Genomic DNA, 57,465 nt, shown 5'->3' on the forward strand with positions numbered 1-57,465 from the left:
GGTCGAGGAGGTCGCGGGGGGTGCCGGAATGGCCGGCGAGTCCGTAGAAGCCGAGCTCCGGAAGATCCATGGGACCAGGATTCTCAACGCCGGCGCCCGCCCGCAAGGGCTGCGGGCGGGCGATTTGGACAAGTGTCCGATCGGCTGTCTGCTCGGTTGTCTACTTCGTTGTCTACTTCGTGACGCCCCCGTGGCCGTGGTCGTGGCCGGCGGTGGCGGCCCGCTTGGCGCCGGCGGTCCGGGTGGCGGGGCCGGGCAGGTCGCGGCTGTAGGCGTAGGTCAGCGTGGAGTGCGCGATCGCGCCCATGTTCGCCGTCAGCGCCCGCCTGTCGATGTTCGACAGGTCGTCGCACGCCTGGTGGTAGCAGGGGTCGTACGCCTGGCCCGCGGTCCCGCCGAACAGCTCGGCCTCGCGCTCGGTCTTGATGCCCTCGGCACCGGTGAACAGGCCGCCGGCCGGGATGCCGACCGCGATGAACGGGCCGTAGTCGGAGCGGCCGGTGAAGTCGGTGCCGACGTGGCCGAGGCGGAGCGTGTCGAAGTACTTCTCGAAGGTCTTCTCGATCTCGTCCGATCCGGGCGGCCCGGCCGGGGCGCCGGTGGCGTCGGAGTCGTCACCGTCGTAGATGCCGAACATGTAGTTCGGCGAGGCGACCATGTCGTAGTTCAGATAGAGCGCGATCTTGTCCCGCTCGGCCTGCGGCAGGTTCGCCACGTAGTGCTCGGCGCCCAGCAGGCCCAGCTCCTCGGCGCCCCACCAGGCGAAGCGCAGCCTGTTCTTGGGCGGCAGCTTGCCCATCTGGACGGCGACCTCCAGCAGCGCGGCGCTGCCCGAGCCGTTGTCGTTGATGCCGGGCCCGGCGAGCACGCTGTCGAGGTGGGCGCCGCTCATGACCGTCTTGCCCGGGTCGCCCTTCCTGGACTCGGCGAGGACGTTCCAGGTGGGCCGGATCTCGCTGGCGGTGTCGGTGCGCAGCCGCACGGTCGTCCCCGCCGGGGAGGCCAGGTCCTCGCCGGTCGCGAAGCTCGCGCCGACGACCGGGATCGTCACGCCGGGCTGGTTGAGCGTGCCGACGAAGGCGTCGGTACGGCCCGGCTGGCCCTCGTTGAAGATGATCGCGCCGGCCGCGCCGGCCGCCATGGCGTTGCGGGCCTTGACCTCGAAGTCGCAGCTTCCGCGCTGCATCAGCGCGATGCTGCCGGCGGTGAAGCCGGCGAAGTCGGCGGTCTCGCATCCGCTGCTGGAGCTGGGCTCGGGGGACGGCGGGAGGGTGAGGTCCACGCCCTGCACGGCCGCGGTGACGTCGCCCGAACCGGAGTACGTCATGGTGGCGAAGTCGCCGAGCGCGCTGCCGTCCGGCGGGGTGGGGGCGTACACCTTCGGGTCCGGCGCCGTCTGGTTCAGCACGGCGTTCGACCTCTCCTGGAAGAACGGGAAGTCGAACTGCTGGATGGAGACGTTGTAGCCCGCCGCCTTGAGCTTGTTCGCGACGTAGTCGCGGGACGCGGCGTAGCCCGGGGTCCCCGAGGCGCGCGTCCCGCCGTTGGCGTCGGCGATCTTCTGGAACGCCTCCAGATGGCGCACGGCGTTCGGCGCCTTGATCGAGTCGAGCACCCGCTGCTGCCGTCCGGCGTCCGGGTCCGCGCCGGCGGGCGAGGCGAGTGCGAGGGGTAGGGCGAGCACCGTGGCCGTGGTGACGGCACGGAACGCGCCCCGGCGAGTCGATGGCATGGTCGGCTCCTCCGAAGGAGATCGCGAATGAACCCCCGAAAACCGCAGATATCGGAAGTTAGCCATCGGATCCGGCGAAAGATAGCCCGGCAACGAGGCCGATACCGGCCCGTGTCCGGCCGTGCCCGGACTGGTCCTCGAAGCCTGTCCCGTTCCGGCTCGGGCACTAGTCCAGGTAGGCCGTGATGGCGTCGATCAGGCCCTCGCGCGCGTCGTCCAGGTCGGTGAACGTGGTCAGCCTGGACTGGTCGTACAGCCCGCGGACCGCGCCCGGCACGAACCGCCGCGCCCGCCGCAGCCGCTCGGGCGCGACGTCGATGCCCTCGAAGAGCGACTCCCACAGCCGCGTCCACGTCGCGTCCCCCAGCCGCAGCGCCGCGGCCGTCTCGGGGAAGAGCCGTTCCAGCGTCTCGCGGTCGCGCGGCAGGGCGAGGCGGAGGTTCTGGACGGCCTGCGCCACCGGCGAGTCATACGTCCGCAGCAGCGTGTCGACGATCGCGGCGACCCGCTCCCGGGGCGCCGCCCGCCCCGGCAGGGCGCGCTCGAAGAGCGGCTCGGCCTGCCCGAGGCAGTACCGGAGCACGGCGGCCCACACGCCGTCGACGTCCCCGAACTGGTGCTGGATGGTGCCCCAGGTGAGGCCCGCGTCGTGGGCGATCCGGTTGGCGCTGGCCGCGTCGGGCCCGCCCGTGGCCAGCCGGTCGACGGCCGCCGCGAGGAAGCGCCGCCGGGTCTCCAGGCCCCGCCGGTTCAGCCGGGTCCCTTGCGCGCTGTACTCCACGGGGGCTCACCCCTTCAGTTCCTCTTCCAGCCAGGTCATGCCGCGGGTACGGGGGTTGAGCCGGACGCCGCCGAGCAGCTCCGCGCGCCGCTCCGCCGCGGCCTCGACGGCGGCCGCGGCCTCGGACCCGGCGTCCTCCAGGAACCGGCACACGATCGCGCCGTCCCGGTCCTGCGCCCAGCCGCCCACGATCCGGCCGTTCCACCACACCGTCGGGCCGACGTTGCCCATCCGGTCGAACAGCTTCGGCCCGTGCTCGCCGAGGAACCACTCCCGGGCCTGCCAGCCCATCGGCGTCGAGTCCAGCGCCGGCAGCAGCGCCGCCCACGGCTCGGGCTCCGGCACCGGCTCCAGATCGTCCGCCAGCACCAGGCCGTCCGCGCCGCCGTCCAGGACGACCTCGGCCGTGTCCAGCGCGGCCAGCGCCTTCGCGGTCCGCGTCTTCGTCCAGCCGGTCCACCAGCGCAGGTCGTCGGCGGTGGCCGGGCCGTACGCGCGCAGCCAGCGCCGGGCCAGCTCCACCTCGGCGGCCCCGGTCTCCCAGTCCGCCAGGCCGTCCGGGCACCACAGCTCCAGCGGTGACCAGCGGTACTGGTGCGAGGTCCACGAGCCGCGCGGCCTGCCCCGGACGGCGCGGCCCTGGGCGGCGAGCAGCAGCAGGACCCGGCTGGCGACGTTCTGCCGCCCCTCGTACTTCTTGCCCTTGCTCAGCACGATCTGCGTGCCGAGCAGCGGATCGTCGGACGCCAGCTCGGCCGCCGTCGCCTCGCCCCGCGCGGCGAGCGCCTTCTCGCCCGCCGCCTCCGCGTCCTCCAGCCAGCCCTCCGGGTCGGCGCCGCCGACGCCCGCCTCGGCCAGCATCCCGATCAGCTTGCGCCGCTCCCGCTCGGCCACCGCCCGCGAGCAGGCGGCCTGCACGACCGGCGCGACGTCCAGCGCGGTCACGAACACGGTACGGCGCATGGCCAGCAGCCGGATCAGCGTCCGGTCGTCGTAGAGGGCGCGCTCCACCGTGCCGAGGTCGCCGCCCGCCATCCGGGCCAGCGTGCCGAGGTACACCGACGACGGGTCGGTGCTGTGCACGGCCACCAGCGACCGCGCCACCTCGGGTGGATCGGCGGCCGCCGCCCCCGGCGCCAGCCGGTGCCGTACCCCTAGCCGTGCCCGTCGTTCCGTGCTGGAGATAGCCCGCCGCATCATGCCTCCCGGCGGACAGGTTAACGCCGTCAGCCGGTGCTCCGGGGCGGTCTCCCGGGGCGGCCCTTCCAGCCGTGGTCGCCGGTGTCGTCGGTCCGCTCGGCCTCGCGGACGCCCTCCTCGTCCGGCGGCAGCGAGTCCGGGTGGCCGGAGCGCACGCCCGGCACGCCCGTACCGCTGACGGGCACGCCGCCGGACGACTCGGTGCTACCTGCGCCCTCGGTGCCCCCTGCGCCCTCGGCGTCTTCCTCCGTATGGCGATGGTTCATGGCCTGCCCGTACCCGGTGGCCCGATCCCCATTCGCGCCCCCGCGATATGCGTGTTAGCCCTGGTCATCGGCGGGTAGCCGTACCGGCATGAGTACTCCAGAGGAGAACGCCGCCAAGACCGACAAGACCGATCCGGTCGTGATGCGGCCGGGCGGCGACCCGGACCGGGACGCCGACCAGGAGCCGCGCCGCGACCCGGACACCCGCCCGGCGGTCGGGGCCGAGCTGCAGGACGCGATGGAGCGCGCCGACGTCGACCGCGACGACCTCACCGGCGAGCGCTGACCGTCACCGCCCGGGGGCCGGGAGCCGGCGGTGCCGCCGCAGCCGGTCGAGCCGGCCCAGCACCGGCGTGGACGTCAGGCCGTGCAGGCAGACCGAGCCGAGCACGGTGAACGCGACGACCGCCCACAGCGCCTCGGGCGGCACGCCGAAGTCGGCCTGGCCGAGCGCGAAGGCGACGTAGAACAGCGAGCCGACGCCGCGCACGCCGAAGAACGCGATCACCCGCCGCTCCCGGGGCCCGGCCGGGCCCCCGTACAGCGCCGCCCACCCGGCCAGCGGCCGGATCACCAGCAGCAGGAGCAGCCCGACGGCCGCCCCCTGCCAGGTCAGCGCGGACAGCCCCCCGGACGCGACGAACCCGCCGAGCAGGAGCAGCAGCCACACGGTGAGCAGCCGCTCCACCTGCTCGATGAAGCCGTGCAGGACGCCGTGGTAGCCGTGGGAGCGTTCCGCCGCGCGGATCGCGCAGCCCGTGGTGAACACCGCGACGAAGCCGTACCCGTGCAGCACCTCGGCGATCCCGTACGCCAGCAGCGTCGCGGCCAGCGCCACGAAACCCTCGTTGCGCTCGGCCAGCCGCACCGGCCGCTCGGAGCCGAAGAACAGCCGGCCCAGCAGCCACCCGACCACCAGGCCCACCGCGACCCCGGCCGCGATCGAGTACCCGAAGTCCACCGCGACGAGCTTGCCGACCCCGCCCGCGCCCGCGGCGACGATCGCCGTCCAGACCAGCGGGAACGCCAGCCCGTCGTTCAGCCCCGCCTCCGAGGTGAGCGCGAACCGGACCTCGTCGTCGTCGTGCTCGGGATCGTCGGTCGGCTCGCCGACCCGCACGTCCGACGCCAGCACCGGATCGGTGGGCGCCAGCGCCGCGCCCAGCAGCAGCGCCGCCGCGAGCGGCCAGGCCAGCAGCGCGTACGCGGCACCGGCCACCAGCAGCGTCGTCACCGGCAGCACGATCACCAGCAGCCGCGCGGTGGTCGCCCAGGCGCGCGGCCCGAACGGGCGGTTCAGCGCCAGCCCGGCGCCCATCAGCGAGACGATCAGCGTCAGCTCGGTGAGGTGCTCCAGCGCCGCCCGCCGGCCGACCGGGTCCGGCACCGGCAGGTCCAGCGGCAGCGCGTACAGCAGCAGCCCGGCGGCCACGAAGAGGACCGGCAGCGACACCGGCAGCCGGTCGATCAGGCCGGGGAGCGCCGCCGCGAGCAGCGCCGCGGCGCCCGCGACGACGAAGACGAGATCGATGTCCCCCACGCCTGACCGACTGCCCCGAGCGTGCCGCCCGAATCATCCGTCCCAGGGGATTCGCCGGATGTCGGAGGCATGATCGACAATGCGGCGGCATGGGATGGATCGGTATCGCGACCGGGCACGAGGTGACGGTCGAGGGGACGCTGCGGCCGGAGGTGGCCTGCCGGACGGCGGCGGGCCGGGTGCTCGCGAAGGTGCCCGCCAAGGTGCGGAAGGACCCGGACGCGATCCGGCTGGCCGCGCTGTGCGACCGGCTCGGCGAGCGCGCCCGGGACGTGCACGACCGGGTCGAGGCGTGGATGGTGCGGTCGCTGCCCGTCCCGGCCGGCCTGCCGGCGGCGGTCTGGGACGACCCGGTGTGGCGCGAGACGCTCCGTGACCTGATCGTCGCGCCCGTCGTGGACGGCGCGCCGGACCTCACCCGGTGCGCGCCGCTGACCGGGCCCGGCTGGGCGGAGGCCGAGGCGTTCGCGATCCCGCACCCGGTGCTGCTCGGGGACGCGCTCGACGGCTGGCGGCGGCGCGGCCTGGACCAGGCCGTCGAGCAGGTGCACCGGGAGATCTGGACGCGTCCCGCCGGCATGGACCGGACGGTCGCGCTCGTGGACGCCTTCGGGTACCTGGACGCCCGGTTCGAGAGCGGCGCCGCGTTCGAACGCCACGTCCACGAGCTGGGCGGGCGGATCAGGGGCCGCGCGGCGCGGTTCACCGTCCGCGCGCCCGAACCGCTCTCGATCGAGATCGACCTCGACTACCACGGCCCGATGAGCCCGGTCTACATGTCCTACCTGGCGTTCGCCGCCGGCGGCCGGGAGATCGGCGACATCGCGTGGTCGGAGGGCGTGCGGATCCTGATGGGCCTGTACGGGGCCCGTACCGTGGACGAGGACGGGCCGGTGCTCGACGCGGCCGAGGTGTACTCGTACTACTGCGACGGCCATCGCGGTGAGCCCGGCACGGCCGCGCCGCCCGCAGACCTCCGGCTCCCGCCGCGCGGGGCGCTGCTGCGCGCCGGAGCCGTGCTGCCCGGCCCGCCCGCGCCGGGCGGCGGCGAGGACGCCTGCGTCGCCGTCCGCTACGAGCACGCCGTCCTGGACGCCCCGGTCGTCAACCTCGTCCGGCGCGCGGCCGTCGAGGGCGACAAGGCCGAGATGTCCCTGTACGACCTGGACCCGGTGGCGGAGACCGATGCCGGGACGGTGGAGGCGGACCTGCTCGGCTTCCTCCCCGCGGCACTGCACCGGCACCCGGCCCACCGCGCCCGCGCCCTCGCCGCCCAGACCGAGCTGCGCGCCGCCCGCGACCTGGCCGCCCGCAAGCCCGGCCTCGCGCGCACGGCCCTGACCGGCGCCGGCGACGCCCTGGAGGCCGGCGCCCCCGAACTCCTCCCGCCGTTCTACGACGAGTGCGCGCGCATCCTGGCCGCCGCCGGCAGCAGCCGCTTCGCCTGCGCCTTCTTCGAGAAGGCCCGCGCCGCCGAGCGGGCGCACGCGCTGCCGGTGGACGAGGCCGAGCTGGTGGCGGTGCATCTCGCCGCCGGGTCCGACGCGGTCGGGCCGCCCACCCTCAAGGCGCACGCCGGCCGGCTGGCCGCCCGCCATGCCCCCGCCGGCGCGTACCGCTGGTTCCTGCGGCTGCTCACGGAATGGTGCGAGGCGGGCGAGGACCACGCGCTGGTCCTGGCGGCCGGGTGGCCGGCGGCGGCGAAGGCCGCGGGGCACACGCCCGGCGGGCCGGACGACGAGCGGGCCGTACGGGCGCTGCTGTCGCACGGCTGCATGGAGTCGGCGCCGCAGGCCCTCTGGACGTTCGTCCTGCCGCTGCTCCGGGGGATGGCGGCGGCGGATCCGGAGATCGGCCGGGCCGTGCTCGGCGTGCTGCCGCTGCCCGCGAAGGACACCCCCAAGGCCAAGGGCGCGGCGGTGTCGCTGCTCCTGACCAATCTCGCCGGGACCGGCCTGCACGCTCCGTTCACCGGGGTCACGGGTGCGCGGGCGCAGGAGTGGCTGGGCCGTTTCCTGAGGCTGTACGCCGGGCTCACCCTCCCCGTCGCCGGTCTCGACGACCTCCTGCGCGGCGCCGGGGCGGCCCTGCGTGCCGACGGGCTCACCTGCGACGACCATGCTGCGCTACTGGACGACGACGACCACAAGGTCTACGACTTCCAGGAGACGGACACCGACTTCGCCCTGCTCGACCTCCTCGTCGGCTGCGGCGTCCCGGTCGAGCGGCCGCGGCTGCTGCACACGTTCAAGCTCCACGACTGGCTCGCCGGTGGCGGCGGCTCCGACCTGTCCGCCCTGGCGGCGGACCCGGACTGGGGCCCGGTCCTGCGCGACGCGGTGATCGGCGACATCACCGCCCCGCTGCACGTCAGCCTGCCCGCCCACCCGAAGGTGACCGCACCCGAGACCGTACGGGCCCTGACCGGCACGCCCGGCACGGCGGGCATCGTCGCGGACATCCTCGCCGCGCACGCGGGGCGCGTCCCCGAGCAGGGGCTCCCGGACGTGCACGCGGCGCTGTGCGACGTGGAGCGGTTCACGGCCGGCGGCGTGCCCGCGTCCATGCTGGAGAGCGTCCGTGCGATCGTGACCGGAGCCGACCCGGTCCGGGCGCTCGCGGCCGCGCTCAGCGGCGGCCTCCTGGACGAGCTGGAGCTGCCGGCCCTCTCCGCCGGGCACGTGCGCAGCATGAGCGACTACATGGAGGAGAGCGGGCGGGACCTGCTGCTGATCGAGGCCGGGCGGCTCTGGGACCACCGCTACCGCGCCGCCGTGGTCACGCCCGAGGGCGTGGGGCCGGCCCAGTGCTTCGGCACGTACGACTTCTACGACGACTCCGCCAACGTCCGGACGGAGGCGCGCGACCTCTACGACCGCTGCCTGATCGTCACCGGCGGCCGGGTGACCGTCGTGGACCACGGCGGCCCGCACTGCCCGCACGATCCCGCCGGCGGCGTGCACCCGGCCGCCCGCCGTACCGAGCCCGCCGACGGCGAGCGGGTGACGTTCCCCGGCGGAGCCGCGGCCACGGTGTGGCGCGGCGCGGGCCGCACCATCGAGCTGCGGGACGCGGCCGGCCGGACGATCGGCCGCTACGTCCGCGGGTGGGGCCGCGCGCCCGAGCACTCCGGCGCGAACGTCATCGGCTGGGTGAAGCGCCACCGCTACGCGGTCGGCACCGCCCTCGTCCCGCCGCCGGGCTGGTGGGCCGCGATGGAGCCGCGCGACCCCGGCGGCTCGCGCGCCCTGCGCGCCGTCGGGGACGGGACCGCGCGCCGCCTGATCGACGTCGCGGACACGGCGCTGATCGCCGAGCTCCTGCGCGTCATGGATCCGGACACCGGCTTCCGGGAGCAGGACGCTTGTTTCGATGAGCTGTCCGGACGGCTCCGCCCGCTGCTGCCCGAGATCACCGACGAGGCGCTCTGGCAGGGCGTCACCTCCCTCGTGTGGACGGCGATCGAATGCCGCGAGCGCGCGTCCGCCCTCCTGGAACGGCTGGACCTCGGCTCCTCGCCGTACTTGCGGCCGGCCCCCGCCGCCGCGGCCCCGGCCGTACCGCGCGACGAGCCCGGGGAGGAGCCGGACCCCGGGCCCGATTCACCGTACGAGCGGATCGTCCACTTCGCGCGCGCGGGCGCCCGGCGAACCTTCGACAGGTCCGTCGCGCGCTTCGACGCGGCCGCCGTCCGCGGGATCGAGAACAGGCTGGGCCGGCTGGGCGCGGCGGTCCTGCACGCGGCCTGGTCGGGCGGCGGCCGGGCCGAGCTCGCGGCGCTGGCGGAGGTCCCCGACCTCGTCCGGACCGACGGCACCTGGCATGTCGCCCGCCTGCGTCCCGCGCAGGAGACCGGCGACCTGCGCTCCGGCCACGGCCCCATCGCCATCGCGGTGGTCGGCGAGCAGGAGCCGGTGGACTACTACTACGCCAACACGGCGCTCCTCTACACCCCCGGCGGCCCCGATCCCCTCCTGTTCCTGCGCAACCGGGTCGTGGAGGTGCGGACGTGCCGCGGCTGGGGCGATCCCGACCGGCTCCGGCGGGCGGTCGGGCTGCTCGCCCGGAACGGCTCGCCCGCCCTCGACCGCGAGGCCACGGCGGCCGCGTTCGCGAAGGCGACCGGCCTGACCGCCGCCCAGTGCCTGCTCCTGCTGTCCACGTCCGCACGGGACCTCTCCTGGCCGGACGGCTGGGCGCGGGGCCGCGCCGCCGCCCTCACCCGCGGCGACGCCGAGCGGGCCCGCGCCCTCAACCTGACGGAGGCCGACCTGCGAGCGGCCGCGCTCACCCTGGAGGCGATGGCCACCGCGGAAGAGGCCGTCGAGGTGGTCGAGCGGCTGATGCCCGCCGACCCGGCCGACCTGTGGCGCACCGGCCCCGACCTGGACGGCGCGGTCGCCTACTGGACCGGACGGCGCCCGCCGCTCGCCCCGCTGACCGGCGAGCAGTGGGTCACCCTCGCCGCCGGCGCCGAGGACGCCCTGCCGGCCGTGATCGCCCTCCTCGGCGAGCGCCCGTCCGTACCGCCGCCCGGCCACGTCGCGGAGGCCGCCAAGCTGCTCGGCGACCGCCTCCCCGCGGACCACCCGGCCCGCACGACCGTCGCGGCCCGCCTCCGCGACCTCCGGGAAGCCTTCGCCGACCCGGCCACCGAGGTGCCGATCGCCACCGGGATCACCTCGGTCGACGCCCTCGAACGGCTGGCCGGCGCGACCGCGTCCCACCTCCCGGACGGCAGGCTCGCCATCGGTGACGCCCTCACCGCCGAACCGGCGGGCGACGGCTACCGCGTCCACCTCCGCCCGGCCCGTTTCACGGATCTCGACGCCCTGGCCCCCGCCCTCCGCCGCGGCGGCGCGGCGAACGCCGCACTGGTGGCGTCCGACCTGCGCTTCCTCACTCGGTGACGGGGTGGTGGCAGGCGATCCAGTGACCGGCCGCCAGCGGGCGCATCAGGGGCTCCTCCGTCGCGCAGCGGGCGTCGGCGCGGGGGCAGCGGGTCCGGAAGCGGCACCCGGACGGCGGGTTCAACGGGGACGGCGGCTCGCCGCCGATCGGGTCCTCCTCGGCCTCCGGGAGGGCCCGGCCCCGGGGCACCGACGACAGCAGCGCGCGCGTGTACGGGTGGGCCGGGCGCTCGACGAGGCCGGCGCTCGGCGCCAGCTCGCACGTCTTGCCCAGGTACATGACGAGGACGCGGTCGCTGATGTTCTTGATGACGGCGAGGTCGTGGGCGATGAACACCAGCGTCAGCCCGTACCGCGCCTTGAGGTCCTCCAGCAGATTGAGGATCTGCGCCTGGACGGACACGTCGAGCGCGGAGACCGGCTCGTCGCAGATGACGACCTCGGGTTCGAGGGCCAGCGCGCGGGCGATGCTGATGCGCTGGCACTGGCCGCCGGAGAACTCGTGCGGGCGGCGGCCGGCGGCGGTGGCGGGGTCGAGCCCGACCGCCTCCAGGGCCTCGTCGACGCGGCCCGTGTCGCCGTTCAGCGTGCCCCACACGCGCGGGCCCTCGGCGACGATGTCGCGGACGCGGCGGCGCGGATTCAGCGCCGAGATCGGATCCTGGAAGATCATCTGGAGTCGCCGCCGGGTGCGCCGCAGGGCCTCGCCGCGCAGCGCCGTCAGCTCCTGCCCGTTCAGCCGGACCGAGCCGGCGGCGGGCGGCGGCAGCTGCATGATCGCGCGGGCGGCCGACGACTTGCCGCAGCCGGACTCGCCGACGATGCCGAGCGTCTCGCCCTTCGCCACGTCGAAGCTCACGCCCGAGACGGCCTGCACCGTACGGCGCCGTCCGGCCGGGAACGTGACCGTGAGGTCCTCCACGCGCAGCACGGTGTCCGCCGCGCCGTCGGTGCCGTCCGTGCGCAGATGCGCGGTTCCGCTACCCGCCATGCGGGACGCTCCCTTCCAGGTCGGCCGGCTCGGTCGGGGTACCGGCCGGGTACCAGCAGGCGTACGAGCGCCCGTCCGCCTCGGTGAGCGGCGGCTCCTCGGTCGTGCAGCGCTCCCTGGCGAACGGGCAGCGCGGGTGGAACCGGCAGCCGGCCGGCGGGTCCGCGAGGTCCGGCGGGCGGCCGTCGATGACCTCCAGCCGGGTGTGGCTCGGCGCCGCGAGATCGGGCGCGGCGCGCAGCAGCGCCTCGGTGTAGCGCATCCGGGGCGCGGTGAACAGCACGTCCGCCGGGCCGCGCTCCACGACCCGGCCCGCGTACATGACGATCACCTCGTCGGCGTGCTCGGCGACCACGGCCAGGTCATGGCTGACCAGGACCATCGCCATGTCCCGCCCGTCGCGCTCGCGGTGCAGCAGCCGCAGGATCTGCTTCTGGACGGTGACGTCCAGCGCCGTCGTGGGCTCGTCGGCGAACAGCACCTCGGGGTCGCACGACAGCGCCATCGCGATCGTGACCCGCTGCCGCATCCCGCCCGACAGCTGGTGCGGGTAGCCGCGCAGGACGCGGCGCGGCTCGGGGATGCCGACCGACGCGAGCAGCTCCTCGGCCTTGGCGTACGCCTCGGAGCGGCTCATGCCGCGGTGCACCCGCAGCGGCTCGGTGACCTGCGTGCCCACCGTGCGGACGGGGTTGAGCGCGGTCATCGGGTCCTGGAAGACGGCGGCCAGCCGGGTCCCGAGGACCTCCCGCATGCCCTCGGGACCCAGGTCGGTGAGGTCGCGCCCGTCCAGGCGGACGCGGCCGGAGCGCTCGACGCCGCCGGGCGGCAGCAGCCCGAGGACGGAGCGGATGAGCATCGACTTGCCGCTGCCGGACTCGCCGACGATCGCGAGCGTGCGGCCGCGTTCGAGGGTGAACGAGACGCCGTCCACGGCCCGGACGAGCCCGCGCTCGGTGACGAACGCGGTGCGGAGCCCGGCCGCTTCGAGCAGCGGCGCCGGCCCCTCGCGGGGCGCGACCGGGACGGCGTCCTCCAGCACGGGCCGGGCCGCCGGGCGCTTCCGCCGCGCCGGCTCCAGCCCGCTCTGCCGGTAGCCGGCCATCTCCTGCAGCCGGTCCCCGACGAGGTTGAACGCCAGCACGGTCAGGAACATCACCGCCGATGGCGCCAGCACGGTGTGCACGGCCGTGTCCATCGTGCTGCGGCCCTCGTTGATCATGCCGCCCCAGGTGGGCGTGGGCGCCTGCACGGACAGGCCGAGGAACGCCAGGCTGCCCTCGGCCACCACGATCACCGCCATGACCGTGAACGCGTACGACACGGCGGGCATCACCACGTTCGGGCTGATCTCCCGCCACATCACGGTGCCGCCGCGCGCGCCCAGCGCCCGGGCGGCGGTGACGAACTCGCGCTGCGCGTACGACAGCGTCACACCGCGGATCAGCCGCACCCACGCGGGCGCGCCGAGCAGGCCCAGCACCAGCAGGATGTTGCGGACGCCCGAACCGGCGAACGCCACCACCGCCAGCGCCAGCACCAGCGCGGGGAACGCCAGCACGATGTCGTTGGCCGTCATGATCGCCCGGTCGGTGCGGCCGCGCCGGTAGCCGGCCAGCAGCCCGAGCGGCCCGCCGACCAGCAGGCCGAGCAGCGCGGCGCCGATGCCGACGCCCAGCGACACCCGCGCGCCGTGCACGATCCGGCTGAGCATGTCGCGGCCGAGCCCGTCGGTGCCCAGCGGGTGCGCGAGGCTCGGGCCCGTCCGCGGCTCGCCCGCGAGCGTCGCGTCGTAGTGGGGGAGCGGCAGCACGTCGGCGGCCAGCGCGGCGCCGACCACCAGCACGATCCACAGCGCCGCCAGCCGGAACCCCCACCCGAACCGCCGGCGCCTCTTCTGCACGGGATGGTCAGGACGCATGGCGGATCCTCGGGTCGAGGGCACCGTAGAGCAGGTCGATGCCGAAGTTGACCAGGACGTAGCCGACCGCGACCAGCAGCACCCCGCCCTGCACCACCAGGTAGTCGCGGGACAGGATCGCCTCGACCAGGAGCCGGCCCACGCCCGGCAGCCCGAACAGCGTCTCGATGATGACCGCGCCGCCGATCAGCGCGCCGAGGTTGAGCCCGACCACGGTGACCAGCGAGATCGCGGACGGGCGCAGCGCGTGCCGCCACAGGATGCGGCGCGGCGACAGGCCGCGCGCGCGGGCCAGCGTGATGTAGTCCTCCTGGAGCGTCGCGATCAGGTCGGCGCGCAGCAGCCGCGCGTACACCGCCAGCTGCCCGGCGGCCAGCGTCACCGACGGGAGCAGCATCGACCGCAGGTTCTCCAGCGGGTCGGTGCCGAACGGGGTGTAGCCGGTGGCCGGCAGCAGCGGCCACCGCACCGCGAAGATCATGATCAGCACCACTCCGGACACGAACACCGGCGTGGACAGCAGCCCGAAGCTCGCCGTGGTGAGCGTGCGGTCCAGCAGCCCGCCCGCCCGCCGCGCGGCGGCCAGCCCGGCGGGGATCGCCAGCCCCAGCGAGATCACCTGGGAGAGCAGCAGCAGCTCCAGCGTGACCGGCAGCCGGCCGGTGAGCGACTCGGCGACCGGGATGCTGGAGATGTAGGAGGTGCCGAGGTCGCCGGTGACCGCGCCGCCCAGCCAGTCCAGGTAGCGGCTCCAGAACGGGTCGTCCAGGCCGAGGTCGTTCCGCACCTTCGCCAGCGCGGCCTCGTCGCCGCCGTACCCGAGGATCTGCACCGCCGGGTCGCCGGGCAGCAGCGTGATCATCCAGAACGCCAGCACGGTCACCGCCAGCAGCACGAACAGCAGCTGCGCGCCCCTGCGCAGTGCCACCAGGGCCATTACCGCTGGATCCAGATGTGGTCGAAGCGGTGCGTCGGCGTTCCCTGGAGCGGCTTGCCTGTCCCGCCGCCGGGCAGCTCGTACTGCCGCAGCCCCTTCACGGTGCCCTTGGCGATCACCGCGCTGATGGTGAGGTGGTCGACCCAGATGAACGGCAGCAGCTCGCGCAGCCGCTTCTGCACCGTCGCGTACGCGGCCTTGCGCGCGGCCTCGTCGGCGTTGCGGCGGCCCGCGTCGAGCGCCGCGCTGAGCTGGTCGTCCTTGAGCCGGCTCATGTTGATCGCGATCGAGCCGACCGGCTGGACGAACCGCGAGTGCAGCCAGGAGTACTCGCCGTCCGGGTCGGGCTGGGCGAACTGCGTCCAGACGATCGCGCCGTAGTTGCCGGTCAGCGCCCGCTGGATCAGGTCGGCCTGGTCGGCCTGCCGGATGGTGATCTCCATCCCGGCCTTGTTCCACATGTCCTGCACCAGCTCGGCGTTCTGCATCGACGACTGGTCGGGCACGGTCAGCAGCTCGACCTTGATCGGGCCCTTCTCCTTCTCGTACTCGATGACGAGCGCCTTCGCCTGGTTCGGGTCGTGGGCGGGGTAGCCGCCGGGCGCGTACCACTTGGAGTCGGGCGACCAGGGCCCGTCGGCCGGCTTGGTCAGGCCGGACCGCAGCGTCCTGATGAACGCGTCCCGGTCGGTCGCGTGCGCCATCGCCTTGCGGACGCGCAGGTCGTTCAGCGGCGCGGCGGCGGTGTTGAGCATGAACGCCAGCTCCGGCACCGACATCCCGGCCGCCTGGTGGACGCTGTAGGTGCCCTGCTCGGCGAGCTTGGAGAACTTCACGATGTCGTTGTCGCGCTGCGTCGCCATCGCCATCAGGCCGCCCGATTCGAGCGTCTGGGCCCGCGTCTGGAAGTCGGGGAGGATGCGGAACTCGATCTGGTCCAGGTAGGGCAGGCCCTTGCGCCAGTACTTCGGGTTCTTCTTCACGATGAAGCGGTTGTCGGGCGTGTAGCTCTGGAACACGAACGGACCGGTCCCGACCGGCGTCCGGCTCGCCTTCGCCGGGTCGGCCAGCGACGACTTCGGAATGATCATCCCGATCTGGCCGGCGAGCGTGTTGGGGAAGCTGGCCCACGGGCCGTTCAGGTGGATCTGGAGCGTCATGTCGTCCAGAACCTCGATGCCCTGCAAGGGGGCCAGTACGGCGGCGGTGAGCGCCGACGCCTTCTGCGCGTCCAGGTTGGCCTTCACGACCTCCGCGTTCAGCGGCTCCCCGTTCGAGAACGTGATGCCGGGACGGAGCTTGATCGTCCACTGCGCGGCCTTCTCGGCCGGCTTGACCGACTCGGCGAGCAGCGGCCGCCACTGGCCGGTGGAGTCGATGGCGGTGAGCGCCTCGATGACGGTCCCGGCCATCGTGTACGTCTGCGTGGCGAACGAGTCCTTGTTCGGGTTGAAGCCGTTGGCGTCCGCGCCGACCCCGTACACCAGGCGGCCGCCCGGTACGGGGGTGCCTTCCGGGCCCGTCCCGGCGGCCGGCGTGCCGCCGCCCGATCCGGAGCAGGCCGCCGTGGCGAGCAGCGCCGCGCACATCCCGATGGCGGCGGCCCGCCGCCTCGCTGTCGTGTGTCTCACGCGCGCCCCTCTCGGCGGAGTGATCAGCGTCACGATTTTGGGCGATAGTACTATCGGCGAACCGTGATGGGAATGCCTTGACCGAACGGGATTCTTGCTTTATATGTGCATGATTTCTTGGCGGTATGCTTATCGGTGAAATCGCCTACGGACCGCCTATCAGGGGGCCTCTTCAGGGGGATCCATGCCAGACGTGACGATGAGCCGGCGCGAGGCCAAGGACCTGACCAGACGCCGGCTGCTCGCCTCCGCCCTGCGGATCCTCGACACCGAGGGGGAGGCCGGGCTGTCCACGGGCAACGTCTGCCGCAACGCGGGCATCGCCCAGTCCACGTTCTACGTGCACTTCCGCAACATGCAGGACCTGCTCCAGGCCCTCGGCGAGGAGGCCGGCCGGCGCACCGGCCCCGTCGTCCGGGAGGCGCGCCGCCGCTCCAGCGCCGCGCCGCACAGCGCCGAGCGCCTCCGCGAGGCCTTCCGCGTCCCGCTGGAGATGATGTGCGACCACCCGGAGTTCTTCCGGCTGAGCGTCCGCGCCCGCTACGACCGCTCCTCCCCGCTCGGCGACGCCGCCCGCCGCCGCGCCGCCGCCACCCGCGCCCAGCTGGTCGAGGACCTCGTCGCGGCCGGCCTCCCCGGCGGCACCGACGCCCAGAGGGCGCGCCTGGAGATGGTCGCCGACGGCGTCTACGGGCTCACCGAGACCATGGCCACCGGCCACCTCGAAGGCCGCTACCCCGACCTGGAGGAGTGCATCGACGTCCTGGTCGCCTTCTTCGCCGGCGTCCGCGCCCAGCTGCTGTCCGCCGGCTAGCGCTCCCGGAAGCGCTCCAGCAGGCGGAGGCGCATGATCAGCAGGAGTTCGGCGGCGTCGCCGGTGCAGGTCTCCGAGGCGATGAGCGCGCTGACCGCCTCCAGGTCCGCCGGCGTGGCGGCGGCCGGCGGCCGGTCGAGCAGGAGGCCGGCCGGACTCCGGTACGGCCCGTGCACCCGGATCCACGACGCGAACGCGATCGCGACGTGGCGTCCCGACGGGGTGGCGCGGAAGTGCCGGGCATGCGCGGTGTCGTACGGCGGCGCGATGCTCTCCAGGGTGCGCGCGTCCAGGAACTCCTGCCCCCGCGGGAGGGCCACGCTGCCTTTCGGTGGCAGCGCGGTGAGCGGATGGGTGACGTGGGTCCTCCGCACGGCGCGTTCGGGCACCAGGCCGCCGCCCGTCCGGCGCCACGAGGTCACCGTGTGCTCCGCGCCCGCGGTGACCAGCCGGTCCGGGGAGGCGAAGGCGAAGCCGTTCACCCTGGTGTCATGGTCCCGGCCGCGGGCGACGACCCGGCCGGCCTCCGCGTCCAGCAGGACGATGTCGAGGTCGCGCGCGGCGACCAGCCCGGTCGCGGGCTCCACCCCGATCGCGAACGGCCATAGCCTTTCCAGCCCCAGCTCCGCCGCGCCGATCTCGTGCCGGGTGCCGTCGTACGGCGGCGGGAACAGGTGGATCGCGCGGAAACCGGCGGCCACCAGGCCGCCGGGACCGAGCCTGACGCAGCCGATCTGGTCGGAGAAGCCGGGATCATGGAGGAACTCGCGCTCGCGCGCCGTGTAGCGCACCAGGCTCCCGGACGGGTTCCCCACCACCGCGACGACGGAGTCGCCGGTGTGCACCAGATCGCTCCAGGAGCGGTTGCGTTCGATGCCGGTCGTCTCGTGCCGGGCGAGCACGCGTCCCGAGGGCAGCTCGAACTCGGTGAGGTGGTGGACCGGCCGGTGGTCCCGGGTGGCGACGGCCGCCACCGCCATGCGCGTGCCGTCGTGCGAGAGGGCGTACTCCTTGATCTCGCCGTCCACGTCGACGCGGAGCGGTCCGTGCGCGTCGAGCCCGGCCAGGGCCGCGGCGGCCCGTTCCGGGGTGAACCGCCGCATGCGGTCGAGCAGGTCGCCGTCCCGAGGGCGCCAGCCGTCGATCGGCCGTACCGCCGCGATCGCCTCGGCGGGCGGGAGCTCCAGCGCCAGCCGCCACAGCTCGGGCCAGGCGCGCTCGGCGGCGAGCCGGCCGGCCAGGTACGCGCGCTCGCCCGCGCTCATCGCCGCGACGCCGGTTCCCCGCATCAGGGCCGCCGCCAGGCCGGGGCCGTGCGCGGCCGCCTCGCGGAGCCGGGCGCGCAGCCGGGGCGAGGCGGCGGAGTACGCGTCCGCCAGCGGTGCGCCGTCCGGGACGTCCTGGCCGGTCAGCAGGAGGAGCGCGGCGCGATCGGCCGGGCCGGCCGGCAGCAGCGCGCGCTCGGCGCAGGTCGCGAGGACGAGCGCCCGCACGTGCTCGGGCGTACGGTCCGCGAGCGCGGCGGCGCAGAGGTCCGCCGGCGCGGCGGTCCCCAGAGCGAGACGGCTCATCCGGTGAAGGCGCCCGTCGCCGTCCGGGGGCGCGGGGCGGCCGAGCGCGCGGAGGAACTCCCAGAGGTCCTCGGACGGCTCGTCCAGCCAGGCCCGCCAGGCGGATCCCACGGTCGCGCCGGCGAGCGCGGCCGGGTTGCGCAGCAGTTCGCCGACCAGGGCCCGCCTTCCCTCGCGCATGCCGGGTACCGCGCCCCACAGGAACCCGAGGACCGGCTCCTCCACCTCGGCGCAGGCGCGGGCGGCCCCCGCCCGGACGTCCTCGTCGTCGTCGGCGAGCAGCCGCCCGATCTCCCTCTCGGCGCCGTCGCTCCAGTGCCCGGCCAGGACGCCGTGCAGGGCGGCGGTCGTCCACCGCGCGCGGCCGTGCTCGGCGATGAGGCCGTGCTCGCGGACGACGGCGCGGACCGCCGGATCGCGGTCCTCCGACCACACCGTCGCGACGAGGTGCCGGGCGTCCCCGCGCAGGGGGTGCGCGGCGTACCGGTCCTCGGTCGCCAGGCGGACCATTCCGGCCCAGGCGTGGCCGCCGCGCCGGGACGCCCGCAGCAGGGCGAGCCAGGCGCGCGGCCCGATCCTGGATCTCCGGCCGCCCCGCTCCTGGCGCGCGGACAGGCGGAGCAACGCCTCCGTACGCCACCGCCAGATCTTCATCCGGCCTCCCTGCGTGGATCCTATGGGCGGTCCACGCGGGTTTCGCGGAGCAGGTGCAGGGCGATCCAGGTCATCCAGCCCAGCCCCACCGTGACGGCGGCGCGTTGCAGCAGGCCGCCGTGGTCGACCAGGTCCGCGTTCTGCGAGAACGCGGAGCCGGAGAGCTGGAGCAGGACGACGAACAGGACACCGGCGGCCGCGGAGAGCGCGGCACGGGTACGCGAGCCCGCGCGCAGGAAGCGTCGCGTGAAGACGAAGCACGCCACGATCAGCGCGGCGAACCCGGCGAGCGAGAACGCGTCGTGCAGGATCCCCAGGGTCGTGTACTGGAGGCGGTCGGGCGTCCCCGGCGGATAGCCGCTCACCGGGTCGGAACGGAAGAGCCCGGCACCGATCAGGCCGGCGCCCCAGACGCCGATGAGCAGCGGGCCGAAGAGAGGCCCGCCGGCCGGCCGCGGAGCGCGCCACATCCCGGCGGCGAACGCGAGGGTCAGGCTCCCGGCCACGAGGAAGTTCGCGGTCTGGGTCCAGCCGTGCTCGCCCAGGGCGAGCGAGCTGACCGGGTGGCGGGTGGGGTCGTAGCCGGTACGGGTGGCGCCCTCGGCGAGGTAGGCGAGCGTGAACAGCGGGCCGGCCACGGCACCGCACAGCAGTGACACCTGGAGGCTTCTCATGACGTCAACTTAGGTTGACGCGCCTCCAGGTGTCAACCCTGGTTGACGGATGCTCAGGGTTTGCGGCCGGCGCCGCAGAAGAAGCCGATCTCCCGGTCGGCGTAGAGGGTGTTGCGGTCGGGACGCCACTGGGGGAGCGGGACGACGCCCGGCTCCAGCAGTTCGAGGCCGTCGAAGAAGCGGGCCAGTTCGGCGCCGGTGCGCAGCACGGCCGGGGTGGCGCCGCTGTCGTTCCACTGCTGGATGACCCGCCGCATCGCCTCGGTGTTGACGTCGGCGGTGGGGCAGGCGATGACCAGGTGGCTGCCGGACGGGACCGCGTCCATCAGCCGGCCGACGATCCGGTACGCCTCGTCGGTGGTGATGAACTCCAGGATGCCCAGCAGCGTGATGCCGACCGGCTGGGAGAGGTCCAGCGTGCGGCCTGCGGCGTGCAGGATCGCGTCCGGGTCGCGCAGGTCGGCGTCGATGTAGTCGGTGGCGCCGCCGGGCGCGCTGTTAAGCAGGGCCCGCGCGTGCGCCAGCACGATCGGGTCGTTGTCGACGTACACGACGCGGCTGTCGGGGGCCAGCCGCTGCGCCACCTCGTGGGTGTTGTCGGCGGTGGGGATCCCGGTGCCGATGTCGAGGAACTGCCGCAGGCCCGCCTCGGTGACCATGTACCGGACGGCCCGGCCCAGGAACTCCCGGTCGGCGCGGGCCCAGATCACCACCTCGGGCATGGTCTCGTTGAGGTGGTCGCCCACCTGCTGGTCGGGGGGATAGTTGTCCTTGCCGCCCAGCCAGTAGTCCCAGACCCGTGCCGGGTGCGCCACGGAGGTGTCGATCTCGATCTCCGGCTCCGGGCCGCGGGCGTACGAGCTGTCGGTCATGGGGGGCTCACCTTCCGACGTGTCCTCGGCGATCCGCCTAAGTCTGACCCGGTTCGTCGATTACCTGCAAGGCATCCGGCACGGCCGTCGGATTCCCACCTCGCTTACCCTTCCCGCTCCCACTGCCGGCCGAGCAGTTCCGCGCAGATGCCGGCCGTGGCCGTCGGCGGCCTGGCGTTCACCGACAGCCGGTCCAGGCACCGCTTGTAGACGACCAGATCCGCCGGCTTGTCGAGGTAGAGCGCGCTGGTCAGCTGCTCCAGGTAGACGATGTCGGGCAGCGCCGTCTCGGCGAACCGCAGCATCGAGAACGGCCCGGTCAGCGCCGCGACCGCGCCGTGCCCGGCCGGGACGATCTGCACGGTGACCGCGGGCGACCGCACCGCATCGATCAGCGCGCGCAGCTGGTCGCGCATGACCGCCTCGCCGCCGACCCGGCGGTGCAGCGCCGCCTCGTCCAGCACCGCCCACAGCTGCGGGGGATCGGACCTGCGCAGGATCTCCTGGCGGCGCATCAGCAGGGTGACCCGGCGCTCGACCTCGGCGGCGGACGCGTCCGGATGGACGAGCCCGATCGACGCCCGCGCGTACTCCTCGGTCTGCAGCAGCTCGGGAACGAACCGCGTCTCGTGGATCCGCAGCGTGCAGGCGGCCTCCTCCAGGCCGATGTAGACCTCGAACCACGAGGGGAGGATGTCGCCGAAGTTGTGCCACCAGCCGGGCGCGTTGGCGCGGAAGACCAGGCCGAGCATCGCCTCGCGCTCGTCCCGGTCGTGGACGCCGTACAGCGTGAGCAGGTCGGCGACGTCGCGCTCCTTGAAGCCGACCCGGCCCAGCTCCATCCGGCTGATCTTGGAGCCGGACGCGCGGATCGCGTCCCCGGCGGCCTCCCGGGAGATCCCCTTCGCCTCGCGGAGCCGCCGCAGCTGGCCGCCGAGCAGGATGCGCAGGACCGTGGGCCCGCCGTGGCCCGGCCCCGCCGTCCAGGGGCGGCCGCTCGGCTGCAGAGCGTTCACTTGTGCTCCTCGTCGCGTCCTCGTCGCGGTGGAAATGGCCCTGCGCACACTCTCTCACCGGAACGTGACCGGCGGACCTCTCCCCGTGAAATTCTCTGCGGTATCCGAACGCGGTCAGCGCGACCGGTGGCGCAGCAGCAGCATCGCGGCGTCGTCCTTGATCGGGCCGCCGACATGCTCGACCAGGTCGTTCCGCAGCCGGTCCAGCGCCTCCTGCGGCTCGATGTCGGCCGCGAGCAGGTGGGACCGTTCGGCGAGCGGGTAGAAGCGCCCGGCGGAGTCGCGGGCCTCGATCACGCCGTCGGTGTAGAGGAGCATCTGGTCGCCGGGCCCGAAGTCGACCTCGAACGGCGGCGCCTTCGCCGTGGCCATGTCCATCAGCCCCAGCGGCGGCGCGACGTCGGGCGGATCGGCGGGCTCCGTCCGGCCGTCCGAACGGATCATCAGCGGCGGCGGATGCCCGCAGTTCAGCAGCCCGGCCTTGTCGCCGGGGCCGATCTCGGCGAGCACCGCGGTCACGAACTGCTCCCCGGTCAGGTGCCGGCTGAGCGCCCGCTCCAGCCGCACCGCGACGCCCGGCAGGTCGGGCTCGTCGTAGGCGGCCTCGCGGAACGCGCCGAGCACGACCGCGGCCGTCTCGACCGCGTCCAGGCCCTTGCCCTGGACGTCGCCGACCAGCACCCGCACCCCGTCCGGGGTGGTGACCACCTCGTACAGGTCGCCGCCGATGCGGGCGCGGGCCGAGGCCGAGGTGTACGAGACGGCGGCGTGGATCGGACCGACGCGCCGCGGCACCGGCCGCAGCAGCACCCGCTGCGCCACCTCGGCGACGGTGCGGATGTCGCTCAGCTCGCGCTCCTTGCGCTCGCGCAGCTCGGAGGCCAGCATCGCGGCGGCGGTGACGCCGAGGATCGACAGCAGCGCCAGGTAGGAGCCGCGGGCGCCCAGCAGCTGGTTGTACGCGGCCAGTGCCACGCACAGGGCGACGGAGAGCACGCCGATCGCGGCGGTGCGGCGCACGCCGCCGGCGAGGCTGGCGAACGCCGGCCCCAGCGAGAGCAGCGGCAGGTAGCCGGCGCCGGGGCCGCCGAGGAAGTCGGCCGCCGCGATGACGGCCATCACGCCGTACGGCAGCCGGAGCAGGAGCCTGCCGTCCAGGCCTCCCGTTCGCAGCCTCACCTGACCCCCCCAAGCGTTCCCCCGAGTGACGATCCGCGTCGATAAGAGATTAACGGCGCGGCCATTCCGTGTTCGCCACGCTATTGCGTGGGCGGCCTGAAACCGGCGTGAAACCGCGGTAATACCGGTCTCTCTCACCATCGGTGCCATGACGACCAACCCGCACCCGCTCGCCATCGAGGCCACCGGGCTGCGCCGCTCGTACGGCGACACGGTGGTGCTCGACGGCATCGACCTCGCCGTGCCGCGCGGCTCGATCTTCGCGCTGCTCGGGCCCAACGGCTCCGGCAAGACCACCATGGTCAGGATCCTCTCCACGCTCATCGCCGCCGGCGGCGGCACGGCCCGGGTGGCCGGCCGGGACGTGGCGGCCGAGCCGGACGCGGTCCGCGCCGCGATCGGCGTGACCGGCCAGTCCGCGGCGATGGACGGCCTGCTCACCGGCCGGGAGAACCTGATCCTGATGGCCGACCTGTACCGGCTGGGCCGGGCCGAGGGCCGCCGCCGGGCGGATGCCCTGCTGGAGCGGTTCGGCCTGGCCGAGGCCGGCGGCAGGACCGTCGCCACCTATTCGGGCGGCATGGGGCGCCGGCTCGACCTGGCGATGACGCTGGTCGGCCAACCGGAGATCATCTTCCTGGACGAGCCGACCACCGGACTCGACCCGCGCAGCCGGCGCACCCTGTGGCAGATCATCCGGGACCTCGTGGCCGACGGGGTGACGATCTTCCTGACGACCCAGTACCTGGAGGAGGCCGACCAGCTCGCCGACCGGATCGCGGTGCTGGACGGCGGCCGGCTGGTCGCCGAGGGCACCGCCGCCGAGCTGAAGCGGCTCGTTCCGGGCGGCCACGTCCTGCTGCGGTTCGCCGGCCCGGCGGAGCTGGACGCGGCGGCGCGGGCGCTCGGCGCGGAGCGCTCCCTGCACGAGATCCGGCGCGACGACGAGGCGCTGACGCTCCAGGTGCCCGGTACGGGCACGCGCTCGCTGCGGGCCGTGCTGGACGCGCTCGAGCGGGCCGGGACCGAGGCGGCCGAGCTGTCCGTGCACACCCCGGACCTCGACGACGTCTTCCTCGCCCTGACCGAGACCACCGGCACGACCGGCACGACCGGCACGGCCGGCACGGCCCGGAACGGCAGCGGAAAGGCGGCCGCCCGATGACCGCGCTCGGCCGGAGCATGACCGACTCGGCGACCATGACCCGCCGCAACCTGCGGCACGCCCTGCGCTACCCGGCCATGTCGCTGGCCACGATGGGGACGCCGATCATCCTCCTGCTGCTGTTCGTCGGCGTCTTCGGCGGCGCGCTGGGCGCCGGGGTCGGCACCGGCGACTACATCGACTACATCGCCCCCGGGATTGTCCTGATGGGCGTGGCCTCGGGCTGCATGGTGACGTCGGTGTCGGTCTGCGTGGACATGACCGAGGGGATCGTCGCCCGGTTCCGGACGATGCCGATCTCCCGGAACTCGCTGCTCACCGGCCATCTCCTCGGCAGCGTGATCCAGACGCTGATCAGCACCGCGCTGGTGGTGGTGGCCGCGGTCGCGCTGGGCTTCCGGCCGGACGCGAGCCCGCTGGAGTGGCTCGCGGTGGCCGGCCTGCTCACGGCGCTGGCGTTCGCGCTGACCTGGGTGGCGGTCGGGATGGGGCTGAGCAGCAAGACGCCGGAGTCCGCGAGCAACACCCCGATGCTGATCCAGTTCCTGCCGTTCCTCGGCAGCGCGGTCGTCCCGCCGGACTCGATGCCGGCCGGGGTGCGCTGGTTCGCCGAGTACCAGCCGTTCACCGCGATGAACGAGACGCTGCGCGGCCTGCTGACGGGCACCCCGATCGGGAACGACGCCGCGATCTCGCTGGCCTGGTGCGCGGCGCTCGGCCTGGCCGGCTACCTGTGGTCCAAGCTCCTGTTCAGGCGGGAGCTCACCCCCTAGCGGTCCCGCGGGCGGGCGCGCAGCAGCTCCAGCGCGGCGTCCCGCAGCTCCCTCCGGTCCAGGCCGGCGTACTCCGACACCGCGTCGGCGTACGCCGGCCCGCCGGCGTTCTCGGCCGCCTCGCGGGCCCGCCGCGACGCCATGGTCGGCTGGATGGCGCGGGAGAACCGGAAGCGCTCGGCCAGCGCGACCAGCCGCGCCCCGCCGCGCCGGTCGCCGCGCGCGATGTCCGCCAGGCCCAGCGCCAGCAGCAGCGCGCCGCAGAGCGGGAACCCGGCGAACGACGGCGTCGGCGTGAAGATCAGCGGGCTGGCCAGCAGGCCGGCGAGGTCGTGCGGCAGCATGCCGGCGACGTCCAGTACGGCGTCCAGCCGGCCCGCGTACGCGTGCGCGATCACGGTCATGGCGCGGACCTCCAGCGTCCACGGATCGCCCGCGGCGAGCCCGGACGGCAGGCCGCCGCCGCCCGGCGACTGCCGGACCGCGGTGCGCCACAGGCCGAGGCCCTCCTCGGTGTCGCCGCGGGCGAGGGCGATCTCCGCCTGCACGCCGATGGCGAACGGCACCGCGCCGTAGGTGTCGTCGGCACCGTTCAGCCGCGCCTGCTCCAGCCAGTGCCCGGCCGCGTCGAGCCTGCCCTGCTGGAGGGAGGCCAGCGTCATCGACCAGCGGATCGAGGCCACGTCGGGCAGGTCGCCGAGCCGCTCCAGCGTCGGCAGCGCGGCGAGCACGTGGCGTTCGGCCGCCGCGCTCCGCTCGGTCTGGAGGCACAGCTCGCCCAGCCGGGCCCGGGTCATCACCTCCATCAGCGGGTTGCCGCCGCGCTGGAACGCGGCGAGCATCCGCTCGGCGGCCTCCAGCGCCCGCTCCGGCTCCCCGGCGTTCTCCCAGATGTGGCTGGCCACCGCGCAGGCGACGCCCGCCATCATCGGGTGCTCGCTCGCGCACATGGCGAGCAGCACCGGATCCTCTGGGCCGTGCAGCTCGGGCGCGGCCGCCAGCACGGTCGCCAGGGCCTTGGAGAGGGTGTCCGGGACGGCAGGCGGCAGCCGGCGCAGGGCCACCAGCGCGCGCACCGCGCGCGGCCCTTCGAGGAGGTACGTGCACAGCACGCACAGCATCAGCGCCCCCCGGACGCGCTCCACCTCCTCGGGCCCCGGCCGGACGCGGGTCAGCGGCCCGGCGATCTCCGCGCACATGCCGGCGAGCCGCACGAAGTTGGACTCGATGATCCACAGGGCGCCGAGCGAGGTGGCCACCGCCGCGACGGTGGCGGTGTCCCGCCGGTCCAGGCCCAGCCGGACCGCCTGGACGAGGTTGTCCTGCTCGGCCCGGAACCGGTCGACGGCCGGGCCGGGTTCGCGGCCGAACAGCGGCTCGTCCTGCCCGGCCGCGAAGTCCCGCGCCCACTCCAGGAACCCGGCGGCCGCGGCACCGGTCGCGCCGGCCTCCTCCCGGCGGGCCGCGCTGAACTCCCGCACGGTCTCCAGCATCCGGAAGCGGAGCCCCGCGCCGGTGTCGGCGACCGCCAGCAGGGACTGGTCCACCAGCCGTTCCAGGGTGTCCAGCACGTCGCCGCCGGGGATCACGTACTCGGCCGCCGCCGCGCTGAACCCGCCCGGGAAGACCGACAGCGCGCGCAGCGCCGCCCGCTCGCCGGCGCCGAGCAGGTTCCAGCTCCAGTCGACGACGGCGCGCAGCGTGCGGTGCCGTTCCGGGGCGTCGCGCGGCCCGCCGCGCAGCAGCGCGAAGCGGTCGTCCAGGCCCCGCGCGATCTCCGGTACGGACATCACCCGGACCCGCGCCGCCGCCAGCTCGATCGCCAGCGGGAGCCCGTCCAGCCGGCGGCACAGCCCGGCGACGGCGTCCTCGGGCAGCTCCACGCCGGGCCGCGCGGCCCGCGCCCGCCGGCGGAACAGCTCGGCGGCCGTGGCCGCGTCCAGCTCGGGCAGCGGGTAGACCGCCTCCGCCGACAGGCACAGCGGGGCCCGGCTCGTGGTGAGCACGCGCAGCTCCCGGGTCATCGCCACCAGCGCCCCCACCACGGCGGCGGCACCCTGGACGACGTGTTCGCAGTTGTCCAGCACGAGCAGCGCCGGGCCCTGCCCGACGACCGCGGCGATCCCGGCCAGGACGTCGGCGGGCCGGCCGGTCCGGCCGGCCCCGCCGAGCGCCGCGGCGATCTCGGCGGCGACGTCCTCGTCCCGTTCCACGCCGGCGAGCGGGACGAAGTGCACGAGCCGCTGCTCGGCCGCCCGGCCCGCCGCGTGCGCGAGCCGCGTCTTGCCCAGGCCGCCGGGGCCGGTGATCGAGACGACCCGGGACGTGCGCAGCAGCGCGGACACGGCGGCCAGGTCGGCGTCGCGGCCGAGCAGCCGGTTGGGCTCGTGCGGGATCCCGTGCCGGACGGCGGGCGCCGCGGCGCGCAGCAGCTCCTCGTAGACGTCCTTGAGGGCGGCGCCGGGATCGGTGCCGAGCTCGTCGCGCAGCCCGCGGCGGTACGCGTCGTAGCGGGCGAGCGCGGCGGCCGGTCCCGCCGTCGCGGCCTCGCAGCGCAGCAGCCCGGCCAGCAGCTCCTCGTCCCGCGGCCGCTCGGCGACGAGTCCGGCGAGCGGGCCGGCGGCCTCCTCGTGCCGCCCCAGCCGGGCCAGGGCGAGCGCGCGGGCGCGTACCAGGGCGTGGTACGTCGCGGCGCGTTCCAGCCGGAGCGCGGTCAGCGGATCGCCGGGACCGGCGTCCCCGGCGTTCTCTATGCCTGCCATGCCTGCCGCGCCTGCCCTGTCCGCCGCGTCCAGTGCGGGCGGCCCGTCCCAGAGCGCGAGCCCGTCCTCGGCGTGCGCGAGCGCCGCGGCGTGGTCGCCGGCGCGCGAGCATCGCGCGCTCTCGGCCGCGCTGAGCAGGACGGCGGCCGCGTCCACCCGCTCCTCGCCGAGCGCCAGCCGGTAGCCGGCGGGCGTGCTGACGATGACGTCCGCGCCCAGCTGCGCGCGGGCGCGGGAGACCAGCACCTGGAGCGCCTTGGCGGGGTTGGCGGGCCGGTCGTCCGGCCAGAGGTCCTCGACGAGCCGGGCGGTGCCGCGGCCGGCGCGGAGATCGGCGGCCAGCAGCGCGAGGAGGTTCCGCAGCCGCGGCCCGGCGATCTCCCGGCCGCGGAACGCCACCCTCGGCAGCAGGGTCAGCTCGGGGGTCACCGGATTAGACTAGATGGTGGGGTTCGGGACACTCGCCTGGAATTCACCAGGGGCAGGGAGCTGTCGTGGACGACTATGTCGTGAGCCTCATCCGTACCTGGGTCCCCGTCGCCGTCGGCGCGGGGCTGACCTGGCTGGCCGCCGAGACGGGCCTCGTCCTGGACGAGGACGCGGGCGCGGCGGCGAGCACGCTGGCGGTGGCGCTCGTCATCGCCCTCTACTACGCGGCCGCGCGCGCCATCGAGCAGCGCTGGCCGCGGGTGGGACGGATCATGCTGGCGCTCGGCCTGCGCCGCACCCCGCGCTACGAGACCGTGGCGAAGGCGGTCAAGGCCGCGGGGAAGGCGGCGGCGGACGCGGGGAAGGCACCGAGCCCGCGACCCGAGGGCTGAGCGCCGCCGGCGCGCGGTCCGGGCGTCAGTACCTGCGGGCGCCGATCGTGCTCATCATGGTCGGCCACGTGGCGTGCATCTCGCGCTTCCAGTAGCCCCAGGTGTGCGAGCCCGGACCGTAGAAGTTGGTGGTGAGCGGTACCCCGGCGGCCTTCGCGCGCGCCGCGAAGTCCTTCGAGCTGCGCTCGACCTGGGTCTCGCTCAGGTAGCGGATGTCCCAGGGCGCGCCCTTGTTCTTGTCCAGCGGGCCCGGGCTGCCGTTGCCGGACGACACGTGCACCCGGGTGGTGCGGAGCCGCGCCGCCAGGCTGGCCGGGTCGTGCGCGGCCCAGTTGGCGCGGTCGCGGTTCGGGTCGCCCCAGATCTTGCTCGCGTCCTGCCCGTTCGACGAGTTGATGTAGAGGAGCAGCGAGGGGATGCCGGGGGAGAGCATCGACAGCACACCGCTGTAGGCGGCGGCGTACCGGTACATGCCGGGGTGCCGCGCCGCGTACGTGAGCGCGCCCTGCGCGCCCGAGGACAGGCCCATGACCGCCCGCGCGGAGCCGGCGCGGAAGTTGCGCTCCAGGAGCTGCCGGACCTCCTGGGTGTGGAAGGTCTCCCACTTGGGGATGCCGCCCCGGCCGTCGTTGTACCAGTCGGTGTACGAGCCGTTGGAGCCCTCGGGCAGCGCCACGAGCACGTCGTACCGAGCGGCGACCTTGGCGATGTCGGTGCTGCGCGTCCAGGAGACGTAGGTGTCCTCGCCGCCGTGGAACGCGAACACGACCGGCCACGTGCGGGGCGCCGAGGTGCTCCACGCCCGGGGCAGCAGCACGCGCACCTTCTGGGTGGAGCCGAGCGCCGGGGACGCGACGCTGATGTCGATCTGCCGCTTCCCGCGCCACTTCACGGCGGTGATCCGCGCGCCGTCGTCGGCGGTGGCGGTGAAGGTGTTGCGGCCGGTGCCCGCGCGGCCGCCGGATCCGGACCCGGGGTCGCGGGAGCCGCCCCCTCCCGCGTCGATGTCGGGCAGGGGCAGCGTGTCACGGCCGGCCGGGGACGGCTCGGGCGTCGACCTGGGGGAGCGCGAGGCGGCCGGGGCGAGCTGCCCGTCCGAGGCGGTGGACGGCGTGGGGACGCTGTTCGCGCCGACGGCGTCGAACTCCTGCCACGGCATCAGCACCAGCAGCGACGGTACGACGGCCACGGCCACGATGCTGCCGATGGCGATCGAGCGATCCACCTGTTTGCGCACTGCTCCCCACCTTTCAAAGCGCAAACATTACTGGCGAGTCGCCCCAAGCGATAGGAATTTCCTCATAACTGTCAGATATAGGTCAGTAGGCCGGGCTCATTGACGAGCCCGGCCTGATCCGTCCCAAGTGCCGCGCCCCTCCGCCGGGGGCGGCGCCGGCTCATCCGCCGCCGGTGCGGCCCGCCGTGCCGCCGGGCGCGGATCCGCCGCCGCGGACGGCCTCGGCCCGCGGGTCGGGAGTCTCCGTACGGGGGCGGGGCCAGGCGTCGATCCTGGTACGCCGGGGGTTGGCCAGAGAAGCGCTCGTCATTGTCTGGATCCTCCCTTCATCGGTGCGTCATACCGTTCTAACGCGAATGGTCCGGGAACCTTCCCAGCGCGTTCGCCTGGATTCGGTAAATAGCTCTTTGCCATGATCCGGGCGCGATCCGTAATCCTTCCCGGTCGCGCGGGCCGGAAAACCCGTCGCGCCGGCGGTGTGACCCCGGTTACCGTCGCGCTGATCGCCGGCGGTCGTCAACCGATCAACCGAGCAGAGAAGGAGGACGGCGCCCATGACCACCACCACCCACAGGAACCTGGCGGACGTCCGCAACATCGGGATCATGGCCCACATCGACGCGGGCAAGACGACCACCACCGAGCGGATCCTCTTCTACACCGGCGTCTCGTACCGGATCGGCGAGGTCCACGACGGCGCCGCCACGATGGACTGGATGAAGCAGGAGAAGGACCGCGGCATCACGATCACCTCGGCCGCGACCACCTGCCGCTGGCCGCTGGACGGGACCGGCCACGCCATCACGATCATCGACACCCCCGGGCACGTCGACTTCACCGTCGAGGTGGAGCGCTGCCTGCGGGTGCTCGACGGCGCGGTGACGGTGTTCGACGGCGTGGCCGGGGTCGAGCCCCAGTCCGAGACCGTCTGGCGCCAGGCCGACCGGTACGGCGTGCCGCGCGTCTGCTTCGTCAACAAGATGGACCGTCCCGGCGCGGACTTCGAACGCTGCGTCGAGATGATCGCCGACCGGCTCGGCGCCGTCCCGCTGGCCGTCCAGCTGCCGCTGGGCGCCGAGGCGGACTTCCGCGGCGTGATCGACCTGGTCGGGATGCGGGCGCTGGTCTGGCCGGCCGCGGCCGAGCCGGGCGACGCCTGCGACGCCGTCGCGATCCCGGCCGCCCATACCGGGGCGGCCGCGCGCTGGCGCCGCCGCCTGATCGACACGCTCGCCGAGAACGACGAGGAGTTCATGGAGCTGTACCTCGCGGGCGCCGAGCCCGGCGAGGACGCGCTGCACGCCGCGATCCGGCGGCTCACGACCGCCCCGTCCGGCACCCGGTTCACGCCGGTGCTGTGCGGGACCGCGTTCAAGAACAAGGGCGTCCAGCCCCTGCTCGACGCGATCGTGCGCTACCTGCCGTCGCCGCTGGACGTCGCGGGCGTCCAGGGCGAGGCGCCGGACGGCGCGCCGGTCGTGCGCCGGCCCGCGGACGGGGAACCGCTCGCCGCGCTGGCGTTCAAGATCATGAGCGATCCGCACCTGGGCCGGCTCACCTACGTCCGCGTCTACTCCGGCCGCCTGGAGGCGGGCGGCACCGTGCTCAATCCGGTCAAGGGAAGGCGGGAGCGCATCGGCAAGGTCTACCGCGTGCACGCCAACCGTCGGGAGGAGATCGCTTCCGCGGGCGCCGGCGAGATCGTCGCGGTCATGGGGCTGAAGCAGACCACGACCGGCGAGACGCTGTGCTCCCGTACCGACCCGGTGGTCCTGGAGTCGATGGACTTCCCGGCCCCGGTCGTCCACGTCGCCGTGGAGCCGCGCTCGCGCGGCGACCGGGAGCGGCTGGCCACGGCCGTCCAGCGGCTGGCCGAGGAGGACCCGTCCTTCCAGGTCGGCGTGGACGCCGAGACCGGGCAGACCGTCCTCGGCGGGATGGGCGAGCTCCACCTGGAGATCCTCGTCGACCGGATGAAGGAGGAGTTCGGCGTCGTGGCCGCGGTGGGACGGCCCCAGGTCGCCTACCGCGAGACGATCCGGAGACCGGTGCCGAAGACCGACGTCCTGTACCGGAAGCAGACGGGAGGCAAGGGCCAGTACGCCAAGGTGCGGATCTCGATCGAGCCGATCGCGGACGGGTACGAGTTCGTGAACCGCGTCACCGGCGGCCGCGTCCCGAAGGAGTTCATCCCCTCCGTGGACGCTGGCTGCCAGGAGGCGATGCGGTCCGGCGTGCTCGCCGGGTACGAGCTGACCGGCGTGCGCGTGACGCTGCTCGACGGCGACTTCCATCCCGTCGACTCGTCCGAGATGGCCTTCAAGGCCGCCGGGGCGATGGCGTTCCGGGAGGCCGTCCGGCAGGCGTCGCCCGTGCTGCTCGAACCCGTGATGGCCGTCGAGGTCACCACGCCTGAGGAGTACCTGGGCGAGGTCATCGGCGACCTCAACGCGCGCCGCGGCCGCGTCCGCGCGATGGGCGAGCGCGGCGGCGCCCGGGTGGTCGAGGCGGCGGTCCCGCTGGCGCGGATGTTCGGGTACGTCGGTGACCTGCGCGGCGCCACGTCGGGCCGCGCGACGTTCACGATGCGGTTCGACTCGTACGACGAGGCGCCGCGGGACGCCGAGGCGTAGGTGAGAGCGGGCGCGCCCGCCCGGAGAGGATCCGGGCGGGCGCGCCGTACGGTCACCCGGTCAGCAGGTGAGCGTCCAGGTGCACTCCAGCCGCACCCCGGAGGACGGGGCCTGGCGCGCGGTCGAGGCGCGCTCCGCCGCCGGGCCGCCCGCCAGCCGGATGGCGATCTTGTCCTCGATGTCCTTGGGCGCGCCGCCGGAGTAGCCGTTCAGCACGACCGAGAAGACCAGCCGCCGCTCGGAGGCGTCCTTCACGTACCCCGACAGCGCGGTCGCGCCGGTCAGCGTGCCGGTCTTGGCGTGCACGTTGCCCGCGGCGGCCGTCCCGGACATGCGGCTCCACAGCGTGCCGCCCTTCATCCGGTCGGGGTACCCGGCGATCGGCAGCGCCTGGTACCAGGCCGGGAACCACGACTTGGCCTGCGCCTTGCGGAGCACGGTCCCGATGTCCTGCGGCGCCGTCCGGTTGGACCGCGACAGCCCCGAGCCGTCGGCCATCTTCAGCCGCGCGGCCGGCACCCCCTGGGTCGCCAGGTAGCGCTCGACCACCGGCAGCCCGGCCCGCCAGCTGCCCTTCCCGGCCTTCTCGCGGCCGATCGCCTTCACCAGCGTCTCGGCCATGACGTTGTTGCTGAGCTTGAGGAACGGCGTCATCAGCCGCGACAGCGGCATCGACGTCCGCGACGCCACCCCGGTCACCCCGGCCGGCGTCCGGCCGCGCCGGGTCGTCCCGGAGACCTTCACGCCGTGCCTGCGCAGCGCCTGGCGGAAGACGTCGGCCGCGTACAGCGCGGGCTCGTCGACGGTGCGCAGGTTCGTCACGGGCGCCCCGCCGGCGGGGTACGAGCCCTTCACCACGATCGTCCTGGCGCCCTCGGGACGTTCGACCGAGAGCGTGGAGTCGCCGCCCTCCTTCCCGGTGACCGCCCGGTTGTCGATCTTCACGGTGCGGGTCGGCGGGTCCAGCGCCACCTTGACCGGCTTCCCGGCCGCGCCCGGCTTCACGATCACCTTCACCGAGCCCGCGTTGAACTCGTCGTCGGGCGCCAGCGTCAGCGCGGAGATCTCGGCGGCGTACGCGTACTGGAGGTCCGTCGGGTCCCAGGTCGGCACGGTCCGCTGCGCGTCGAACCAGGTGTCGTCGGCGACCAGGTCGCCGGTGACGCGCTTGACGCCCCTGGCGGCGACGTCCGCGGCGAGCCTGTCGTACTCGGCCGCCCGCATGGTGGTGTCGCCGGTCCCCTTCAGGTAGAGGTCGCCGGCGACGGTGGCTCCGGCCTTCTTCGCGTACACGCCGGTACGGAACCGGTGGTCCGGCCCCAGCAGCGCCAACGCGGCCGCGGAGGTGTGGATCTTCATGTTGGACGCGGGCATCAGCGGTGTCCCGGCGCCCCGGGTGTAGTGCACCTTCCCGGTCCTGGCATCACGCACCTGGACCCCGATCTCGGCTCCCTTGAGCCTCTGATCGGCCAGGATGGCGTCCAGGTCGGCCTTCAGCCCGCCGGCCTGGGCGTCCGTGCTCGGCGATGCGAGAGCGGGAGCGGCGGAGGCCAGCATGACGGCCGTTCCGCCGAGCAGCGCGGTGAGCGTACGACGCATGATCATGTCAGGAGCCTAGGGGGTCGGCGCGCACCGTGGCGAGCCGGATCCGCAGCGTCACGCGCCCGCCGGCCGGTCAGCCGGGTCGGACGTCGAAGCCGAACGCCCCCGCGACGGCCGCCGCCTGCGCCGGATCGATGATCGCCGACCGGAACCGGGCGGTGTCGAGGTTCAGCACGTTCAGGTCGCTGCCGCGCAGATCGCAGCCGGCGAGTTCGGCCTGGTGGAACCACGAGGCCGACAGGTCGCAGTCGCGGAACGACGCGCCCTCCAGCCGGGCGCCGGTGAGGTCGACCTCGCGCATCCGTACGCCGGTGAACTCCGAGCCGCGCAGGTCCGCGCCGGGCAGCCCGGCGAACGACCAGTCGCCGCCGCCGACCCGCAGCGCCCCGAACGTGCACCCGTCGAACATGCTGCCGGTGAGCTTGCAGCCGGTGAACTCCGCGTCGAAGAAGGAGCAGCGGGTGAACGTGCAGTTCACGAACGCCGAGTCCGTGTGCACCGAGCAGTTGAACCGCACGCCCCGGAACGTGCAGTCCTCGAACCCGCTCCCCGTGCCCTCGACCTCCATCAGATCGACGTCCACGAACAGCACGCGGGTGAAGACCTCGCCGTCGAGCCCGGTGAACTCGCGGTCCCCGAAACGGATCGTCGTCTCGGTCGGCGCGGCCGGCGTGCCGTACCTGCGTTCTGCCACTGCCGTCCCCCGATGCCGTGAAATGCCAGGTCCGACCCTATCCGGGCGGCGCTAACTCCAGAGTGTCACGTACACCGGGGGCCGGAAGCGGGACGGCGGGACACCCGATCCGGGGGTGCGCATCACGTGCAGCGCGTCGGCCGTCGCCAGGAAGCGGGCGAACGAGCCCGCCAGTGCCGACCGCCGGTCCGCCGGCAGCGTCGTGACGTGCCAGCGGACCTCCACCGGCGTCGCCGGGGTGGCGACGACGCTCAGCTCGCCGCGCTGGACGCGCGGCGCCACCAGGTGCGCCAGCGCGATCGCGAGGCCGTCGCCGTCCGCCGCGGCGGCCCACGCGGCGGTCTGGTTCGGGTACACGCGGATGCGGTCCTCGGGCACCTTGAGCCGGCGCAGCAGCCCGCTGGTCTCGCTCGCCGGGTCGGTCCCGGACGGGTCGACCAGCCAGACCGGGTGCGGTACGGGCGCGGTGCCGACCGCGACGAGCCGGGCGCGGAACACCGGCTCGCTGACCAGGCCGGGCTCGTTCCCGAGGTACGGGCCCAGCGCGACGTCGGCGAGCCGGTTGTGCAGCAGCACCGGGATCTCCCGCCGGGCGACCACGCCCGAGCCGCCCTCGACCGCGCGGGCCGTCCGGCGGGCGAACGCGTCCAGCAGGGGAGTGGCGACGAACTCGGCGACCGCCGCCGTCGCCACCACCCGCAGCGCCTCGGGGGCGCCGCGCGCGTCCCGCACCGCGCCCTCGGCCTCGGCGCCCAGTACCACCATCTGCGAGGCGACCGGAAGCAGCCGGGTCCCGCCCTCGGTCAGCGTCATCCCCCCGGGCCCGCGCACGATCAGCGGATCCCCCAGATGCTGGCGCAGCGCGGCGAGCGCCTGCGAAACAGCGGGCTCGCTGACGTTCAGCGCCCGCGCCGCCTCCTTCACCGACCCGAGCCTGGCCACCAGCACGAACGCGCCCAGTTGCGTGAGGGTCATGAGGGCAGTCTGGCCTTAAGGGATTGCTTATCCGGCTGTTGTGGCCGCCTGCGGCCGGGGCGAGAATCCGCACACCCGACCCCGCGCCGAAGGGATCGCCATGCAGGTTCCCGCCCGCTTCGAGTACGCGAAGGCGGCCAGCGTCGAGGAGGCGCTCGCCCTGCTGGCCAGGCACGGCCCGGAGGCCAGGGTCGTCGCCGGCGGTCACAGCCTCATCCCGATGATGAAGCTGCGGCTGGCCGATCCCGAGGCGCTGGTGGACATCAACGACGTGGCGGAGCTGTCCTACATCCGGATCGATGGGGACGCGCTGCGGATCGGCGCGCTCGTCCGGCACGCGGAGCTGCTCGACTCGGCCGTGGCGGGCGAGCACTTCCCGATCCTGCACGACGCGGAACGGGTGATCGCCGACCCGGTGGTGCGCAACCGCGGCACGGTCGGCGGCTCGCTCTGCCAGGCCGACCCGTCCGAGGACCTGTCGGCCGCGTTCGGCGCGCTGCGCGCCGAGGCGGTGATCCGCGGCCCGTCCGGCGAGCGTGCGGTTCCGGTCCGGGCGTTCCACACCGGCCCGTACGAGACGGTCGTGGAGCCCGGCGAGCTGCTGACCGAGCTGCGGGTGCCGATCAGGCCGGGCGGCTCCAGCGCGTACGAGAAGGTCGAGCGGCGCGCGGGCGACTGGCCGCTGGCCGCGGCCGGGGCCGTGCTCGCGCTGGCGGGGGACCTGCGGATCGCCGAGGCCGGGATCGGCCTCACCGCCGTCCGCGCCGAGCATTTCGTCGCGGCCGAGGCCGAGGAGCTGCTGCGCGGCGCCGAGCCGTCCGAGGAGCTGTTCCGCGAGGCGGGCCGGGTGGCGGCCCTGCACTGCGACCCCGGGTCCGACCAGCGCGGCCCGGCCGACTACAAGCGGCATCTGGCCGGCGAGCTGACGACGCGGGCGCTGCGCCGCGCCTACCACCGCGCGATGGGAAGGGCCCGGATATGAAGATCACCGTGACCGTGAACGGGGAGGCGTTCGCGCGGGAGGTGGAGCCGCGGCTGCTGCTCGTCCACCTCCTGCGGGACGAGCTGGGCCTCACCGGGACGCACTGGGGCTGCGACACCTCCAACTGCGGGGCCTGCGCCGTCTGGCTGGACGGCGTTCCGGTCAAGTCGTGCACGGTCCTCGCGGTCATGGCCGACGGCAAGGAGGTCCGCACGGTCGAGGGGCTGGAGCGCGACGGGGTGCTCGACCCCGTCCAGCAGGGGTTCTCGGAGTGCCACGGCCTCCAGTGCGGGTTCTGCACGCCGGGGATGATGATGGTCTCCCGCTGGCTGCTGGACCGCGTGCCCGACCCGTCCGAGGGGGAGATCCGCGAGGCGCTGTCCGGGCAGATCTGCCGGTGCACGGGCTACGAGAACATCGTCCGCTCCGTGCGCTGGGCCGCCGACCACCCGGCCGGGAACGAGGTGACGTCATGACGGTGCACGAGACCACGGGGACGCAGGACCGCCACCACGGGTTCGGCCGGGTGCCGCGCAAGGAGGACGCCCGGTTCATCCGCGGCAAGGGCAACTACGTCGACGACATCAAGCTGCCGGGGATGCTGTACGGTGCGGTGCTGCGCAGCCCGCACGCGCACGCCCGGCTTGTCTCCGTCGACACCACGGCCGCCGAGGCGCACCCGCAGGTCAAAGCGGTGATCACCGGGGAGACGCTGGCCGGGCTGGATCTCGCGTGGATGCCGACGCTGTCCGGCGACGTGCAGGCCGTGCTGGCGACCGACAAGGTCCGCTTCCAGGGGCAGGAGGTCGCGTTCGTGGTGGCCGAGAACCACTACGCCGCCCGCGACGCCCTGGAGCTCATCGACGTCGACTACGAGGCGCTGCCGCCGGTCGTCGACGCGCGGCGGGCGCTGGACGAGGACGTCCCGGTCATCCGCGACGACCTGGAGGGCCGTACCGGCAACCACATCTTCGACTGGGAGGCCGGCGACGCCGCGCACGCGGAGCGGGTCTTCGCCGAGTCGGACGTCGTCGTCGCGCAGGACGTCCTGTACCCGCGCGTCCATCCGGCGCCGCTGGAGACGTGCGGGATCGTCGCGGACATGGACAAGGTGACGGGCAAGCTCACCGTCCACACCACGACGCAGGCGCCGCACGCGCACCGCACCGTGTACGCGCTGGTCGCCGGGCTGCCCGAGCACAAGATCCGGGTCGTGTCGCCCGACATCGGCGGCGGCTTCGGCAACAAGGTCGGGATCTACCCGGGGTACGTGTGCGCGATCGTCGGGTCGATCGTCACGGGCCGTCCGGTGAAGTGGATGGAGGACCGCTCCGAGAACCTGATGACGACGTCGTTCGCCCGCGACTACCACATGCGCGGCGAGATCGCCGCGACGCGGGACGGGCGGATCCGCGGCATCCGGGTGAAGGTGCTGGCCGACCACGGCGCGTTCAACGGCACCGCGCAGCCGACGAAGTTCCCGGCCGGGTTCTTCCACGTGTTCACCGGCTCGTACGACATCGAGGCCGCCCACTGCGCGGTCACCGGCGTGTACACCAACAAGGCGCCGGGCGGGGTCGCGTACGCGTGCTCGTTCCGCATCACCGAGGCCGCGTACCTGGTCGAGCGGCTGATCGACATGCTGGCGCTGGAGCTGGACGCCGACCCGGCCGAGCTGCGGCTGCGCAACCTGGTGCGGCCCGAGCAGTTCCCGTACAGCACCGCGACCGGCTGGGAGTACGACTCGGGCGACTACCCGCGGACCCTGCGGCACGCGATGGACATCGCCGGGTACGACAAGCTGCGCGCCGAGCAGGCCGAGCGGCGCCGCGAGGGCACCGGCTCGCTGATGGGGATCGGCATCAGCTTCTTCACCGAGGCCGTCGGCGCCGGCCCGCGCAAGCACATGGACATCCTCGGCCTCGGCATGGCCGACGGCGCCGAGCTACGCGTCCACCCGACGGGGAAGGCCGTGCTGCGGATCTCCGTGCAGACGCAGGGGCAGGGCCACGAGACGACGTTCGCGCAGATCGTCGCGCACGAGCTGGGCCTGCCCGTGGACGACGTCGAGGTCGTGCACGGCGACACCGACCAGACGCCGTTCGGGCTGGGGACGTACGGCTCCCGCTCGACGCCGGTCTCGGGCGCCGCCACCGCCGTCGTCGCCCGCAAGGTCAAGGAGCGCGCCCGGATCGTCGCCGGCGCGATGCTGGAGGCGTCCCCCGACGACCTCGAATGGAGCCCGGGGCGCTGGTCCGTGCGGGGCGATCCGGGCACCGGCGTCTCGATGCAGGAGATCGCGATGGCCGCGCACGGCAGCGTCGAGCTGCCCGAGGGCGTGGAGGGGCACCTGGACGCGACGACGGTCTACAACCCGCCCAACCTGACGTATCCGTTCGGCGCGTACATCGCCGTGGTGGAGGTGGACCCGGGCACCGGGAAGGTGTCGGTCCGGCGCTTCGTCGCCGTCGACGACTGCGGCGTCCGCATCAACCCGATGATCGTGGAGGGGCAGGTGCACGGCGGCCTCGCCGACGGTGTCGGGATGGCGCTCATGCAGGTCATGGCGTTCGACGAGGACGGCAACCACCTCGGCGCCTCGTTCATGGACTACCTGCTGCCCACGTCGATGGAGTGCCCGTCCTGGGAGCTGGGCGAGACCGTGACGCCGTCCCCGCACCATCCGCTCGGCGCGAAGGGCGTCGGCGAGTCCGCCACGGTCGGCTCGCCCGCCGCCATCGTGAACGCGGTCGTCGACGCGCTCCGGCCATATGGCGTCAGGCACGCCGACATGCCGCTGACCCCGGCGAACGTGTGGCGCGTCATCCAGGGCCGCCCGTTCCGCACCGACCTGGCCATCCCGTGAACGAGCTCGCCGAACGGCTCCGTTCCGAACGCACGCCGTACGTGCTGGCCACCGTGGTCCGCACGGAGAAGCCGACGAGCGCCCGCGCGGGCGACCGGGCGCTGGTCCTTCCCGACGGCACCCTGGAGGGCTTCGTCGGCGGGGCCTGCGCCGCCTCGACCGTCCGCGAGCAGGCCCTGCGCCTGCTGGCCGAGGGGGAGTCGGCCCTGCTGCGGATCACCGCCGACCCGGCGGGCACCGCGTCGCTCGACGGCCTGGTGACGGTCGGGAACCCGTGCCTGTCGGGCGGCACCCTGGACGTCTTCCTGGAGGCCGTGATCCCGCCGCCGCTGGTGCAGGTCTACGGGGACGGCCCGGTGGCCCGCGCCCTCGCGGACGTCGGCGCGGCCGCCGGCTACGAGACGTCCCTCTGCCCCGGTCCCGACCCCGTGGCGGCGGACGCGGCGGCCGTCGTGGCGGCCACCCACGGCCGCGACGAGGAGGAGATCCTCCGCCGGGCGCTGGCCGCCGGGATCCCGTACATCGGGCTGATCGCCGGCCGCCGCCGGGGCGAGGCGGTGACGTCCGCCCTGGAGGACGGCCACCGGGTGCGTACGCCGGCCGGACTGGACATCGGGGCCCGGACGGCGGGCGAGGTCGCCCTGTCGGTGCTCGCCGAGATCCTCTCCCTGCGCGCCGTCCCGGAACCCGGACGTTCCGAGCGCTCCGCCCATCACGCGGAGTGCGACGACCACTGCGGCTGAGGCGCGGGCCGCGGTCGGGCGCCCCGGTCCCGCTGGGGCCGGGGCGTTTCGTTCCGCGGACGGCCGAACGGCGTTCTTTCGTTTCGTGTGGTGACCGGCCCGGTGCACGGCGGTGATCCTGGCCCGGAGGAGCCGACCGGAGCGAGGAGGGGAGCGCCGGTCGGGCCAGGAACGGACACCGGCCGGCGACCGCCGCGTCGCTCCGCTTCGCCGGGCGCCGGCCGGGGTACCGTCACGGGCACGGATACGTCTGCGACGCGCGGAGGTGTCGGTGCCCGCCGGTTCCCCGAACGGTCAGGTCGAGCGGTCCGAGTTCGCCACGGCCGACCCGCTGGTCGCCCGCGAGTTCATGGACCGGGCGTACGGCGGGCGCCTCCTGGTTCAGCGGACCCGCGAGAGCACCACGCGGGTGGCGCTGTCCCACGCGGACGCGGGGGACTTCACCGTGAGCGACCTGAGGTTCTCGGCCGACCTCACGTTCCGGATGACGGGCCAGGGCACCGTCATCATCAACACCGTCTTCCGCGGCGCCATCCAGCGCGACCGCCGCAAGGGCGCCGACCGCTTCGCGCCCGGCGACGTGTACATCGCCAACTACCCCGGGGCGGACTACCTCTCGCACGTCCGCGACATCCGCACGTGCACCATCACCTTCCCGGCGGCCCTTCTCGGCGCGGTCGCCGGAACCTGCGCGGACGGGCCCGCCGCGCCGCCGCGGTTCCTCTCGCTGCGCCCGCTCGACGCCGCCGCCCGGGACCAGTGGAAGGACGCCGCGGACTTCGCCGTCCGCACGCTCGCCAACCCGCGGGCGCACCAGCCGCTCCTCCTCGGCAACACCGCCCGCCTCCTCGCCGCGACCGCCCTCGCGGCCTTCCCCAACACCGTGCTCCTGGACGGGGACACGGGCGCCGACCGCTCCGACGCGGCCCCGGCCGCGCTGCGCCGCGCGATCGCCTACATCGAGGACCACCACACCGACCCGGACATCACCGTCGCGGACATCGCCGCGGCCGCCGGTGTCACGCCCCGCACCCTGCAGTACGCCTTCCGGCGGCACCGGGGCACCACCCCCATGGGGTACGTGCGGCGCGTCCGCCTGGCCGCCGCCCACGCCGACCTCCAGGCCGCCGGCCCCGGCACCACCGTCACCGCCGTCGCCGCCCGCTGGGGCTTCCACCACCCCGGCCGTTTCGCCGCCGACTACCGCGCGGCGTACGGCCGTTCCCCCAGCACCACCCTGCGCGCCTGACCGTCCGGAACCGGCGGGGCGATGTCACCCAACCGATGGAATCGCGTTTGACCGGGTGCGGTCATGAGTGTCAGAGACCTTGAACACTTCCCGTGATCGATGGATCGTCCTCCGTGGACAACGGCCACGAGGGTGTCGCCGAACGCTCCCTGCTCCCAGGCGTGCCCTCGTACGACGAAAGGGGCACGACGTGCCACGGGGGTATGCGATTCGCAGATGGACGGCGGCCGCCACGGTCATGGCGGCGGTGCTGGGGGTGAGCATGGCCGGCCAGGTCGCCGCGCCGCCCGAGGCGGAGGCGTTCGCCACGTACTACTGGTTCTCGTCGGGGCACGGCGAGCACGAGAAGGTCACCAGGGCCGCGCTGGCCTGTCCCGAGGACCAGCCGTCGGACGGCACCTGCTTCGAGCCGGACTCGATGGACGTCCTGGCGGGCTACCGCACGTACCTCGGCGGCGTCGGCGCCCCCGACTCGTGGGCGAGCGGCGGCGAGCTTGACAACGCGGACGCGCACTGCGACAACGCCGACTACATCCGGTCGGAGGACAACGGGGGGAACGCGTACGTGCGCACCCGCGCGCAGGCGTCGGAGCAGCTCGTCGCCTGCCTGACGCACCTGCGCGGCCGGTTCCAGGGCGCCGCCCGGGAGGCCGGCGAGGTCTTCGACGACGACGGCGAGCTGTCCGGCTACGAGAGCCGCGCGCGGTGCGCCGACTACGGGCCGCCCGGTGAGCGGGCGCGCGCCAAGTGCCGCTTCGTGGACCTGTTCGGGCGCGCCCTGCACGGCGTCCAGGACTTCTACTCCCACTCCAACTGGGTCGACTCCCACGACTCCGGCAAGCCGACCAGCGTGTCGAACCCGCCCGGCATGCACCGCAGCGAGGTGTTCCCGCTGATGAACTTCCGGCTGCCGGTGTCGTCCCCGTCCGACGTTCCCGAGCAGCTGGCCACCGGCTGCTACCCGTCGGACGAGTGCCAGAACCGGATCCGCCACGACGAGGAGCTCAACAAGGACGTCGCCCAGATCGACCCGGCCACCGGCGAGGTGACCAGGGACGGGACCAGCGCGCGCGGCCAGATCTCCGACAACCAGGAGCGCGCCGTGCGCTGGGCGATCAGCGACACCCGCCGCCAGTGGGCGGAGATGCGGGCGGAGATCAGGGAACGGTACGGCGCGGAGAAGGGCGCCACCATCATCTGCGCCATGACGCACGACACCCCGGTGGGCAACTGGTGGTGGACCACCGGCGACTGCGAGGAGTGACACCGGCCGGCGGCGGGCGCGGCGCGCGCGCCCGCCGTCCGTGCGGCTCCCGTCAGGTCGCCCGGTGCGCGTCGAGGGCCGGGCGCAGGTGGGCGTACGCCCAGGCGGCGAGCGGGGTCGGGGTCGTGGTGACCAGGTCGCGGGGCTGCTCGGGCACGAGGTCGCGCGATCCGGCGGTCATCCCGACCATGCCCTCGACCGCGGCGGGCGGCAGGCCGGCCGCGAGGAGCCCCTGGCGCACCGCGGCGTCGTCCACGGTCTCCAGCCGTACGGGCCGGCCGAGCGCCCCGGTGAGGATCCCGGCGACCTGCCGGAACGTGAGGTCCTCAGGCCCGTGGACGGCCTGGACGGTCCGGCCCCGCCAGTCCTCGTTCAGCAGGCGGGCCGCGGCGACGTCGCCGATGTCGCGGGGATCGACCCACGGCATGGGGGCGTCGGGGCGGAACGCGGTCGCCAGCACGCCCCGCGCCAGCCCGTCCAGCTCGAACAGCAGGTTGGTGAAGAAGTAGGCGCACCGCAGGTGGAGCACGTCGGCGCCGGTGCCGTCGAACAGCTCCTCGATCCGGGCGAGCCCGTCGATGTGGCCGACCCCGTGCCGCTTCTCCGCGCCGACGCTGCTCAGGAACACGATGCGGGCGACGTCGCCGGCGCGGGCGGCGTCCGCGAGGGCGGCGGCGGTCCGCGCCGAGGTCTCGATCGGGTCGTCGGCGACGTGCGGCGTCGGATCGACCCAGAAGACCGTCCGCGCCCCGGCCACGGCCTTGCGCACGTACGTCGCGTCGGTCAGGTCGCCCTGGCGCACGTCGGCGTGCTCCCGCGTCCCGGCGTCCAGCCGCGCCGGGTCCCGCACCAGGACGCGCGGCCGTACCCCGGCCTGGATCAGCAGCCGGACCACGCGCGATCCGACCCGCCCCGCCGGTGTGGTGACGGCGATGGTCATGGAGATCCCCCTCCGGTCGTCGTTCCCCCGGACGGTACGAACGAACGCGGACGGGGCGTGACCTCGTTCGCCGGGCCGGCGGCGCAGGCGGGACGGGTGCGCGCGGAGTACGAGCGGGACGCGATGATCAGCCCGTGCCCGAGGCCGGCGAACGCCAGGCCGCCGAAGGCGGTCATCCAGATCAGGCCCGCCCGGTCGAAGCCGCCCGACGGCTCGGGGGCGGGCAGCGCGCCGAGCGCGGCCAGCGGCGCGTAGGCGGTGATGGCCGTGCCGTACAGCGCCAGGCTCGCGGCGGTGAGCCGGGCGGGGACCAGCGGCAGCTGCCGGGGGACGCGCCGCCCGGCCAGGACGGGGATCCGGCGGGGGAACGCCATGCCCCACGGGTACATCAGGGCGAGCAGCAGGAGGATCGCGACCATCGCGGCCAGCACGGTGACGTCGATCCCCGCCGCCGCGAGCGCCCTCGCCGGGCCGGAGGCGCCGGCGTTCGCCGCGCGCCACTCCTCCGCCGTGACGCCGAGCGCGTCGCCGCCGAGCGTCCAGACCGTCTTGACGCCGGCCCAGGGCAGGACGCCGCACATCAGCGCGTAGACGGCCGTGCGGGTCCGCCGGGAGGCGGTGGAAGGCGCGGGATGGGCGAGCGGGCCGCCGCCCGGATGCCCGTGGGCCCGGCCGCAGCGGGGGCACCTGCCGCGCGAGCGGCGGTGGTACGCCACCGCGCAGAGGGCGAGGAACGCGGCGGTGGCCGTACTCAGCAGAACGTGGGCCAGGCCGGTGGCGCTTTCCACTCCGCCGCCGGACAGCAGCGTCACGAAATGGAGCGGAAATCCGATCATTCCCGGCACGAAGATCGGAATTGGCGCGATCACCAGGGCGGCGCGGACCCGGGTGGGGCGTTCCGTTCCGGCGAGGCAGGCCGCGGCGGCGAGAAGGGAGAGCAGGGCCAGGAGGAATTGGGCCGCCGGCGGATGGTCATGGTGCGGGGTCGCCGGCACGGCGGTGCCCGTCAGGGCCCAGGCCGCCTGCGCGGCGGCATTGACGGCGGCGGACGCCGCCGCCGCGTACGGCGCCCATACGGGCCATGGAGCGGTCATGTCGGGTCTCCGGATCGGCGGGGAGGCGGGCGCTCCCGCCCGTTGCGAAGATCGCAGGCGGGGCGCGGCGCGCCCATCGCCCGCAGGTGGGAACCGCCTCCCCCGTACGGGGGAATGGAACGTTTCCGTACGCGCCGAATGGAAATCGGGAACGCGTTCTAAAAGGATCATGTTGATCACGGCCGAAAGTGGACGGTGAATGGCGGAATCGCGCCCCCGGCTTGACCCCCGCATTCTTTGGCGCTCCACTGGTGATGCCTGATTCCAGGGGTGGTGCGGGCGTTTTTCCGGTGCGGTCCCGCGACCGCGCCGCACGGGGGTCGCCGGACACCGGCGACGACGATCGTTGCCTGCCCTAGTCAGGGGGACCGAGGGATGAGCACGTGGCGGCTGGACGGGTTCACCGAGGTCGGCGAGCTCGGTTCCGGGGCGCAGGGCCGGGTGGTGCTGGCCCGGCGCGACGGCTCCGGAGCCTACGTGGCGATCAAGTACGTGTCGGGGCAGGGCGGGCGCGTCCCGTCGCGGCACGAGGCGCGGCTGATGGCCGCGGTGGACGACGAGCACGTCGCCCGCGTGTACGAGCTGGTCGAGCGGCCGGACGGCGCCGCGATCGTCATGGAGGCGGTCGAGGGCGTCTCGCTGAAGCGGCTGCTGCACGCGCACGGGACGCTCGAACCCGAGGCCGCGCTGCTGGTCCTCAAGGGGTCCCTGCTGGGCCTGGCCGCCGCGCACGCGGCGGGCGTCGTGCACCGCGACTACAAGCCCGCGAACGTGATCGTGCGGGCCGACGGGTCCAGCAAGCTCATCGACTTCGGCACCGCGACGGCGGCCGGGCACCGGTCGCTGTCCGGCACGCCCGCGTACATGGCGCCCGAGCAGTGGAGCGGGGACCCGGCGACGCCCGCGACCGACGTGTACGCGGCGACGTGCGTGTTCTACGAGTGCGTGGCGGGGCGCCCCCCGTACGGCGGCGACGGCGACATGGTGCTGATGGCGCAGCACGTGACGGCCGCGCCGCCGGTCGCGGGCGTCCCGGAGCCGCTGCGGGCCCTGGTCGCGCACGGCATGGCCAAGGAGCCGGCGCTGCGTCCGGGCGACGCCGCGGAGTTCGTCCGGGAGCTGGAGGAGGCGGCGCGCTCCGAGTACGGCGACGACTGGGAGCGCCGCGGGCTGCTGTTCCTCGCCTCCGCCGCGGGCGGGCTGGCGGCGCTGTTCCCGGGGGTGGCGGCCACCGGCACGGCGGGCGGCGCGGCCGCCGGCGGCACGCTCGGCCGCAGCGTCCTGCACGGCGGCGCCCGGGGCGCCCGGCACGCGGGCAAGGTCAGCCGCGTGCACGTGTTCGGCGGTGTCGCGGTCGCCGCCGCGGTCGTCGTCGGCGTCGCGACCGTCGCCCTGGTGCTCGGGAACGCCAGGACGAAGGATCCGGTCGCGCTCGCCAAGCCCCGCCCGACGCCGGTGGGGACCGTACCGCCGGCGGTCACGCCCACCCCGGACCCGGACGGCGCGTCCGAGCCGCCGTCGGAGCCGCCAGCGGCCACTGGCACGCCGTCGCCCGGCCCGACATCGGCGTCCCCGTCGGCGTCCCCGACGGCGTCCCCGTCCCTGATCCCGGCGACGCCCAGCCCGTCCCCGACGGTGATCGGCGCCCCGCCCGCCCCGGTCACGCCGCCCACGACGGCCCCACCCACCACGGCCCCGCCCACGACGCCGCCGCCCACGACGGAGCCGCCGCCCGCCTGCCCGCGGGTGACGCGGGCCGCGCAGGCGTTCGGGCCGGTGGACGTCGGCGGCACGGCCACCGAGGCGATCACGATCGAGTGGAACGCGTGCTACGACGCGGCCGGGATCCGGGTCACCGGCGCGGAGGCGTTCCGCTCGACCGGGACGACCTGCCCGCCCGCGACCGGCGCGTCCTGCACGGTCACGATCGCCTACGAACCCCGGACGACCACCAGCGACAGCGGCACGCTCATCGTCCCGGACCGGGACGGCGGGACCGCCGTGACCGTGCCGCTGACCGGCACCGCCGTGGCCGCCGACTGCTTCCCGCACGCCGACGCGCACGATCTCGGCGAGGTCGCCGTGGGCCGCACGGCCGAACGCGAGTTCTCCTACCCGTGGCGCGTGTGCGACGACGAGCGGCGCATGACCGTGACCGGCGGGGGCGGGCAGTTCACGGTGACGCTCACCCGGTGCCCGCCGGCGGACGACGGCGGCCCGTGCTTCTACACCGTGCGGTTCACGCCGAGGGAGGCGGGCGCCCACACGGCCGCCATGGTCATCCCGAGCGACCAGGGCGGCCGCGCCGTGGACATCACGTTCACCGGTACGGGAATCGGCGCGGAGACCGCGGCACCGGAGCCCGAGGCGACCGCCACCCCGCGCCCGACCGGCACGGACGAGCCGACGCCGAAGCCCGAGGAACCGGCGGAGTCCCCGAAGCCCGCCCCCGAGACCACCAAGCCCGACCCGGCCCCCGAGACGACCGAGCCGCCGTCCGCGGAGGAGCCGTCACCGCAGCCCAAGGCGTCCCCCACCGGGACCTAGGAACGGAGCCGGATGGACGGGGACGACCTTCCTGCGCGGGCCCGGCCGCTGCGGCCGGAGGATCCGCGGACGATCGGGCCGTACACGGTGGCCGCGGCGCTCGCCGGCGGCGGCATGGGCCGGGTCTTCCTCGGCCGCGGCCCGGACGGCGCGCTGGTCGCGATCAAGGTGGTGCGGACGGAGCTGGCCGGCGAGCCGGAGTTCCGGGCGCGCTTCCGGCGGGAGGCGCGCTGCGCGCTGCGGGTGCCGCGGTTCTGCACCGCCGAGGTGATCGCCGCCGATCCGGACGCGCCCGAGCCGTACCTGGTCACCGAGTACATCGACGGCCCCACGCTGGAGGAGGCCGTACGGGCGGACGGCCCGCTGCGCGGCGCCGACCTGGACCAGCTCGGCGTGAGCGTCGCGGCGGCGCTGGCCGGGATCCACTCGGCCGGGATCATTCACCGCGACCTCAAGCCGGCCAACGTCCTGCTGTCGCGGACCGGCCCGCGGGTCATCGACTTCGGGGTGGCGGGCGCGGCCGGCGCGACCCGGCTGACCGGCGAGGGCACGATCCACGGCACGCCCGCGTACATGGCGCCCGAGCAGCTCCAGGCTAGGCCCGAGCCCGCGTCGGACGTGTTCTCGTGGGGCGGGGTGATGCTGTTCGCGGCGACCGGGCGGCGCCCGTTCGGCGGGGCGACGCTGCCGGTGATGGCGGTCCGGATCATGGAGTCGGAGCCCGACCTCGGCGGGCTGACCGGCGCCCTGCGGGACGCGGTCGCCGCCGCGCTCGGCAAGGACCCCGCGAGCAGGCCGACCCCCGCGCGGCTCCTGGAGATGCTCCGGACGTCCGGCGAGGACCCGGCCGCACGCACCCGCGCCGAACGGGCGATCGCCTTCGCGACCCGCACCGACCCCGCCGACCCCAACGGCCCCGCTGGCACCGCCGGCCCTTCCGACCCGGCCGGCCCGGAGCCCGAGCCGGCCGGCACCGTACCGCGGGCGACCGGGCTCCCCGAGCCCTGGCAGACCACCTGGACCCCGCCGCCGTCCGGGTCGCGCGCCCGCCGCCGCAGGCGCCGCCGGGCGCTGTGGGCGCTGACCGTCCTGGCGGGCCTCGCGCTGGTCGGCGGCGCCGCCGGCTGGTCGTTCCGCGCGGCGCGCGCGCCCGAACTCGCCGTCACCGGCGTGGACGTGCGCGCCGACCGGCCCGCCCCGGGCTGCGGCGCCGAGGTCCAGGTCACCGGCGTCCTGACCACGAACGGCGCGCCCGGGCGGATCGTCTACCAGTGGAAGCGCAGCGACCAGGAGAACCCGGACCCGCCGCTCCAGCAGGACATGTCCGGCGGCCGCGCCCACGCCACCGTCCACCTGAACTGGAACGTCGAGGGGACGGGCACGCGCACGTTCACCGCCACGCTGACCGTCCTGAACGGCCCGCCGATGCAGGGCTCGGCGTCCTTCACCTACTCCTGCGAGGACTAGCCCCTGCGAGAATCGGCCGCCCGGCGTCTCAGGCCCAGCGCGGCAATCCGTCCGTGCCGACGCGCACCTTCGCCGACGGGACGGGCGCGCGCTCGTACGGCGTCTCCCGCGAGGGCGCCGCCCGCGGCGGGGTCTCCGCGCCGAGGCCCCGGTGGAGGCGGCAGTCGCACTCCGGGTCGGACGGCGCGGGGCACGCGGCGGCCAGTTCGAGGACGGCGTCCATGTCGGCGGGGTCGACGCGCCACCACCAGTACATGCTCCAGGACGAGTGGTCGCCGGGGTCCCAGCAGTCGTGCGAATGGTGCTCGACCACGCCCCCGCCGCAGGCGCCGCAGCGGCTCAGCACGGTGTAGTCGTGGACGACGTCGTGCCCGGCGTGCCCGTGCGGGACGCCGCGCGCGGCCAGCTTCGCCAGCCAGGACAGGGCGGGGGACTCGCAGCACCGTGCTGTCGTCATGGTCCGATCACTTCTCGGAGACGCGGATGAGGTCATGGAGGGCCTCGCTCATGGTGACCGGGTCGATGTCCCCGAGGGGGATCGGGTCCACCGGCCTGGGCGCGGGCCTCGGCCCGGCCCAGATCCGGGCGAACCGCTGGTCCGCGCCATGGCCGTGGCTGTAGTGCTCCAGGCCGGGATCGATACCGGCGACGACGTAGCGTCCGGACGGGTCCTGGCGGGCGATCCAGCAGTCGTAGTCCGCTCCGCTCAGCCAGCTGCCCTGCGACAGCCCCTTGACCTTGCCGTACGGCGCGACGCGCCCCTCGACGCGGGTGAGCCGGGTCGCGGCCCGCTCCTCGTCGGTGAGCGTGTGGACGGGACGTCCGAGCTGCGGGAACGGCTGGAGGATCTCGTAGTCGGCGAACAGCTCCGACCAGGCGGCCGTCGACTCGCCCAAGCGGACCGGATGCGCGAGGCCGACGCGGGACGAGGCGGGCGGATCGAACGCGTCGTCCTCCACGTCGGCGAACGTGCGGTCCTCGGCGACCCGGAACGCGGTCGTGCGGCCGTCGTGCTCGGCCAGCCAGACCAGCCGCCGCACGAGATGCCACAGCAGCGGATGGCGGAGGAACACGTCCCGGAACTCGCCGAGATCCCAGCGGCGCCCCCGCACCATCGCCGCCTCCAGCCGCTTGATCTCCGCCTCGGCGATCGTGCGGACGTCCTTCCGCAGCCCGTCGAACAGCGTCCGCGCTACGGGCGCGAGATCGGGATCGTCGGCCGGCCGCGGCTTGGGCAGGCTCCTGCGCAGCTTCCCCTTCTCGTCGATCACGTACGGGGCCAGCTGCTCGTCGAAGCGGACCTCGAAGCGGCGCGGCCCGTAGTCGAACACCATGCCGCCCTCGGCGTCCAGCCCGAAGTCCGGTACGGCGCGGTCGGCCAGCTGGTCGTTCGTGAGCCCCCGCGCGGTGGCGATCTCCTCGACCCGCCGCATCGCCTTGGCCTTGAGCCCCTTGTGCCTGCCCTTGCGCGCGAGCGCGTACAGGTGCGTCAGCGCCACGTCCGTCCCGATCCCGGCGAGCACCTCCAGCCCGACCACGGCGCGGGCGGTGCCGCCCTCGCCGGGCCAGCGCCGGATGAGCGGGGCGAGGCGGCGCACGGTGGTGTCGTCGCCGAGCAGGCCGAGCTGGGTCATCGCCCAGTTGTCCTTGGACGCGCCGCCGCGGGCCTGCCAGTGCAGGAACACGGCCCACGAGAACTCCGCCAGCGACACGGGATCGCACAGCTCGCGGACGGCGCCGAGGCCCGCGTACTCGTCGCCGGGCTTGGACATGGCGAGCATGGTGAGCAGGTGCCCGGTCGCGGCGGCGGGCAGCGCCGTGCGCCGGTCGCGCAGCAGCACCTGCGGCAGCTCGGCCGGGCCGACCCAGGTGACCTTGGGGATCCGGGCGGGGAGGACCTCCAGCGGGTCGAGCGCCAGCAGCGCCCCGACGGCGGGGCCCGCGTCCTCGGCCGCCTTGACGACCGCCTCGTCGCCGTGCTCGGCGGCCAGCGCCCGCAGCGCGCCCTCGGCGTCGCGGCGTTCCGGTCCGGCCTTGCCGAACGCGGCGGGGAGCAGCAGCGGCACGGCGGCGGCGCCGTGCCGCCGGAACCAGCGGCGCGCGATCGTCCGCGCGCTCTTGAGCCGCGCCAGCCAGCGCGCCATCGTCCGGGCCACCTCGGCGTCCAGGTACGGCAGCAGCATCTCGCCGTGATGGCCGGGGGAGCGCGCGACCGCGCCCAGGACCAGCGGCAGGGCCTCCAGCCCGAACCGCGCGACGACCGGCGGCAGCCATTCCCCGGCCCTGGCCATGTTGGCGGCGACCCATGTCGCGCTCGCCGCCGCCCAGTCGATCTTCTCCGGGCCGCTCGTCCAGAACGGCGGCCGCCCGGCCCGCTCCCACGCCTCCCGCTCGCCGGGCTCCCACACCATGCCCGGCTCCGGGAACGGTGGCAGGGCCGGCAGGGCCGAAACGGCCGCCTTCTTCGTCTTCGTCCGGCCGCGGCGCGTCCACGGCGGCGAGACCAGCACCTCCGGCAGGTCCTCGGCGTCCCGCACGGCGGCGCGCGGCAGGAATTGCTCGATCAGCTCGCGGGTCTCCGCCGGAAGCCCGTCCACCAGTCCTGGGGCGGCCCGCAGCCGGGCCCGGACGAGGCCCGCGGCCGCCGGCGCCGCCGTGGTCTCACCGGAGGCGACGGGCGCGAGGACCCGTATCGCCCGTCCGGGGAACCGCTCCACGGCCAGGCGCAGCGCGGCGGTGGCGTGCTTCTGGCCGAACCGCTCCAGCAGGGCCCCGAGCGCCTGGTCCGAGGGCAGCATCCCCAGCGAGGCGATGAGGGCGCGCACCCGGTCGTCGTCGTGCTCGTAGGACGGCAGGGCCCTGATCAGGTGGGGCGCGGCCGCCGCGCCCACGGTGTCGAGCAGGGTGGCGAGGACGTCCGGCCGCATGTGGTTCCAGCTCGGCGCCCCGTTCCTCGACGACCGGAGCCGTTCGAGCTGCTCCGCCGCGGACAGCGAGCACAGGAGCTGCGAGTACGCACCCCTGCCGATGTACCTCTGGTCCTCGACGCACTCGTCCACCCAGGCGTGCTCGGTCGGGACGAGATAGGCGGCCGCCATCCGCTGGTCGCTCGAATAGCGGTGCCCGGCCAGCCCGTCCACGGCCGCGCGGTACTCGTCCTCGCCCGCGGCCGCCAGCAGCGTGCGGAGCCGGAGCCCGGCCGTTCCGTCGCTCCACCACCAGCTGGGGTTCTCCCATGGTCCGGCGCGCCGGATCCCGCCGTGCCGCCGGTACGGGGACGCCTCGGGATCCCGGACGGTGTCCAGAGCGAAGACGATGCCGCGGCCGATCCCGCCGACGGAGCCGCGGGGAGCGGGCTGGATCGGCTCTCCGCCGAGGTGGATCTCGCAGAGATCGGTGAACGCGCACGCCGCGAACGGCAGGCCGTGCTCGCCGATCCAGGCGTCCACGAGGGCCGCCTTCAGGGCCTCCCGGTCGCTCTCCTCCAGCGCGGGCCCGTCGATGAGGATGCTCGCGACCGCCGCGGCGCCCAGCGGGTCGGGCTCGCCGCGCAGCCATCGGCGCACCGCCTCGCCGGGCACCTCCTGGGTGTGCGCGTGCCCGAGCATCGCCTCGATGAGCGGCATGGCCGTCGCGGTCGCCTCGCGGAGCGGCCGTACGGCGGCCGGATCGGCCTCCACGGGCTCGGCGGGGGCGGTGCCGCCGCGGCGGGGGTGGACGAGGGCCCGCCACTCGTCGGGCATCTGCACGGCGTTCTCGGCCTCGATCATGACCCCGCACGATACGGGCGGGGTCAGACATCAGCCGCCATCAGCCGCCATCTCTGCCATCAGCTGCCATCTCCGCCATCAGCCGCCTTCCGTCGCCCTGTCCCGCCGCCGGGCGGCCAGGGCGAGGAGTCCCAGCAGCAGGACGAGCCAGCCGCCGGAGGCGGGCATGACGGCGGACATCGTGCCGCCGACGGCCAGCAGGTAGAGGGCGGCCTGGAGCGGGACGCGGCCGGTCGCCCGGACCTCCTTGAGCGCGAACGTGCCGATCGCCATGAAGCCGACGCCCGAGTAGAGGAACCAGAGCGCGACCTCGCGTTCGGCGTCGCCCTGGATGCCGTCGAGGACTCCGGCCCGCGCGATGTCGCCCCAGGCGCCGGGCATGGTCGCGAACGCGTACACGGTGTGGACGCACGCGAGGGCGATGATCCCCCAGGGGGTCCAGCGGGTGATGGCGTTCATGACGTTCCCTCCCGGGTGGCGAGCCGGATGCCGAGTTCGAAGACGCCGCGCAGGTCGGGCGCGGGCAGCGGCGGGATGATGTGCGAGCCGCCGATGGTGATCAGGTAGAAGAGGTTCGCGATGCGCCCGGCCTCGGCGGCGTCGCCGGTGTGGTCGAGCCAGAGGGCGCGCAGGTAGTCGACGCGGGCCCGGTCGACGCGCTCCTGGAGGGCGAGGGCCTCGGCGTCCTGCTGGGCCCAGGCCCGTACCGCGACCTCCAGTTCGGGGCCGTGGTCCTTGCCGGAGACGACCAGGTCCATCAGCCGTTCGAGCCTGGCCATCGGGGGAGCGTCCGGGTCCTGCTCGGCGAGGTCGATCAGGCGGGTCGTGCACACCTCCTCGAAGTGCGCCAGCAGGGCGGTCTTGTAGCCGGCCATGCCGCCGAAGTGGTGGTAGAAGGAGCCCTTGGTCAGGCCGAGCCGCTCGGTGAGCCGCTCGATCGTGACCGCGGGGGCGCCGTGCCCGGCGAGGATCTCCAGCCCGGCGTCCAGCCAGTCCTCGCGCTTGCTGCGTCTGCTCGCTGCCATCCGGTTTCCATTCCATACGGTCTGGTATGCCAAGAACATACCAAACCGTATGGAATGGTCATCGGGTGGGGTGCCGGGTCAGCGGCCGCGCTCGGCCTCGCCCAGCACGTGCTCGACCATCGTGATCAGGACCTCCTTGGCCGACTCGCGCCGCCGCACGTCGCACATCACCAGCGGCACGTGGTCCTCCAGGTCCAGCGCGATCCGGACGTCCTCGGCGCGCTTGCGCTCGGCGCCGTCGAAGCGGTTGACCGCCACGACGAACGGCGTCCCGCGGTCCTCGAAGTAGTCGACGGCCGGGAAGCAGTCGGCGAGCCGACGCACGTCGGCCAGCACGACCGCGCCCACCGCGCCCAGCGCCAGCTCGTCCCACATGAACCAGAACCGCTGCTGCCCGGGCGTGCCGAACAGGTAGAGGATCAGGTCGTCCTGGAGCGTGATGCGGCCGAAGTCCATGGCCACGGTCGTCTGGGTCTTGTCGCCGACGCCCGCGGTGTCGTCCACGCCAAGGCTGCGGTCGGTGAGCGTCTCCTCGGTGCGCAGCGGGCGGATCTCGCTGATCGAGCCCACCATCGTGGTCTTGCCGACGCCGAACCCGCCGGCGATGAGGATCTTCGCGGTGATCGGGCGGCGGCCGCCCGGCGCGGGGGGAGCCTCGGCATGGCCGGAGGAGGCCGTGTCAGAGGGCGCGTAGTCCATGCAGCAGTTTCCTTAGTACGAGCTCGTCCGGCCGGTCGCCCGTGGGCGTCGGCCGCAGCACGCGGAGCAGGTTCTCGTCGCGGAGGTCGTCGACCAGGACGCGGACCACGCCGACCGGCAGGTCCACCTCGGACGCCAGGTCCGCGAAGGTGATCGGCTCCTGGCAGAGCCCGAGCAGCATCCGGTGCTCGGGGTCCAGCCGGAGCCGGGGGCTGACCGGGATGCCGGTGGACTCCAGCACCACGATGAGGTCGAGCGCGTCACCGCGCGGCCGGGTGCGGCCCCGCGTGACGGTGTACGGGCGGACGACGGGTCCGGCGTCCTGGTCGAGCCAGCGGTCGGAACTCATCCCGTCACCCCGCGCCGGTTCCGGTGAGCCGGGGGCCCGCCGCCCCGGGGTCCGCCAGCCGTCCGGCGAGCTCGGCCAGCTCGTACGCCACCGTCCCGGCGTCCCCGTCGGCCCGGCTCACCACGGCGAGGCAGGCGTCCGCGCCGGCGGGCGCCATGAACAGCAGCACCCGCTCCATCTCGATCACGGTCTGCAGCGTCTCGCCGCCCGCGAACCGGTCGCACGCCCCGCGGGCCAGCCCCTGGACGCCGGACGCCAGCGCCGCGAAGTGCTCGGCGTCCTCGCGCCCCAGCCCCGCCGACGCCAGCACCATCCCGCCGCGGGACAGCGCGACCGCGCCGGTCACCGCGTCCACCCGGTCCACCAGGCCGCCGAGCAGCCGGCCCGTGTCATCCGCCCCGTACCGGTCGTTCATCGCTCACCCTGGTCCGCTTCGGTCTCCTCGCCGGCCCCGCCCGGGCCGAGGCCCTCGGCCCGGCCGCGCTGCCAGCCGCTCTGCATCGACGACATGAACGTCCGGGCCCGCTCCGGCGAGCGGGGGATCTCGCCGGTCGTGGTCGTCGCCCGGTCCCCGCGCGAGTCCGCCGGCTTGCGCAGCTGGGGCGCCAGGTTCGCGCGGCGCACGCGGCGCGGCATCCCGGCGTGCGTCCCCGCCGAGTGCGGCGCCGCCGGGGCCGCCGGGGGCGCCGCCTCCGGAGCCGGCTCGGCGGGCGCGGGCGCGGCCGGGACCGGTACGGGCGCCGGCAGCGGGGCGGGGGCCGGGGCCGGCGCCGGGGCCGCCTGCGGGCCGGTGTCGGTGACGGTCTCCACCGGAGCGGGGCCGCCCGCGCCGCCGTCCTGCCGCGGCGGGCCGCTCGCCGGCTGCTGCCAGGAGCCGCTCGCGGCGGTGGCGGGCTCGCCCGCCGGGGCCGCGTCGCGCTCGGTCGCCGCGGCGGCGCGGGCGGCCTCCTCCGCGGAGGCCACCATGGCGTGCGGCAGCAGCACGATCGTCTTGAGGCCGCCGTAGGCGTTGGGCTCCAGCGAGATCCGGATCCCGTGCCGGTGCGCGAGGTTCCCGACCACGAACAGGCCGAGCTGGTCGCCCTCCGACAGGTCGAACTCCGGCGGCCGGGTGAGCTGCTCGTTGACGGCCGCCAGCTTGGCCGGGCTCATCCCGAGCCCGCGGTCCTGGATCTCGATGACGAACCCGTTGCCGACCGTCCCGGCGTTCACCTCGACCGGGGTGTTCGGCGGGGAGAAGCTGACCGCGTTCTCGATCAGCTCGGCGAGCAGGTGGATGACGTCGGCGACGGCGGCGCCGACGATCGCCTCCTCGGCCGTGGTGACCACCTCGACCCGGGCGTAGTCCTCGATCTCGCCGATCGCGCCGCGCAGCACGTCCACCACGCCGACCGGCTTGCGCCAGCCGCGCCCGGGGTGCGCGCCGGACAGGATGATGAGGCCCTCGGCGTGCCGGCGCATGCGGGTGGTGAGGTGGTCGATCCGGAACAGGTCCTCCAGCGCGTCCGGGTCGGACGCCTTGCGCTCCAGCGTGTCGAGCATCGCCAGCTGGCGGTGCAGCAGCGACTGGTTGCGGCGGGCGAGGTTGCGGAAGACCTGGTTGACGGCCTTGCGCAGGTCGGCCTGGCCGACGGCCGCCTCGATCGCGGTCCGCTGCACCTTGGTGAACGCCTCCGCGACGCTCGCCACCTCGGCGGTCCGGCCGGCGGGCAGCGCGGGCGCCGCCGCCGCGACGTCGACGTCCTGGCCGTCCCGCAGCCGGCGCACGACGTCGGGCAGCCGCTCGTCGGCGAGGTTTCCGGCGGCGTTCTGCAGCCCGGTCAGCTCCCGGCTGATGCGGCGGCCGAACCGCAGCATCATGAACCCCGACAGGAGCACCGCCGCGAGCCCGAGCCCGCCGACGAGCGCGAGCCGCAGCAGGATCCCGTCGCTGATCTCCTTCATGTCGCCGTCCAGCGCGGCCCGGATCTGGCCGACGGAACGGTCGATGCCGCCGATGTACGCCTGGGCGGCCGGCTGCCAGGCGGCGGCGTCGATCCGCACCCCGCCGCGGCCGGCGCGGGCCGCGATGACGCGGTCCTCCTGGGCCTTGAACTCCTGGTACTGGGGCGAGGCCAGCAGCGCGCGGAACGGCGCGGCGAACCGCGGGGCGAACCGGCCGACGCTCTCGTTCATCAGGAAGCGCTGCTGGTGGACCAGCCGGGTGAACTCCAGCTGCTCGTCGCGGGTCATCCGGCCGCCGGCGGCCATGGCGCCGCCCACCAGGGTGGCCTCGCGGCCCGCCAGCTCCTGGGCGCGCAGCACCCCGACGATGTCGGTCGCCAGCTGGTAGACCTCGGCGTCGTCGATCGCGATCAGCGGGGCGGAGAACTGGAAGTTGGCCTCGATGACGTCGTTGTAGGCATCGAACGCCGCCAGCTTGCCGATGCTGCCGGAGTCGATGCCCGGCCGGGCCGCCACGGTCGCGTCGATCTTCTCCAGCAGCTCCCCGAGCCGCCGCTTCGATCCGGCGTCGAGGGCGTTCTGGAACGAGGACGAGCCCGCGGCCCGCTTCATCCCGGCGATCGCGGTGTCGGTCTTGCGGCGCTGGTCGTCCAGCGCGGTCCGGGGCATCCGGCCGCGGGCGCTGATCCAGGCGATCGTCTGGGCGCGTTCCTGGGCGAGCTGGGTCATCATCGGCAGCGACGCGCCGCTGTACTCGCGCTCGACGGTGTCCAGGTCCCGCTTCTCCAGCGCCTCGCGCACCGAGCCGGCGGCGGCGAATCCCCAGAAGGCGAGCAGGACCGCCAGCGGAATGGTGAGAAGACCGAACAGCGTGAACCGGATCGATCGCCTGCGTGTCCTCATGTTCCGTCTTTCAATCCGAGCGAACCGTGGTTCTGGCGAAACCGATGTCACGCTAGCGGCTATTTGCCCGCCTGTGGCCGTTTCGCGGATCTTGTGGTGGAAGAAATGAGATCATTGACCTGCGTGTTCGAGCGACTCGCTTGCGTTCCGCCCCGGCCTGTGTCTAGGAGCGGCATGTCCGGCGGGACACCGTGGAGGGGGAAGAGGATGCGAGCGACGCCGCCATCGGAGGGCGCGGCCGGCTCACTCGACTGGCTGGTCGACGGCCTGGT

At 74.5% G+C, this 57,465-nt stretch carries 47 protein-coding genes (2 of these 47 only partly in view); 16 read left to right on the forward strand and 31 right to left on the reverse strand.

Features of this window, described 5'->3' with window-relative positions; translation table 11 throughout:
* The 5 genes from AB0881_RS00520 to AB0881_RS00540 all read right to left on the reverse strand — a co-directional run.
* Positions 1-70, reverse strand: partial view of a TIGR03857 family LLM class F420-dependent oxidoreductase gene (locus AB0881_RS00520; protein ID WP_366613052.1) — the 5' portion only. 1,010 nt of this gene lie to the left of the window's left edge; only the first 70 of its 1,080 coding nucleotides appear in the window; it begins with the start codon at positions 68-70; the stop codon falls past the left edge of the window.
* Between the two features lie 102 nt (positions 71-172).
* On the reverse strand, positions 173-1,732 hold the full coding sequence (locus AB0881_RS00525) for a M28 family metallopeptidase (RefSeq protein WP_366613054.1): 1,560 nt from the start codon (positions 1,730-1,732) through the stop codon (positions 173-175).
* 166 nt (positions 1,733-1,898) lie between these two features.
* Complete coding sequence (locus tag AB0881_RS00530) at positions 1,899-2,513, reverse strand: TetR/AcrR family transcriptional regulator (protein ID WP_366613056.1); 615 nt, start codon at positions 2,511-2,513, stop codon at positions 1,899-1,901.
* A gap of 6 nt (positions 2,514-2,519) precedes the next feature.
* Positions 2,520-3,710: a winged helix DNA-binding domain-containing protein gene (locus AB0881_RS00535; protein ID WP_366613058.1), complete on the reverse strand. Its 1,191-nt coding sequence runs from the start codon at positions 3,708-3,710 to the stop codon at positions 2,520-2,522.
* Positions 3,711-3,739: 29 nt separating this feature from the next.
* A complete protein-coding gene (locus tag AB0881_RS00540) occupies positions 3,740-3,979 on the reverse strand; it encodes a hypothetical protein (protein ID WP_366613060.1) in 240 nt (79 codons plus the stop codon).
* Between the two features lie 88 nt (positions 3,980-4,067).
* Here AB0881_RS00540 and AB0881_RS00545 point away from each other — a divergent pair, with 88 nt between their 5' ends.
* Complete coding sequence (locus tag AB0881_RS00545) at positions 4,068-4,265, forward strand: hypothetical protein (RefSeq protein WP_366613062.1); 198 nt, start codon at positions 4,068-4,070, stop codon at positions 4,263-4,265.
* A 3-nt stretch (positions 4,266-4,268) separates the two neighbouring features.
* Here AB0881_RS00545 and AB0881_RS00550 read toward each other — a convergent pair whose 3' ends face one another.
* Positions 4,269-5,519, reverse strand: a complete 1,251-nt coding sequence (locus AB0881_RS00550; protein ID WP_366613064.1) for a cation:proton antiporter — start codon at positions 5,517-5,519, stop codon at positions 4,269-4,271.
* A gap of 89 nt (positions 5,520-5,608) precedes the next feature.
* Between AB0881_RS00550 and AB0881_RS00555 the strand changes: the two genes are divergently transcribed.
* On the forward strand, positions 5,609-10,429 hold the full coding sequence (locus AB0881_RS00555) for a DUF4132 domain-containing protein (RefSeq protein ID WP_366613066.1): 4,821 nt from the start codon (positions 5,609-5,611) through the stop codon (positions 10,427-10,429).
* Here the strand turns inward: AB0881_RS00555 and AB0881_RS00560 are convergent.
* The 4 genes from AB0881_RS00560 to AB0881_RS00575 are packed head-to-tail and all read right to left on the reverse strand — an operon-like array spanning position 10,419 to position 15,909.
* The gene (locus tag AB0881_RS00560) at positions 10,419-11,420 is read right to left on the reverse strand and encodes an ABC transporter ATP-binding protein (protein ID WP_366613068.1); all 1,002 of its coding nucleotides are present in this window, start codon (positions 11,418-11,420) and stop codon (positions 10,419-10,421) included. The two genes, AB0881_RS00555 and AB0881_RS00560, sit on opposite strands and share 11 nt — an antisense overlap.
* Positions 11,410-13,341 carry a dipeptide/oligopeptide/nickel ABC transporter permease/ATP-binding protein gene (locus AB0881_RS00565; RefSeq protein WP_366613070.1) on the reverse strand — a complete coding sequence of 644 codons (1,932 nt, stop codon included), beginning with the start codon at positions 13,339-13,341 and terminating at the stop codon, positions 11,410-11,412. Before AB0881_RS00565 ends, AB0881_RS00560 begins: the two co-directional genes overlap by 11 nt.
* Positions 13,331-14,278 (reverse strand): ABC transporter permease, encoded by a 948-nt coding sequence (locus AB0881_RS00570; RefSeq protein WP_366613072.1) that lies wholly within the window; start codon positions 14,276-14,278, stop codon positions 13,331-13,333. The genes AB0881_RS00565 and AB0881_RS00570 overlap by 11 nt, the downstream gene beginning before the upstream one ends.
* Complete coding sequence (locus AB0881_RS00575) at positions 14,278-15,909, reverse strand: ABC transporter substrate-binding protein (RefSeq protein ID WP_366613074.1); 1,632 nt, start codon at positions 15,907-15,909, stop codon at positions 14,278-14,280. The genes AB0881_RS00570 and AB0881_RS00575 overlap by 1 nt, the downstream gene beginning before the upstream one ends.
* A gap of 184 nt (positions 15,910-16,093) precedes the next feature.
* Between AB0881_RS00575 and AB0881_RS00580 the strand changes: the two genes are divergently transcribed.
* On the forward strand, positions 16,094-16,723 hold the full coding sequence (locus tag AB0881_RS00580) for a TetR/AcrR family transcriptional regulator (protein ID WP_366613076.1): 630 nt from the start codon (positions 16,094-16,096) through the stop codon (positions 16,721-16,723).
* On the opposite strand, the gene AB0881_RS00585 is transcribed toward AB0881_RS00580, so the two are convergent.
* The 5 genes from AB0881_RS00585 to AB0881_RS00605 all read right to left on the reverse strand — a co-directional run bounded on the left by AB0881_RS00585 (position 16,720) and on the right by AB0881_RS00605 (position 22,689).
* Complete coding sequence (locus AB0881_RS00585; protein ID WP_366613078.1) at positions 16,720-18,948, reverse strand: hypothetical protein; 2,229 nt, start codon at positions 18,946-18,948, stop codon at positions 16,720-16,722. The two genes, AB0881_RS00580 and AB0881_RS00585, sit on opposite strands and share 4 nt — an antisense overlap.
* Before the next feature lie 20 nt (positions 18,949-18,968).
* Positions 18,969-19,622, reverse strand: coding sequence for a DUF998 domain-containing protein (locus AB0881_RS00590; protein ID WP_366613080.1), 654 nt, complete (start codon positions 19,620-19,622; stop codon positions 18,969-18,971).
* Positions 19,623-19,675: 53 nt separating this feature from the next.
* Positions 19,676-20,494, reverse strand: a complete 819-nt coding sequence (locus AB0881_RS00595) for an SAM-dependent methyltransferase (RefSeq protein ID WP_366613082.1) — start codon at positions 20,492-20,494, stop codon at positions 19,676-19,678.
* Between the two features lie 104 nt (positions 20,495-20,598).
* Positions 20,599-21,510, reverse strand: coding sequence for a helix-turn-helix transcriptional regulator (locus tag AB0881_RS00600; RefSeq protein ID WP_366613084.1), 912 nt, complete (start codon positions 21,508-21,510; stop codon positions 20,599-20,601).
* A gap of 114 nt (positions 21,511-21,624) precedes the next feature.
* Positions 21,625-22,689, reverse strand: a complete 1,065-nt coding sequence (locus AB0881_RS00605; RefSeq protein WP_366613086.1) for a PP2C family protein-serine/threonine phosphatase — start codon at positions 22,687-22,689, stop codon at positions 21,625-21,627.
* A 148-nt stretch (positions 22,690-22,837) separates the two neighbouring features.
* On the opposite strand from AB0881_RS00605, the gene AB0881_RS00610 reads away from it, so the two are divergent.
* Together AB0881_RS00610 and AB0881_RS00615 are read left to right on the forward strand one after the other, a co-directional pair.
* Positions 22,838-23,854, forward strand: coding sequence for an ATP-binding cassette domain-containing protein (locus AB0881_RS00610; RefSeq protein ID WP_366613088.1), 1,017 nt, complete (start codon positions 22,838-22,840; stop codon positions 23,852-23,854).
* Positions 23,851-24,627 carry an ABC transporter permease gene (locus tag AB0881_RS00615; protein ID WP_366613091.1) on the forward strand — a complete coding sequence of 259 codons (777 nt, stop codon included), beginning with the start codon at positions 23,851-23,853 and terminating at the stop codon, positions 24,625-24,627. The genes AB0881_RS00610 and AB0881_RS00615 overlap by 4 nt, the downstream gene beginning before the upstream one ends.
* On the opposite strand, the gene AB0881_RS00620 is transcribed toward AB0881_RS00615, so the two are convergent.
* On the reverse strand, positions 24,624-27,818 hold the full coding sequence (locus tag AB0881_RS00620) for a BTAD domain-containing putative transcriptional regulator (protein ID WP_366613093.1): 3,195 nt from the start codon (positions 27,816-27,818) through the stop codon (positions 24,624-24,626). The genes AB0881_RS00615 and AB0881_RS00620 overlap by 4 nt on opposite strands.
* Before the next feature lie 65 nt (positions 27,819-27,883).
* Here AB0881_RS00620 and AB0881_RS00625 point away from each other — a divergent pair, with 65 nt between their 5' ends.
* Positions 27,884-28,210, forward strand: coding sequence for a hypothetical protein (locus AB0881_RS00625; protein WP_366613095.1), 327 nt, complete (start codon positions 27,884-27,886; stop codon positions 28,208-28,210).
* 25 nt (positions 28,211-28,235) lie between these two features.
* On the opposite strand, the gene AB0881_RS00630 is transcribed toward AB0881_RS00625, so the two are convergent.
* Both AB0881_RS00630 and AB0881_RS00635 read right to left on the reverse strand, forming a co-directional pair.
* Positions 28,236-29,447 carry an alpha/beta hydrolase family protein gene (locus tag AB0881_RS00630; protein ID WP_366613097.1) on the reverse strand — a complete coding sequence of 404 codons (1,212 nt, stop codon included), beginning with the start codon at positions 29,445-29,447 and terminating at the stop codon, positions 28,236-28,238.
* Between the two features lie 160 nt (positions 29,448-29,607).
* A complete protein-coding gene (locus tag AB0881_RS00635) occupies positions 29,608-29,757 on the reverse strand; it encodes a hypothetical protein (protein WP_366613099.1) in 150 nt (49 codons plus the stop codon).
* 244 nt (positions 29,758-30,001) lie between these two features.
* On the opposite strand from AB0881_RS00635, the gene fusA reads away from it, so the two are divergent.
* On the forward strand, positions 30,002-32,080 hold the full coding sequence (gene fusA / locus AB0881_RS00640) for an elongation factor G (RefSeq protein WP_366613101.1): 2,079 nt from the start codon (positions 30,002-30,004) through the stop codon (positions 32,078-32,080).
* Between the two features lie 60 nt (positions 32,081-32,140).
* On the opposite strand, the gene dacB is transcribed toward fusA, so the two are convergent.
* From dacB to AB0881_RS00655, 3 genes are all read right to left on the reverse strand, one after another.
* Positions 32,141-33,685 (reverse strand): D-alanyl-D-alanine carboxypeptidase/D-alanyl-D-alanine-endopeptidase, encoded by a 1,545-nt coding sequence (gene dacB, locus AB0881_RS00645; RefSeq protein ID WP_366613103.1) that lies wholly within the window; start codon positions 33,683-33,685, stop codon positions 32,141-32,143.
* Between the two features lie 70 nt (positions 33,686-33,755).
* A complete protein-coding gene (locus AB0881_RS00650) occupies positions 33,756-34,376 on the reverse strand; it encodes a pentapeptide repeat-containing protein (protein WP_366613105.1) in 621 nt (206 codons plus the stop codon).
* 51 nt (positions 34,377-34,427) lie between these two features.
* A complete protein-coding gene (locus tag AB0881_RS00655) occupies positions 34,428-35,351 on the reverse strand; it encodes a LysR family transcriptional regulator (protein WP_366613107.1) in 924 nt (307 codons plus the stop codon).
* A 100-nt stretch (positions 35,352-35,451) separates the two neighbouring features.
* On the opposite strand from AB0881_RS00655, the gene AB0881_RS00660 reads away from it, so the two are divergent.
* The 6 genes from AB0881_RS00660 (at position 35,452) to AB0881_RS00685 (ending at position 42,455) form a co-directional block, all read left to right on the forward strand.
* On the forward strand, positions 35,452-36,333 hold the full coding sequence (locus AB0881_RS00660; protein WP_366613109.1) for a xanthine dehydrogenase family protein subunit M: 882 nt from the start codon (positions 35,452-35,454) through the stop codon (positions 36,331-36,333).
* Positions 36,330-36,809 carry a (2Fe-2S)-binding protein gene (locus AB0881_RS00665; RefSeq protein WP_366613111.1) on the forward strand — a complete coding sequence of 160 codons (480 nt, stop codon included), beginning with the start codon at positions 36,330-36,332 and terminating at the stop codon, positions 36,807-36,809. Before AB0881_RS00660 ends, AB0881_RS00665 begins: the two co-directional genes overlap by 4 nt.
* Positions 36,806-39,199 carry an aerobic carbon-monoxide dehydrogenase large subunit gene (locus AB0881_RS00670; RefSeq protein ID WP_366613113.1) on the forward strand — a complete coding sequence of 798 codons (2,394 nt, stop codon included), beginning with the start codon at positions 36,806-36,808 and terminating at the stop codon, positions 39,197-39,199. The genes AB0881_RS00665 and AB0881_RS00670 overlap by 4 nt, the downstream gene beginning before the upstream one ends.
* Positions 39,196-39,942 carry an XdhC family protein gene (locus AB0881_RS00675; protein ID WP_366613115.1) on the forward strand — a complete coding sequence of 249 codons (747 nt, stop codon included), beginning with the start codon at positions 39,196-39,198 and terminating at the stop codon, positions 39,940-39,942. Before AB0881_RS00670 ends, AB0881_RS00675 begins: the two co-directional genes overlap by 4 nt.
* A 271-nt stretch (positions 39,943-40,213) precedes the next feature.
* Positions 40,214-41,191 carry a helix-turn-helix domain-containing protein gene (locus AB0881_RS00680; RefSeq protein WP_366613117.1) on the forward strand — a complete coding sequence of 326 codons (978 nt, stop codon included), beginning with the start codon at positions 40,214-40,216 and terminating at the stop codon, positions 41,189-41,191.
* A gap of 190 nt (positions 41,192-41,381) precedes the next feature.
* Entirely contained in the window at positions 41,382-42,455 is a 1,074-nt protein-coding gene (locus AB0881_RS00685; RefSeq protein WP_366613119.1) for a hypothetical protein, read from the forward strand.
* Between the two features lie 52 nt (positions 42,456-42,507).
* Here AB0881_RS00685 and AB0881_RS00690 read toward each other — a convergent pair whose 3' ends face one another.
* Positions 42,508-43,395: an NAD(P)H-binding protein gene (locus AB0881_RS00690; protein ID WP_366613121.1), complete on the reverse strand. Its 888-nt coding sequence runs from the start codon at positions 43,393-43,395 to the stop codon at positions 42,508-42,510.
* A complete protein-coding gene (locus AB0881_RS00695; RefSeq protein ID WP_366613123.1) occupies positions 43,392-44,489 on the reverse strand; it encodes a hypothetical protein in 1,098 nt (365 codons plus the stop codon). The genes AB0881_RS00690 and AB0881_RS00695 overlap by 4 nt, the downstream gene beginning before the upstream one ends.
* A 375-nt stretch (positions 44,490-44,864) precedes the next feature.
* Between AB0881_RS00695 and AB0881_RS00700 the strand changes: the two genes are divergently transcribed.
* The gene (locus tag AB0881_RS00700; protein ID WP_366613125.1) at positions 44,865-47,036 is read left to right on the forward strand and encodes a protein kinase; all 2,172 of its coding nucleotides are present in this window, start codon (positions 44,865-44,867) and stop codon (positions 47,034-47,036) included.
* A gap of 12 nt (positions 47,037-47,048) precedes the next feature.
* Positions 47,049-48,503 carry a protein kinase gene (locus AB0881_RS00705; protein WP_366613127.1) on the forward strand — a complete coding sequence of 485 codons (1,455 nt, stop codon included), beginning with the start codon at positions 47,049-47,051 and terminating at the stop codon, positions 48,501-48,503.
* A gap of 28 nt (positions 48,504-48,531) precedes the next feature.
* Here AB0881_RS00705 and AB0881_RS00710 read toward each other — a convergent pair whose 3' ends face one another.
* The 8 genes from AB0881_RS00710 to AB0881_RS00745 form a co-directional block, all read right to left on the reverse strand.
* A complete protein-coding gene (locus AB0881_RS00710; protein WP_366613129.1) occupies positions 48,532-48,960 on the reverse strand; it encodes a hypothetical protein in 429 nt (142 codons plus the stop codon).
* Positions 48,961-48,967: 7 nt separating this feature from the next.
* Entirely contained in the window at positions 48,968-52,273 is a 3,306-nt protein-coding gene (locus tag AB0881_RS00715) for a DUF4132 domain-containing protein (RefSeq protein WP_366613131.1), read from the reverse strand.
* A 78-nt stretch (positions 52,274-52,351) separates the two neighbouring features.
* Positions 52,352-52,732, reverse strand: coding sequence for a DUF6463 family protein (locus tag AB0881_RS00720; protein ID WP_366613133.1), 381 nt, complete (start codon positions 52,730-52,732; stop codon positions 52,352-52,354).
* Positions 52,729-53,298, reverse strand: a complete 570-nt coding sequence (locus tag AB0881_RS00725; RefSeq protein ID WP_366613135.1) for a TetR/AcrR family transcriptional regulator — start codon at positions 53,296-53,298, stop codon at positions 52,729-52,731. Before AB0881_RS00725 ends, AB0881_RS00720 begins: the two co-directional genes overlap by 4 nt.
* Before the next feature lie 78 nt (positions 53,299-53,376).
* Positions 53,377-53,997: an ATP/GTP-binding protein gene (locus AB0881_RS00730; protein WP_366613136.1), complete on the reverse strand. Its 621-nt coding sequence runs from the start codon at positions 53,995-53,997 to the stop codon at positions 53,377-53,379.
* Positions 53,978-54,346, reverse strand: a complete 369-nt coding sequence (locus AB0881_RS00735) for a DUF742 domain-containing protein (RefSeq protein WP_366613138.1) — start codon at positions 54,344-54,346, stop codon at positions 53,978-53,980. The genes AB0881_RS00730 and AB0881_RS00735 overlap by 20 nt, the downstream gene beginning before the upstream one ends.
* 4 nt (positions 54,347-54,350) lie before the next feature.
* Positions 54,351-54,761 (reverse strand): roadblock/LC7 domain-containing protein, encoded by a 411-nt coding sequence (locus AB0881_RS00740; RefSeq protein WP_366613140.1) that lies wholly within the window; start codon positions 54,759-54,761, stop codon positions 54,351-54,353.
* Positions 54,758-57,193 (reverse strand): sensor histidine kinase, encoded by a 2,436-nt coding sequence (locus AB0881_RS00745; protein WP_366613142.1) that lies wholly within the window; start codon positions 57,191-57,193, stop codon positions 54,758-54,760. The genes AB0881_RS00740 and AB0881_RS00745 overlap by 4 nt, the downstream gene beginning before the upstream one ends.
* 207 nt (positions 57,194-57,400) lie before the next feature.
* Here AB0881_RS00745 and AB0881_RS00750 point away from each other — a divergent pair, with 207 nt between their 5' ends.
* Positions 57,401-57,465, forward strand: partial view of a roadblock/LC7 domain-containing protein gene (locus AB0881_RS00750; protein ID WP_366613144.1) — the 5' portion only. The gene runs 373 nt beyond the window's last position; the window shows 65 of its 438 coding nt (coding positions 1-65); it begins with the start codon at positions 57,401-57,403; the stop codon falls past the right edge of the window.

Origin of the sequence: Spirillospora sp. NPDC029432, assembly GCF_040703975.1 — a bacterium.
Lineage (GTDB): Bacteria > Actinomycetota > Actinomycetes > Streptosporangiales > Streptosporangiaceae > Spirillospora.

Bases quoted from the DNA above. Each gene is read 5' to 3' on its own strand.
- AB0881_RS00720 (WP_366613133.1), bottom strand. From the start codon at position 52,732: ATGAACGCCATCACCCGCTGGACCCCCTGGGGGATCATCGCCCTCGCG.
- AB0881_RS00585 (WP_366613078.1), bottom strand. From the start codon at position 18,948: ATGAAGATCTGGCGGTGGCGTACGGAGGCGTTGCTCCGCCTGTCCGCG.
- AB0881_RS00725 (WP_366613135.1), bottom strand. From the start codon at position 53,298: ATGGCAGCGAGCAGACGCAGCAAGCGCGAGGACTGGCTGGACGCCGGG.
- dacB (WP_366613103.1), bottom strand. From the start codon at position 33,685: ATGATCATGCGTCGTACGCTCACCGCGCTGCTCGGCGGAACGGCCGTC.
- AB0881_RS00610 (WP_366613088.1), top strand. From the start codon at position 22,838: ATGACGACCAACCCGCACCCGCTCGCCATCGAGGCCACCGGGCTGCGC.
- AB0881_RS00700 (WP_366613125.1), top strand. From the start codon at position 44,865: ATGAGCACGTGGCGGCTGGACGGGTTCACCGAGGTCGGCGAGCTCGGT.
- AB0881_RS00615 (WP_366613091.1), top strand. From the start codon at position 23,851: ATGACCGCGCTCGGCCGGAGCATGACCGACTCGGCGACCATGACCCGC.
- AB0881_RS00540 (WP_366613060.1), bottom strand. From the start codon at position 3,979: ATGAACCATCGCCATACGGAGGAAGACGCCGAGGGCGCAGGGGGCACC.
- AB0881_RS00535 (WP_366613058.1), bottom strand. From the start codon at position 3,710: ATGCGGCGGGCTATCTCCAGCACGGAACGACGGGCACGGCTAGGGGTA.
- fusA (WP_366613101.1), top strand. From the start codon at position 30,002: ATGACCACCACCACCCACAGGAACCTGGCGGACGTCCGCAACATCGGG.
- AB0881_RS00745 (WP_366613142.1), bottom strand. From the start codon at position 57,193: ATGAGGACACGCAGGCGATCGATCCGGTTCACGCTGTTCGGTCTTCTC.
- AB0881_RS00595 (WP_366613082.1), bottom strand. From the start codon at position 20,494: ATGACCGACAGCTCGTACGCCCGCGGCCCGGAGCCGGAGATCGAGATC.
- AB0881_RS00665 (WP_366613111.1), top strand. From the start codon at position 36,330: ATGAAGATCACCGTGACCGTGAACGGGGAGGCGTTCGCGCGGGAGGTG.
- AB0881_RS00710 (WP_366613129.1), bottom strand. From the start codon at position 48,960: ATGACGACAGCACGGTGCTGCGAGTCCCCCGCCCTGTCCTGGCTGGCG.
- AB0881_RS00560 (WP_366613068.1), bottom strand. From the start codon at position 11,420: ATGGCGGGTAGCGGAACCGCGCATCTGCGCACGGACGGCACCGACGGC.
- AB0881_RS00590 (WP_366613080.1), bottom strand. From the start codon at position 19,622: ATGAGAAGCCTCCAGGTGTCACTGCTGTGCGGTGCCGTGGCCGGCCCG.
- AB0881_RS00730 (WP_366613136.1), bottom strand. From the start codon at position 53,997: ATGGACTACGCGCCCTCTGACACGGCCTCCTCCGGCCATGCCGAGGCT.
- AB0881_RS00565 (WP_366613070.1), bottom strand. From the start codon at position 13,341: ATGCGTCCTGACCATCCCGTGCAGAAGAGGCGCCGGCGGTTCGGGTGG.
- AB0881_RS00570 (WP_366613072.1), bottom strand. From the start codon at position 14,278: ATGGCCCTGGTGGCACTGCGCAGGGGCGCGCAGCTGCTGTTCGTGCTG.
- AB0881_RS00690 (WP_366613121.1), bottom strand. From the start codon at position 43,395: ATGACCATCGCCGTCACCACACCGGCGGGGCGGGTCGGATCGCGCGTG.
- AB0881_RS00635 (WP_366613099.1), bottom strand. From the start codon at position 29,757: ATGACGAGCGCTTCTCTGGCCAACCCCCGGCGTACCAGGATCGACGCC.
- AB0881_RS00670 (WP_366613113.1), top strand. From the start codon at position 36,806: ATGACGGTGCACGAGACCACGGGGACGCAGGACCGCCACCACGGGTTC.
- AB0881_RS00545 (WP_366613062.1), top strand. From the start codon at position 4,068: ATGAGTACTCCAGAGGAGAACGCCGCCAAGACCGACAAGACCGATCCG.
- AB0881_RS00580 (WP_366613076.1), top strand. From the start codon at position 16,094: ATGCCAGACGTGACGATGAGCCGGCGCGAGGCCAAGGACCTGACCAGA.
- AB0881_RS00705 (WP_366613127.1), top strand. From the start codon at position 47,049: ATGGACGGGGACGACCTTCCTGCGCGGGCCCGGCCGCTGCGGCCGGAG.
- AB0881_RS00660 (WP_366613109.1), top strand. From the start codon at position 35,452: ATGCAGGTTCCCGCCCGCTTCGAGTACGCGAAGGCGGCCAGCGTCGAG.
- AB0881_RS00655 (WP_366613107.1), bottom strand. From the start codon at position 35,351: ATGACCCTCACGCAACTGGGCGCGTTCGTGCTGGTGGCCAGGCTCGGG.
- AB0881_RS00735 (WP_366613138.1), bottom strand. From the start codon at position 54,346: ATGAGTTCCGACCGCTGGCTCGACCAGGACGCCGGACCCGTCGTCCGC.
- AB0881_RS00555 (WP_366613066.1), top strand. From the start codon at position 5,609: ATGGGATGGATCGGTATCGCGACCGGGCACGAGGTGACGGTCGAGGGG.
- AB0881_RS00525 (WP_366613054.1), bottom strand. From the start codon at position 1,732: ATGCCATCGACTCGCCGGGGCGCGTTCCGTGCCGTCACCACGGCCACG.
- AB0881_RS00695 (WP_366613123.1), bottom strand. From the start codon at position 44,489: ATGACCGCTCCATGGCCCGTATGGGCGCCGTACGCGGCGGCGGCGTCC.
- AB0881_RS00715 (WP_366613131.1), bottom strand. From the start codon at position 52,273: ATGATCGAGGCCGAGAACGCCGTGCAGATGCCCGACGAGTGGCGGGCC.
- AB0881_RS00740 (WP_366613140.1), bottom strand. From the start codon at position 54,761: ATGAACGACCGGTACGGGGCGGATGACACGGGCCGGCTGCTCGGCGGC.